Genomic DNA, 54,890 nt, shown 5'->3' with positions numbered 1-54,890 from the left:
CTCAGAATAAGGTGCTTGATTCTCTAAATTCTATAGTCCTCGCACTTCACTTAATCCCGGTCACGGGACTGAAACTCCAAGTGCGATCTGAAAACACTTTAACACAGAAAAAAACACCCCTCGCACTTCACTTAATCCCGGTCACGGGACTGAAACTATTCAATTCATGAATCTTGCCCTCATTGCTAAAAACTCGCAGCTCACTGAATCCCGGTCACGGGACTGAAACATCCTAATACCCCAACCGAAAAGAAAAAGGTCTTAACTCGCACTTCACTTAATCCCGGTCACGGGACTGAAACAACAAAATTCTGCCACAGTCTAGACCTGCACTAGAGTTTTGACTGGCTGGTTGTTGTAATGGATTTCGTATTCCTCTCCCAGCTCTTCTTGCAACTGCTTTGCCAGTGCTAATCCTTCCTGCTCCCAAGCAGCTTCTGCTTCAGGACTTGGAAAAGCGATGGCGTAAGGATCTTGTAGATTGAGAATGGCATCATAGGCAGTCTGCCATTGATTCAACCCATCAATGGTTTCCTGACTCAGCGGAAACTCTGACGGCTCACGCATCTCACCTTCTTCGTCCCACAAAGGGTCGCAGTTGTAGTCTGCGACTAATCTAAGTTTTTTAGGCATCTCGCTCAGCTCTCCTCTGGAGTCTTTGGAAAGTCTTTCTACCAACGGGATTAGCGCCAACGATAAATCCATTATCGCCTACGTCCACTGCGACATAACGAATCTGACCATTAAAAAAGATCCGATAGACATTCCGGTTGCCCTGCTTTAAGATAACTTCCCCCAACGTTGCAGCATTAAAAACCAGATCAGGAATGTCAGTCTCCAAAATCCCTTGAGCCGCAAAGTCTGGGCCATGTCTGTTTAGAATATGTTGCAGTCCACGACTTTAATCGCCAGTCTCCAAAAACACAATGCCGCCGCTTCGTTTTCTAGCGATCCGCACGACATTTTCCGGAGCGTGCTTAACCCCGAGCTTCGCTAGCTCTCGAAGCAAGGTTTCCGGGCTGTTCTTGTTGCGAATGTCTTCTTCCACCTGCTGCCCTAGCTCTGGTGGCAGTCTATCAGGCATTCGCTGCAAGACTTCCTGCTCGCAGTTCACTGAATCCCGGTCACGGGACTGAAACGATGAGGCGTTGCATAATTAAAGGATGATATTGGGTGAACGTCCTATGCAATGCCCGGAGTGTGGATCGACTAACATCCGTAAGAATGGACATCGAAGAGGCAAACAAAATCACATTTGTGCCGATTGCCAACGGCAGTTCATTGAGGATTATCAACTGCATCTTGGATATCCCGATGAGTTCAAGCGAGAATGCCTCCAAATGTACGCCAACGGCATGGGGTTTCGGGGTATTGAACGGATCAAAGGAGTGCATCACACAACTGTGATTAGCTGGGTCAAAGCGGTCGGCAAACACCTCCCAGATGCCTATGACCCATACCAAATTTCCCAGGTTGGCGAACTGGATAAACTGGAAACCTTTGTGGGCTCAAAAAAACAAGATTTGGTTGTGGACGGCGGTAGACCACTTTTGCAAAGGTATCTTAGGCTGGGTGTTGAGCGGCGACCACAGTGCAGAAACCTTCAAGCTCCTGTGGGCGATCGTGGCCACCTGGAAGTGCTATTTCTACGTCACTGTTCGCGTAGCGTTGCCGAAGGCATTAGGCTGGTCGGTCTATCCAGGGTTTATTCCAGAGGGCGCCCAGATTGTTAGCAAGACTTACATGACCCGAGTGGAAGGCGAAAATACCCGATTACGTCATTACTTAGCGCATCTGCATCGTAAAACCTTGTGTTATTCAAAGTCCGTAGAAATGCTGGGTCATTCTATCCGACTGTTAATTCATTACCTAAACTTTGGTGATGTACCTGTCCCTCAACGCTCCTAACTATTCATCCCTGTATTCAGCAACGCCAACAGAACGATATATTCAAGAAAGCTCAAATTATCATCCACCGGAGTTAACGATGATGCTTCTCCTTGAAATTGCTTCCCGAACCGCTCATTTCCCGCTTTCGTTTACCCTCGTCTATGTCGTTGGATTTATTGCGGCGATCACCTTTGGCTCAATTGCCTGGTTCAACTCGAAGCGGCCTGCGGGTTGGGAGGATAAGGATCGTCCTGTTTTTGTCCCAAAGGTGACAACGGAATCCTCTCCTCCCAACGAACCTAAAGCCTAATCGCAGAGTTGGCTGCTAGCTTTGATGTAGCCTCACCATGAAAAAGCCATCCATTTGCTGGCGATGAGGCCAAACTTTTATCCAACCCTCGGGACTAGGCACTGAGATCGCTGGAATGTTATTTGGGGGTGGTTGCACCTTCCAGTTGGGATGACGGCTCAAGAAGCTTGTAATCACTTGTTCATTCTCAAGGGGATGCAAGGTACAGGTTGCGTACACCAAAATTCCCCCCGGCTTTACCCAATCTGCTACCTGCTCCAGGAGTTCTCCCTGTAACTGAGCCAATTGAGTAACACTTTCAGGGGTTTGTCGCCAACGCGCATCGGCATGGCGATGGAGGGTTCCTAGACCGGAACAGGGGGCATCTAAGAGTACCCGATCGCCTAGTTGATGAAACTGAGTCAGTTGACGACTATCTCCGGTACAGATGCGAATCGATTGTAACCCCAGGCGTTGGCGGTTCTCTTCTAGGTTTTTTCAGGCGTGCTGGGTTGCGATCGCAGGCCCATACGGTGCCCTGATCTGCCATCAGTTCTGCAAGATGGGTGGTTTTACCCCCCCGGAGCAGCACAGGCATCAATGACGACAGCGCCAGGTTGCGGATCAAGTAAATGGCTGACGAATTGGGCACTACTATCTTGCACGACCCACCAGCCTATCTCAAACCCCGGTAGCTGCTGGATACTGCCTGAGTGACCCAGAAGGCGTAACGCCTGGGGGACGGGGGGGGAGGCGGCACGTCTGAATGTTGACGGTGGCCAGGGCAGTTTCTACTTCCTCTAGGGTGGTGCGGAGGGGGTTAATCCGCAGATCGAGGTAGGGAGGTTGATTCAGTTGCTCACAGATCTGGGCGGTTTCGGCCCAACCAATCTGAGCTTGCCAGGTCTCCACGATCCAGTCCGGGTAGCTGTGCAAAATGCCGAGCTGTTGTAGGGCAGAGGAGGGCAACTCCAGGGGATCGGTTTGGGTTGCAGTTAACCGCAGATATTGGCGCAGACAGCCATTAATCAAGCCCGCCAGTCCCCCTAAACGATTTTGTTTCGCCAGTTCTACAGTTGTATTGACCGCCGCCGCCGCAGGAATCTGGGTGAGGTAGCGTAGTTGATACAACCCGAGGTGGAACAGTAGTCGCAGATCGGCGGGTTGTTTCTCCGCCGGACGTGTGGCAATCTGATCGATCAGGGCATCCAGGGTGCGTTGTCGTCGCAGACTGCCATACACCAATTCAGTGACCAGGCGACGGTCGCGTTCGGCTAACGTCCCTGATTGCAGGACACGATCCAGGGCAACATCAGCAAAGGCTCCGCGATGAACTGCCCGCAGGGCTAGGAATGCGAGTTGTCGGGGCTGGGATATCGGTTTCAAACTAGAACTGTCCACTCCCCTGGGTGATGTGCTTGCTGGTGGTCAAACTGTCTAAGCCAATCAGACCTCGGCGGTGACCTCTTTGGTTCGATATCCCTAAGAACACCGCCTCTCCCCCTTTGGGGTTGCGATAAAACCGGGGAGAAGCATTGATATAGTTAGTGGCACTATGCACCTCCAGGGCAAACTGGCGACTTTCTTGGTAAGACTCCGTTACCAGGCAATCAGCGTGACCACTACTGAACTGGTTGATCCAAGCGATCGCCACCTTCAGGCTATCCACCACTTTGAAGCTAATCGTTTTGTTGAGATAGGGCTGGCTCCACTCAGTGTCACTGGCCCCCGCTACATCTGGGAATTCTGCCACCAATTCCTGATCGGCGCGAATGGCAAACCCTTTTTCCTTCAGGCTGGTCCAAAGCCTGAGCAGGGAAGAGCGGTTTTGCTGACGATGAATCAGCACTTTTTCGATCGCATTCACGGGGTCAGGCCAACCATGGCTGTCTAAAATAATCCCCCTTGCGGCTTCGAGGCTCCCCGAGGTTGACCAATAGAGATAGCAATTTCCCATGGCTGACTTCAACACCGGGGCAGTTGCCTGTCGCACCACCTGTTGTACCAAACTAGGGCGTCCGTAGGGAATAATCAGGTTGATCCATTGATCCTGAATCACGAGATCGCGAATCGCACCGCCCTGATCCGTAGGTAAGAGTTCTAAGCAGCTTTCGGGAAGTCCCACCTCGGCGATCGCGCCCTGGAGAACCTGGGTAATCATCAGATTCGATTGGCTGGCCTCACTGCCCCCGCGTAAAATTAAACTATTGGCTGTTTTCATACACATCCCAGCGGCGATCGCCCCCAACTCCGGCAAGGCTTCATAGACCAAGGCAATCACACCCAGAGGCATGAGTTGCCGATAAGTCTGGCAGGCATCCACCTGATAGGTAGCAGTCCGCACCCGCCCAATCGGGTCTGGGAGATCTGCAAGACGCAGTAAGATTTGTACCGCTGTCTGTAACCGCTCCGGGGTCAGCTTCAGCCACTCCAAGATCAGATCTGGCACCGCCATCTCGCGACTAGCCTCTAGATCTAGGGTATTGGCTTCGAGAATATCATTCTGAGATTGCTTCAGGGCTTGCGCCATGGCGAGAAGGGCACGGCTGCGATCGACCCCCTTGGTTGCAGACAGAACTAGAGAGGCTTGGGCCGCCCGATGAACCGCTGTTACAGGTGGGGGGGGAAACTGGAGGAATCAGACATCATGGCACTAACGCCGATAAGCCAGCCAAACCATAAAAGCTGGTAATAACATCAATAACACTGCCACAAATGTCCACAGAATAATATTCGACACCGACGCTGAGCGCAGAGCCAGCATCAACCAGACCACAGGCGGCCCTAAGACAATTGCTAGCACCACGGGCAGGTAATGCTCTCTCAGTCCAGTATGAGCACGCTGCCAATGGCACCCCGTCCAGTGCCAGATCTTTTTATAGGGGTAGTTGGTCGAAAGTTGTTCCAGCACATACCCACTCTCTTCTACCACAAAAATCTGCTGGCAGCGGTTACAGCCAAAGGCCTCGGTGAGGGTAATGGGGGCAATTTGACCCCGACGCCCACAGGGACAGGGATATTCAGCGGTTAAATCAATCTTTTGAGGCTTCTGAGTTTGCACGGCAGCAAGGGCAAAGGGTGCTTACTAAGAGTTGCTGACAAGAGATGTGTGAAAGGCCTTGAGAAGAACAGTCTGTTGGCAGTTTGTTCCAGTCTATCCCCATCATAGGCTTCCCCATGGGGATTGGACAGGAATCATGGATGACGGTTTGCCTTAGATGGCTTGCACTGATAGCTGATAGTCCATGGCCGGTTGACCACTACCCCCCCCGATAACTCCCCGTCATCGGCGCTGCATGGCGGGGTAACGCACTGACTGCCACGGCAACATGGGCATCTGCCACTGCTAAGCCTTGGGTCGGATCATAGCCCCGCCAGCCTGCTCCCGGTAAGTAGACTTCAGCCCAGGCATGGAGATGGTGCTGAGCTTGGTTGGAATCCCCCGCCTGGTAACCACTAACAAAGCGGGATGCTAACCCCACACTCCGACAGAGGGCCATAAATAATACGGCTAGGTCACGACAGGACCCAGACTTATGTGCCCAAGTCAGAACCGGTGGCAGGGGATCCCCCGTTTCTCGGTAGACCTGCTGACAACCGTGATACAGGGTCTGGTTGAGATTGGTGAGGAAGGTGATGGTATCTCCTGCCGCCGTATGCAATAACTCCTGGACCATCCGGATCAAGGTTGAATCGAGCACTGATGGGGAGGCAGCACTGTCAAGGTAGGGTTGGAGATGGCCCCATGCAGAGACCGGATAGTCCATCGGCAGCTTGATCGCCCAAGGTTCTAGCAAGTAGTCGAAGGGATTCAGTCGATGGGTGGTGACTTGGGCAACGGTTTCTACCTGGAGGAGGTCGCTACGTTCTTCTCGAAACCATGCCTGGACTGTGGCATTGCTTTCCCAGTCAAGGGTCTGGCTGATACCCCCTGGTTGGGGCAGAATCTGCATCGAAAAGGATTGGAGGGATTGGATGCCGTCGCAGCGGGGACGTAGGCGAATCACATGGGGCTGTAGCAGGATTGGTTGGCGATAGCGATAGGTTGTCACATGGGAGATTTGGAATTGCATACACAGGTTGCGAGAAAAAAAGTCTGGATCGGGAGGCTAGTGGTCTGGCCGATGCTGCCCCATAGTCCCGTTGCTTGCGACTCCTAGAAATGGGCATAGGGCTGCAAGAAGTCTGGCTCGACATCGCTTAAGATGAACGTCAGAAGTTTCGCCCTGGCAGATGAGTCTTACATGGCACGGGTTAAGTTAGACGAAATTACATGCCGTCATGGCAATGTGTGTATCATTGATGGCATCACCTTTGAAGTACCCGATGGACAGTTCTGGGTGATGGTGGGGCCATCTGGGTGTGGTAAATCAACCATTTTACGTACCATTGCGGGGCTGGAATCAGCAACAGCAGGGGATGTCTACATCGGGGAATCCCGGATGAATCAGATCCCTGCAAGACAGCGAGATATAGCGATGGTTTTTTCAAAACTATGCCCTCTACCCTCACATGACCGTTGCCGAAAATCTGGCCTTTGGCTTGCGGATGCGTCAGACTGACCCCAAAACCATCCGCGATCGCGTGGAAGGGGTAGCTCGTTCCTTAGATATCTCCCATCTCCTTGAGCGCAAGCCTCGCCAGCTCTCGGGGGGGCAGCAGCAGCGGGTGGCCTTGGGACGGGCGATCGCCCGGCAACCCCAAGCGTTTCTTCTGGATGAACCCCTGTCGAATCTGGATGCCCAACTGCGGGATGACACCCGTGCTGAGTTGAAGCAACTTCACCAAAAACTGGGCATCACCACCCTTTACGTCACCCACGACCAAGTAGAAGCGATGACCCTGGCGGATCAAATGATCATTCTCGACCGAGGGCGGATGCAACAGATTGGCGATCCCCAAACTATTTATGCCCAACCGGCCAATCGCATGGTAGCAACGTTTCTGGGCAGTCCATCCATGAATATTCTTCCGGCTATTTATACTGAGAAGGGGTTTCAGGTCAATGACAATCTGGTAGCTTTCCCCAGCGATCCCCTGCCCCTCAACCCTGGACAACCCTATGACTTGGGGATTCGTCCGGAACATCTCCAGGTTGCGACGGAGACGGCAACTGCTGACCTGACGGTGATGGTGAGTGTGGTGGAACCCCTTGGGCGGGAAACCTTGATCCGGGCAACCCTACCCGGTGCGGTGGTGAATGTACAGGTTGATCCGCAGTTGCGGCTCCGTCCCGGCGATCGCTTGCCCTTGACCTTGAATCGGCATCACTTACTGGTCTTTGATCCGGAAACCGGCCAGCGACTCTAACCCCCCCTCAACGAAGAACGCAACTGCTTCTGCAATGGAGACATGCCGTTGACCGTCACGAACCCATGTTATTGGGCTGGGCAGCCAGCGGCACCATAGTTCCCCTCAGCACCGAGAGTTTAGCCGCCTAGAGAATTTCCCAACAAACAACCCAGTGACCCAGGCACTGGTTCAATAACCCACTAAGGTAAATTTCTGAAAACATAACTGTGAGCACTTCAGAATCTCTAAGGCCGGGGGGAAAGTACTGAAGCATTGGGGGGGGGCTTGATCTGACCCATGATTTGCCAAAGGGTGGCACTGTAATCTCGAATGGCTAATCCTGGAATCAGTGGGCACCAATACTTACGGGCATAGCGTACCATGCTCCCCAGGTGGAGCCAAGTGTAGCGACTCCAGAGGTGGCGATCGCTGACGGCGAGGTGGTGGTGGATGATTTGAGCGGTAGGGACATAGTAAACCTGCCAACCGGCTCGATGGATGCGCTGGGCCCAATCAATATCTTCAACGTAGAGAAAAAACGCCCTCATCCAGGGGACCTACACTGTGAAGAATTTCTTGACGGATGAATAAACAAGCACCCAGCAACCAGTCAACGGGTTGAGGTTGGGAATGATCGAGATCCTGCATCAAGTGACGACGATTAAGGGCAGACTGACGGAGCAACCGCCGCAAGGGGCTCCTGCGGGCGATCGCGGCTCCCAAGGTCGGGAACCGTCGTGGCGAGGGTTGAATCGTGCCATTCGGAAACAGGAGCTGCGCCCCACACAATCCAACAGCGGGATGTTCTTCCATAAACTGGATCAAGGCACCCAGGGCACCGGGCAGCACTTCTGTATCGGGGTTCAATAACAATAAGTAGCGCCCTTGGGCCAGCGCCATGCCGTAGTTATTATTAGCAGAGAAACCCCGCCGCTCTGGGTTGAGGTGCAATTGTACCGTGGGAAATTGGCGGGCGATCGCGGCACTGGCATCCTCAGAGCAATTATCTATCACCAGAATTTCGCCTCCCAACGCAGTCACTTCCGGTACCAACGCCGTTAAACAGCGCCCAATGTAGGCACCATGATTATGGGTCACTGTAATCACCGAAAGGGGAATCACAACCGTATCCTGACTTGACAAAGTATTGACTCTAGCTTAATTAAAAGTAGAACTCCTGATGCATATTTTATGGAATCTCCGCTAGAGCAGCATCACCGGAATTACACTATTTCTGTTGTGATTCCTTGCTATAACGCCAGCCAAACCATTGGAAATTGTCTGCATTCGTTGCTGCAGCAGACCTATGCTCCCCAGGAAATCATTGTAGTAAATGATGCCTCAACCGATGACGCGATCGCGGTCATTGCCGCCTTCAATGTTCAGCTGATTAATTGCGCTGCTAATGGTGGCGCAGCCACCGCCAGAGCCATCGGAGCTGCCAAGGCCACGGGGGACATCATTGCCTTCATCGATGCGGATTGTCGGGCACCCCAGGATTGGCTGGAAAAAATTGTTGGAGAATTTCAACGAGATCCAACCCTCGGAGGGGTTGGGGGGAAATATTCCCATCCCGTCGCCCAATCAACCCTGGGGCACTTCATGATCATTGAGGAGGAATATGCCCATTTTGTGTTTTCAAAAAATCCAGATCAGGCAACCCTGCCCGGTGGCAACTGTGCATTTTTGCGCACCGCCTGGAAGCAAAATAAAACCCAACAAGAGCTGAGTTTCTTCAAAGGCATGGCGAGTGGGGAAGACACCGTGATCTGCCATGAACTTCGACAGTCAATTCCCCTGAAATTTGTCTATGCTCTAGAGGTTTTTCATCAGGAACGTAACACCAAAGGCTATCTCAAACGGCATCTGCATCGAGGAATTTCTCGGGTAACCATTCTGCTCAATGGCTTATCGGATCAAACTGAATCCGGCATCACCCTCCTGGCCTATGGCGGTCGGAATTTATTATTATCTGCGCTGCTGCTAGGCGGGGTGGGGGTGGGGATGCTGACCCTTCCCATTGCTGCTGAGGTTGCTCTGCCCCTCACCCTTGCGGCCCTGGTGGGACATTATTGGCTGTCCCGTGAGTTCTTCGGTTTTGTGCGTCGCTACGTAGAACAACTCCTCCCCTCAGAGCGCCCGAGTCGTTGGTCGCAGCTGCTCTTTCGTCCCCTCTTATCCCTGCGCTTAGGGTGCTGGTTATTAGGTGGCAGCATTGGTCTAGGGCGCTATCTCCTATTTCGGGTGCGGCTCCTGTGGAATATTGCCTGCTCAATTCTCCATTTCTGGCGACCCGGCAGAATCTCTAAACTGTTCTACTTTGTGACCTCTAAATGCAATGCCCGGTGCAGTTTTTGCTTCAATTTAGAAAATGTCGTCAACTGGCAAGAACGGAAACCCAGTGAACTCACCCTGGATGAAGTTACACAGATTGCTCAAAAATTAGGCCGGTTACCCTACCTGACGCTTTCTGGCGGTGAACCCTTTATTCGTGAAGATTTACCGCAGCTAGTGCATGCTTTTTGGCAGCATTCCCATACCCAGTGGGTAACTATTCCCTCCAATGCAGCTCTCACGGAGCGAGTTTTACGCTCAACCGTGGCGATCTTAAATCAATGTCCAGGGATCTTTTTGACGGTGCAAGTCAGCATTGATTCGATGTACGAGGATCACGATCATTCTCGCAAGATCAAAGATGGCTTTGCCAAAATGACTGAAACCTTAAAAGCGTTGTCTAAAATCCGACATAAGTATCAGAATCTACGGATTCAAATTGCAACTTGTTACGCTGAATTTAATCTCCACCGCATTGAGGAAATCATTGATTACTGTCAGCGTAATTTTAAATATGATCAACAGATGTTTTATCTGATTCGTGAAGTCCATGCTCTGATCACCACTGATAATAAAAAACACATCTGGCCCTGGATCGATCTACTACAGCGCAATGAACAACAGGAATGGCAGCAACACCGCCAAAGCATCTGGAGTCGAGCTGTCAGAACCCTTCAGGGGCTAGTTTACAACGATATCATCCGCATCATTACCCGTGAGGAATTTATTCGTCCCTGTTATGCGACTCAGAAGTTCGTGACGCTGTACGACGATGGCTCCATTTCTCCCTGTGAGGTCTTAGAGAAGACAAATTTGGGAAACATTAAAGACTTCAATTATGACTTTTATCAATTGAAGCGATCGCAAAAAGTGAACCAATTCCACCAGCAAGAGATTGTCAATAAACAATGCAACTGCGACTGGATGTGTGCCACCCCGATTAACATGCTCTACGATTTATCCACTTATAAAAATATTCTCATGGGGTTATTTCGTCCTGATAAGCTAGTACAATTACCCCAATCCACCCGCGAGACCGTAACGACGAAATGACCGTTGCAGCATTATTACTGGGACGTGCGGGGAGTAAAGGCTTCCCTGGCAAGAACCTCTATCCTGTTCTGGGTCGTCCCTTGATGGCCTATCCGCTGCTAGCCGCTCAAGGGAGTCAGTTTGTCCAACACCTCTATGTATCCACGGATTCACCGGCAATTATGCAGGTGGGTCGGGACTATGGTGCCACCATTATTCAGCGGCCCCCAGAACTCTGTTCCGATCAGGCCCTCGGCGAAGATGCCTTTGTCCACGGCTACCAGGTGATTCGCGATCGCCTCCACCTCGCTTCCCAGTCTCTGGAATTCATGGTGCTGCTGTTTGCCAATGCTGCCACGATCACAGGGGCCCTGATTGATCAGGGGATTGAGATCCTGCGAGCCGATCCCACCCTGGACTCCGCCGTAACGGTTTCTCGCTACAACATGTGGAGTCCCCTACGGGCTCGGAAGTTGATGCCCGATGGCTGTCTGCACCCGTTTGTCCCCTTTGAAATCTTCGGGGACCCCCAAACCTTGAGCTGCGATCGCGACTCTCAGGGGGATGTTTTGTACGCAGATATGGGGGTTTCCATTGTCCGCCCCCATTGTCTAGAGGATCTTGTCTCAGGTCTGCTGCCCCAAAAGTGGATGGGACAGCGGATTGCTCCGATCCCGTCCTGGGGGGGTGTGATGTGGACTATGAATGGCAAGTTCCGGGAGTGGAATATTGGCTGCAACAGCACGGTTATAATGCGGTTTGAGAGAGACGATGTTAAAAGCGATCGCCTTTGACTTTGACGGTGTGATTCTGGAGTCTACAGCGATTAAGACCCAGGCCTTTCGTCAACTGTTTCAGGACTATCCTGAGCAGCTAGAGGCCATTGTGCAGTTACATCTTGAAAAAGCCGGGATCTCGCGGTTTGAAAAGTTCCGGATCATCTACCAGGATTATCTGCAACAACCCCTAGAGGAAGAAACGTTAGCTAACCTGGGAGTCAGATTTTCCCAACAGGTGTATGAGGCTGTTCTCGCCTGTCCCTTTGTAGCCGGGGCGGAGGAATTCCTGCGATCGCGGGCACCGGATTATCCTCTATATATCGCCTCGGGGACGCCGGAAGCAGAATTGCAGGCTATTGTTCACCAGCGGCACCTGAAGGGGTTTTTTCAAGGGGTCTATGGTAGTCCTGCCAGTAAACAGGCGATTCTCCAGCGAATTTTACATGAGCAGCAGCTTCAGCCATCAGAATTGTTGATGATTGGCGATGCGATCGCGGATTACCAGGGGGCAAAGGCCACCGCAGTGCCCTTTGTGGGGCGGGTGGAGGCTGGGAAACCCAACCCATTCCCCTCCCAAGGGGCGATCGCGCTGATTGCAGATTTATGGGACTTGGATCAACAGTGGCCTTCTTTGCTGATGCGATGCTTCACATAGCCCTGCAAGCCGACTTAAACCCAACGACGCTATTGCCGGAACTCGGGGCACGGGGCATCCAACAGTGGCTTTACCTGGGAGAAGACAGTACCTGGCGTGTCCAAGTAGAGTCCTGGCTCTGTCCTAGGATGCAGCGGCTGTCGATTGCCGATGCTCTGGATGCCATGGCCTGGAAACTCCGTCAGCCCTACCTTGACTGGATCGGTGATCTCTCCCAACGCCATCACTCCCTGGCCTGGTGGGCATCGGAACTGGCGGCGAAGAATCCCTACTCGCTGTTTTTCCTTCGCCTCTGCCTGCTGGGCGTTGCCCAAGACTTACTCACCGTCGGTTTTTCAGTCCCCACCTTGATGATTTGCGCCACCCCAGCTTTAGCAGCTGAAGTCACAGAGTTTGCCATCGCTCAGGGATATCAACTGCAGCAGATCTCTTGCCCGGCTCCGATTCAGTCACCACCCCAGAGGCGATCGCAGGGACGACGGCTCCTGGGACGGATCTACCTCACCGCATGGCAACTCTGGGCGATCCTGGTTCCGCCCCCCGCCCCCCGCCCGACCAGCGTCAGCCCAAGGAAGATCTCTTGACTTACTGGCAGCGGATTTTAGCCCTCCGAGGGGTGAAGATTGATGACAACTGGATCGACCCCACCACCATCCTGCTGTTGACCTGGGTCGATCGCCGTAACTTTGATCCGGATGGTCACTACATTGATCCCCACCTGGGTGATCTAGCGCCGATGCTGCGCGATCGTGGTTTGCGAGTGGTCTATGTACCACGAATTCTCCATACTATTCCTTACCCCGAAGCCATTGACCGATTGTTGCAGAGTGGTGAAACCTTTCTGTTTCTGGAGTTATTACTCACCGAGGTGGATTGGCAAACCTGTCAGCAGCAGGCCCAAGCGTTTCAACCCTGTCTGAACCCAGAGGATGCCATTGCTGGGGTACCCACCTATCGCCTCACCCAGGAACATCTCGAACAAACTCGCAATACCTTGGCCTTTACCCTCACCTATGGAGCCTGCATCGCCTCCTTAGCCACCCGAAACATGCAGCCCCGACAGATCATCCACACCTGTGAGGGGCATAGTTGGGAACAAGCCTTAGCCTGGTCGGTGCGCCATTATCTCCCCCATACGGCGATCGTCGGCTACGACAATGGGAATTTTTCCCGTCTGGCGCTGTGCCTCTACCCCGCCGCCCATGAATTAGGGCTGCGCCCCCTCCCTGACAGGATTGTGGCTGGGGGCAGCTTATTTCAGCACTTGCTGATCGCTGAGGGTTTTCCTAAGGAAAAAGTAGTGCGGGGATGTGCCCTGCGCCATGCCTATCTCTGGGCAGATCCGGCTGCGGTGAAAGCCCATCCTCCTTGCCGATTGCGGATCTTAGTGGCAACTTCCATTGGGTTGGGGGACTCGGTGGAGTTGGTGTCTAAAGCTGTTCAAGCCTTTGGTGCCGATCCCAACGTCACCGTGATGATCAAATGTCATCCCCTCGTTGACTGGGGACAGGTAGCTCGGTATGCCAGAATTCCAGCTAGCCAGACCCAGATTCAGGTTGTCAATACCCCCATTAGTCAGCTGTTGCCGACAGTGGATATCCTGCTCTATACCTATACCCTTGTTTGCTATGAAGCCCTTCAGTATGGGGTGAAACCCATTTTCGTCCGCTCTGAGAACTTTCTCAATCTCAATCCCCTAGAAGCTGCCCCCGATATTCACTGGGTCGCCACCACGCCGACAGACCTACAAGCCAGGGTACAGCAGATTTCGCAGATGCCGCCCCCCGCCACCCAAGCTTGGCAGGACAGAGCCACCGAGGTTTTAGAGGCAGCGTTGCATCCCGTGAGTCCAGCGTGCCTGGATGCCTTTCTGATCGGAAGGGATGGAGTGAAACAGCAGTGATTTTGCTAGTCTGGGGACAGCCCTTTCTCCTATCCCTATGGTTCCCCTTCCTGGATTTAGTGCTGATGCGCCCACAGGCGTGCTGGCTGTGATCCCAGTTGCCCAGCTGCATCCGGCTCAGCCATCCTTGGGTTACCGAGAGGTGAACTACCGCATGCAGCAGTTTACTGCCATGACCCCAGCAACGTTAGATGAGTATCTCCGCGAGCACTATATTCCCATTGCCATTGCCCCTAACGGTACTCCCTTTGTTGTAGACCATCACCATCGGGCGATCGCCATTCAACGGACGGGACTGAGGGAAACCGTCTATGTCAAAGTTTTGGAGAACTGTAGGAACCATACAGAAGCTGAATTCTGGCACCTGATGATCGAGCATCAGTGGGTCTACCGCTACGACAAAAATGGCAATGGTCCCATTGACCCCCGCAGCATTCCCCATCGGCTAGCGGATCTCCCCGATGATGTCTACCGGGGTTTGGCCTGGGCAGTTCTGAGAGCTGGCGGTTATCAAAAATCAGACATCCCTTTCCAGGAATTTATGTGGGGGAATTACCTCCGTCAGCACCTAACCTTTGAGAATACCGATGTCGGTTTTCACCAAGCCGTTCAAGGGGCTTTGCCCCTGTGCCAATTGCCAGCTGCCAGTTCCTTACCGGGATTTGTGGGTATTCCTGCCGCTTCCGGTTCATCGGCTTCCCTGAATCTGCCGCTGACGTAAGAGGGTTTTAGAACCCAATCTGGATCGGCCAACCCCCCAATCCCTGATTTTGTCGCCAATTCCGGAGCTGAGTACCGAAAGCTTCTGGTTGCGAAATATACCTTCCCTACCCATTCCTTGATCTAAAAATATCTATGGAAGGCTAATCTTTACAGACTCTATACAAACGATTCCTTTGCTTTCAGTGATAATGACATTGTTGCGACTCAATCTTTGCTTAGAGGATGTAGTAATCCATTCAGTTGTAGCCTGTGTTTTATGACACGGTGTCGTTCGTGAATTTCTTGCTATAACTTTGGTTGAGTATACATCTGGTAATCTAGCCTGGATAAATTCAGATTATGTCCACTCCAATCACCAGTGACCTCAAGAACGAGAGTTTACAGCTGCTGCGGGACTACCAAAGAACCCAGTCTGCTGAGATTCGCAATCGTCTGGTGGAGCTGAATCTGGGGCTAGTGAGGAAGGAGGTGCATCACTGGGTGCATCAATGTACTGAGAATTATGATGACCTGCTGCAAGTAGGTAGTATCGGCCTCATACGAGCCATTGAGCGCTTTGAAATGGCAAAAGGGCATGCCTTTAGTTCCTTTGCCGTTCCCTACATTCGGGGTGAAATTCAGCATTACCTGCGAGATAAAAGCCCCTCCCTCCGGATTCCACGCCGCTGGTTAACCTTGCAGCGCCAAGCCGTTCAGGTGATGCGCACCTTACAGACAGACTTAGGACGGCATCCCAACGACATAGAAATTGCCACAGCCCTGGAAATTTCCCTGGCAGAGTGGCAGGAAGTGAAGCTAGCCGGACGCAATCGTGTGCCTCTGAGCTTAGATGCCCCGGTTCGGGATGACGAAGTTGGGGCAACCTTTCTCGGTGATCTAGTTCCCGACACTCAATATCGCAGTTTTCAACTGTCTCAAGAAGATCAAATCCGGCTTCGACAAGCTCTTGTCCAGCTAGAGCAAAAAACCTGTGAAATTTTGGAGTTTGTGTTTCTCCAGGATCTCACCCAAAAAGAGACCGCTGAACTACTGGGAGTTAGTGCCGTCACCGTATCCCGGCGGGTGAAGAAAGGACTAGAGTCTCTGCGGAAGTTAATTGCAGGAAATGATTAACCACTGTCCTAGGGGTTCAAGGCTTAACGAGCACTCCATTGAGAAAAATGTCCGCCAACCCTTCCGCCATTTCTTGTAGGGAGCGCAGCGATGATCCGGGTTCTAGGATCGTTTCTTGGCTGAATCCCGCGATAGCAAACATCCCCAGAAACACCTGAGCGACAATTTTCGGATTCATGGGGCGATAAATTCCTTGATCCATTGCTGTTTGGAAAAAAACCTTCGGCCACATCGGTCATTTTCGCAATTACATCGGTCTGGATGCGATCGCGCAGATCTGGGTGCAGTTGAGCTTCTACAAAACAAACCCGCAGGCGATCGGCGTTCTGGTGCATATTCAACATCCGCCGATGCATGACTTTGCTAATCGCTCTAAAGTTTGCCATCTCACTCAGTTCTGTTAAGAGATCGGTGAGGATTTCTATCCATCCCTGGGTCACCACTTCCGTCAGGATGGATTTCTTGTTGGGAAAATGGCGAAACAAGGTTCCTTCGGCCACCCCCGCAGCTTGAGCTAGGTCGCGGGTGGTGGTGCCATCAAAACCCCGCTGGGCAAATAATCGCTCTGCTTCCCGCAGAATGCGGGTACGAGCTTCAGTTTCAGATTGAGGGGGGCGATTAAAAATTCGCATTGTATTTTTGTGATCTCGTCACCAAGGGCAAGCAGTCAATCTGAGATCTTTACAGAGAGGTCTAGGCATCTGTCAAGACTATTTTTAGAGAGTCTGGAACTCCTAAAAATATGTTCAATCTGGATGATTTTGATTTTTACAAATCATAAAATCAAAGTTGACAAACCACTAGGGGGTTGAGAAGGAAGTGTTATGGTTGAGTTCAGCTGCACTAGAAGCAGCCATGATCGGCTTGCTATCTAACAGGCTAACAGATGAACCAGTTTTTTGATGGTTGACTGTTTTTTTTGTTATATAAAGCCATTGCTGAGGGTGCTAGATTGGCAACTTTTAGTGCATTGGTATGGATGAAATACTCTGGAAGTTATAGACATCGCCTCAAAGCATTGAGTCATGGCGTTTCAGTGAGTCCTACTGGATCAACGGTTGGCAATCAGGTTCTCATCTGCCTTACCAGCCCTATCATTCCAAAACCCTCCGCTGGCTGCTGATTCGTCAGGGCTAGCAGGCTTCACCATTGTTTGAGATTGGGTTATGACCGCTTCTTTAAAACAAAACCTGCCGCTGGGGGCTCCAACCAGCACCTTGACCTTGGAGGTTCAGGGGATGAAATGTGCCGGTTGTGTGCGCGTGGTGGAACAGCAATTAGGTCACTATCCGGGGGTGATTTCAGCCTGCGTCAACCTGGTGACGGCGGTGGCCACCGTGGAGTGCGATCCTGCCCTCTTGGATGGGGCTGCCTTGGCGGAGAAGTTGACCGCTGCGGGTTTCCCCAGTCAGGTTCGCCCCGATCAACCCGTCTCAGAGGCTGTTTCTGCTCAGACACCAACTGAACAACAACGGGGGCAAATTCGCCAACAGATTCGCCAAGTCGCGATCGCAGGGGGACTTGTGATCCTGTCTGGGTTGGGTCACCTCCATACCCTGGGTTGGTTTCAGTTCCCAGCTTTGAGCCACATCGGATTCCACTGGGGATTAGCAACCTTAGCCCTCTTGATCCCAGGACGATCCATCCTCCTAGAAGGGTGGCGGGGGGCTTGGCAAGGTGCCCCCAATATGAATACCCTGGTGGGTTTGGGAACCCTAACAGCCTATCTCACCAGTTGTGTGGCGCTGCTGTTCCCCACCCTTGGGTGGGAGTGTTTTTTTGACGAACCCGTGATGCTCGTGGGGTTTATCTTGCTAGGACGTACCCTGGAACAGCAGGCGCGTCACCGTGCCCTCAGCTCCTTGCACTCCTTGGTCTCTCTCCAGCCGAGAGTGGCTCGCTGGATCCCCTCCCATTCCCAGCCTCCCCCCTGGGCCAGCCAGGAAATTCCCGTGGATCAGGTGCAGGTGGGACAATGGCTGCAAGTCTTGCCAGGAGAGGCGATTCCCGTGGATGGGCAGGTCGTCATTGGTCACACCACCGTGGATGAGTCAATGCTCACCGGGGAAGCGGCCTCGGTGAGCAAGCAACCCGGCGATCATGTCAGTGCCGGCACCTTAAATCATTCAGGCATGATCTGCCTGCAAGCAACGCGCACCGGGAAAAATACGACCCTGGCTCAGATTGTCGCCTTGGTAGAAGCCGCCCAAACCCGTAAAGCCCCGATTCAAAAGCTGGCAGATGCTGTTGCGGGGTACTTTACCTATGGGGTTCTGGCGATCGCCCTCCTGACGTTTTTGTTTTGGTACGAGATTGGTACCCAGGTGTGGCCGGAGGTTCTCAACTTGCCACTGCATCAGTCCACCCTACCCCATGCCCACACTTGGGTGCAGGCTTCTCCGCTGGTGCTGAGCTTAAAGCTGGCGATTTCAGTGCTTGTGGTGGCCTGCCCCTGTGCCCTGGGACTGGCCACTCCCACCGCCATTCTGGTGGGCACGAGTCTGGGGTCAGAGCGAGGGTTGCTGATTCGTGGCGGTGATGTCCTAGAGCAGGTTCATGGCTTAGACACTGTGGTCTTTGATAAAACAGGGACTCTAACCACTGGCACCCCGACGGTGACGGATTGTCTACTGCTGGCTCCCCAGCCACTGGCAAGGATGCCGGTTACCCTAGATGCCTCCGGGTTATTGCAACTCGCAGCATCGGTGGAGCAGGGCGCTTGTCATCCCTTGGCTGTGGCGATTCAGCAGCAAGCCGTGACCCAAAACCTCCCCCGCTTAGCCGCTACCGACTTTCGAACCGAACCTGGACACGGCGTTGCCGCCCAAATTCAAGGGCAGATTGTCCGCTTGGGGAGTGAGCGCTGGTTAAGCGAACAGGGCATCCCCATTGATGCTCCAGCCCTGGCTCAGGCACAGGCGCTGCAATCAGCGGGGAAAACCGTGGTCTATGGCGCGATCGCCGATACCTTGGTAGGTTTAATCGCCGTTGCCGATACCCTGCGTCCAGAGAGTCTGGCGGCGGTCACCCGCCTGAAACAGCAGGGCTTACGAGTGATGCTTCTCAGTGGGGATAGTCAGGAAGTAGCGCAGTCCATCGCCCAACCTCTGGGTTTGGTAGCCGCCGATGTGATCGCTGGGGTGCGCCCAGCGGACAAAGCCCAGACGATCGCCGATTTGCAAAGCCTGGGACATCACGTTGCCATGGTGGGAGATGGGATCAACGATGGGCCGGCCTTGGCTCAAGCCGATGTTGGCATTGCCCTCCAGGGGGGAACCGACGTTGCGGTGGAAACAGCGGATATCGTTCTGATGCGCGATCGCTTAACAGACGTTGTAGAATCAATTCGATTAGGCCGTGCTACCTTCCAAAAAATCCGTCAAAATCTATTTTGGGCACTGGTTTACAACACCCTAGGAATTCCAGTGGCAGCCGGGGTTCTGCTTCCCGGTTTTGGATTTACCCTAAGTCCAGCCGTGGCAGGAGCCATGATGGCCTTTAGTTCTGTTAGTGTTGTAACGAATTCTCTGTTACTGCGTCGCCTGCACTTGAACAATGTCTTCAGAAGCACATCAGAATCACCTCCTCATTATTGAAGATGACAAGGGACGCCGGGAGTTTATCTTAGATAGCCCCACCTACTCAATTGGCAGGGATGCTAAGTGTGACATTCGCTTGGTTTCTCAGTTTGTCTCCCGTCGTCATGCCACCCTGGTGCAACTCCCCCAGGAAGATGGCAGCTATTACTACCGGATTGTCGATGGCAGCCTTGATGGCAAGCCCAGTGCCAATGGCTTGCTGGTCAATGGCCGCAAAATGCAGGTGTATGACCTGAAAAATGAGGATGAAGTGGTGTTTGGCCCCCAGGTGCGTGCCATCTACTACCTGCTGCGGCGGGATGCGGTGTTTACAATTCCTCCCGATGAATTTGATATCACGCTGATTAGCCCCAACATGGTGGGCTACCCGGAGGATGAAGAGAATGACGACAATCCCACTGCCGGATGGAGTCCTTAAGCCCTTAATCTCACCAGCGAATTGGGTATGCGTTCTGACTCAGTCCTTCCCTCTCAGTCCGAATCTGCGTCCCCGCCGCGCAGTCAGCGGTTTCTAGTTTGTGGTTTGGGTAGTCTGGGACAGCACTGTGCGGCGGCATTGCGAGAATTTGGTGTCTTGGTGATCGCCATTGATCGACAACAGCCCCAGGATTGGGGAATCCCAGATTTACTGGAGCAGTTAGATGAATTCATCCTCGGGGATTGTCGGCTCCCTCGGGTGTTGGAGCAGGCCAGAATTCAAGACTGTCAGGCTGTCCTGATGGTGACCAGCAATGAACAGATCAACATTGAAGCCGCATTAACAGCTCGACGACTCCATCCCCGCATTCGGCTAGTGGTTAGATCGGCCAAACAGAATCTCAACGAACTCCTGCAACAAAGCTTAGGGAATTTTGTCGCCTTTGAGCCTGCCCAGTTGTCAACCTCTGCCTTTGCGCTAGCAGCCTTAGGGAAGCAGACCCAGGCGCGTTTTTTACCTAGAGGGTCAACTCTTGCGGGTGGTGCGCCGCCCGTTGCAAGTCAACGATAGCTGGAGCTATCGACGGCAATTTTACGATCTCAATAGTCGCACTCGCCGGATGCTGAGTTGTGGGACGAACTCCCTCGGGGTTCAGTCTTTTCACACCTGGGAACCTGATGCCATGGTCTGTCCGGGGGACACACTGATTTATGTGGAGATGCTTGATAACAGCATTGCCGCACAAACGGGGTACGAAGTCTCGTCCCTAGCAGCAACCACCACCCCACCGCCTCCCGCCCTCGCGGCTGGGCCAAGCTGGCTTCAACCTAGGTTTTGGCAAGCTTGGCAAGGGGGTTTACAGCAGTGGTGGCAGGCCAATACGCAAGACCAGAGCCAGCGGGTAGCGATGCTGTGCGCGATCGCCGTCGTGCTTCTAGGGGCTGTGGGCACCCTCCTCTACCGCCTCAACTATCCTGGTGTCTCGGTTTTAGATGCCTTTCATACTTCTGCCAGCCTGTTGTTGGGAGGCTATGGAGATGTTTTTGGCGGGGTGAAGATCGCAGATCCGATTCCCAACTGGTTAAAGCTGTTCAGCTTGGGCATGGCCCTCGCCGGAACTGCGTTAGTAGGGGTGCTGTACGCTTTGTTAACCGGGGTGCTCTTGAGTAGCCGCTTTCAGTTTATGGCCCAGCGACCCAGGAGTCCGGAACAGGGACATATTGTCTTGATCGGCTTGGGGCGGATGGGGCTGAGGGTAGCGGCCTTTTTACAAGAACTGAAACACCCCCTAATCGGCATAGGCCGCACCGAACTAGCGACGAATGTGTTACCCACGATGCCGATGGTGGTGGGAGATGTTGCCGATGCCCTCACCCGGGTGAATCTGGCAACGGCCAAAAGTGTAATTGTGGTCACCGATGATGAGATGGTGAATCTGGAAGTGGGTCTGATGGCCCATGCCGCCAATCCTACGGCTGGCTTGGTGATTCGGATGGATGATCAACTCTTTAGTGATAATTTGGGACAACTGTTACCCTATGCCAAGGTAATTTGTACCTCGGCACTGGCAGCGGCAGCCTTTGCTGGCGCTGCCTTTGGGGAAAACATTCTCAATCTATTTCACCTGGATCAGCAGACGGTGCTAGTGACGGAGTACCACATCGAAGTCCATGACACCCTCCAGGGGTTGTTGTTGTCAGAAGTTGCCTATGGGTATGATGTGGTGCCGATTCTCTATGAAGCAGCCACAGAGAAATCCCTGCGATGGATGCCATCAGATGATCTGCGGCTGCATGGGGGCGATCGCCTTGTAGTTCTGGCAACCATTGAGGGACTGCAACGGATTGAACGGGGTGAGTTGATCCCCAGAACCTGGCAAGTCTGGGTGGAAAAGGCCAGCACCCCTGAATCAACCTTTAGCGGAGCCACGGTGATCACCCGCATCAGTGGCTGCAACCTTCAGGTCTCGCGCAGGATCATGGAGCAACTCCCCGCCGCCTTGCCCACCCTGCTTTATAAACATCAAGCTCGGCGTTTGGTGAGAGAACTGGGCAAAGCCCAAGTGTCTGCCCAGTGCATTGATCCGGGCTAAGGGGTTCTCCCGGAGAGAGGAAGCCGTACCAAAAAGGCAGCAGCTTCCACATGGGAAGTTTGGGGAAAGAAGTCGGCGGGCTGAACCCGCTGGAGCTGATAACGTCCGTCCTCACAGAGGATCTTCAGATCCCGTGCCAAGGTTGCTGGGTTGCAACTGACATAGACAATCTGGTGCGGCTGGATTTGCTGTAGGGTGGCTAAAACAGAGCGATCGCAGCCTTTGCGCGGGGGGTCTAACACCACAATGTCAGGTGGTTGGATCAGGGCTGGCAGTTGTTCCTCAACCGTTCCGGTCTGGAAGGTCACATTGGTGAGTCGATTCAATGCCGCATTTTTCTCAGCCTGGGCGACGGCCTCGGGTTGCACTTCTAACCCAATGGCCTGTCGAACCTCCGTTGCTAGGGGCAGGGTCAAGGTGCCAATGCCGCAGTAGGCATCGACCAACAATTCATCACCCTGAAGGTGGAGCTGCTGCAAGATCACCCCTAGGAGTCGTTCGGCTTGTTCCGTGAAGACCTGGAAAAAGGTGGTGGGCTGGATCTGAAACTTGAGTCCGGCAAACTCTTCTCCCAACCAAATTCGGCCTGCGATCGCCTGGGTTTGCCTTCCAAAGATGGTGTTGGTTGCCGCTGGATTTAAATTCAAGGCCACCCCGACAACCTGAGGATAGCGATGAAGCCACTCCTGCGCCTGGAGTTCTAAGTCCGGCAAGTCTGCGGTTTTCGCCACCAGAGTCAGTAGCACTTCCCCAGTTCGCCGCCCAATCCGCAGGGACAGATGGCGTAAGGTACCGGTATGGGTACTTTCGTCGTAAATCGACCAGCCCCGTTGCTGAATATCCAGTTTAATCGCTGCCAGGAGAGGGTTTAGCCGCCCATCTTGAACCGGGCACTGATTTAAGTTAATCAGTTGATGGCTGCCCCGCTGGTAGTAACCCGCTTGCACTTGGCGGGTGGCCGATAGCCCAAGTGGATAGGTGGCTTTGTTCCGATAGCCCAAGGGATCGGTTGCGGCGAGCATCGGGTCTACGGGTGGGCTGCTGAAGCCACCAATGCGCTCTAGCGCCTGGATCACCAGATTGCGCTTGATCGTCAACTGCAAGTCATACTCAACCTGTTGCCACTGGCAGCCGCCACACTTATCTGCGACAAAACAGGCGGGGCGCACCCGGTGGGGAGACGGTTCCAAAATTTGTAGCAATCGCCCATGGGCATATTGGGGTTTCACATAGATCAGGCGCACTGCTACGCGATCGCCAATCACGGTATCCGGCACAAACACCACCCGCTGCTGCCAGCGCCCCACTCCCTCTCCTTGGTCAGCGAGATCATCAATGGTTAACTCCAAGACTTGTCCCTGCTGCCACTGGGGTGTTGGGGGTTGAGATGTATCCAATGCACTCATAGAATCAACGGGTATCCAGGGGGAGCTTCAGCCTTCCCACGCTAACAGATAACAGGCAGTTCCCCGATTCTCTTCCCAGGATGGCAGGGGAGGACTCTGCTCCCATTGGCAGTAAAATTACGTGTAGAGTATCTTAAAATAATACTGGTCAAATCTAAGTGGTGAGGTATCAATTTTAGGGTTCAACTAGGGCACTCTAAGGAGAGCTAGCCTGATCTTACTGTCCTGGTCGGCAGACCTTTGATGGATTCCATGGGTGTTTAATGGATACATCCCAAGTTGTTGACTACCCATTGTCTGATGATTGATGAACCTTACCCAATTCTTCCAGCCCGCCACTACTTTGATCCATCGGCTCAAGTACCCGCAAAAATTTGCCCTGATTAGTTGCGTTTTCATCCTGCCGTTAGGCTTGGTGATGTATTTGTTGCTGTCTGAAATTCAGACGCGGATTAATTTTGCCCAAAAAGAAATTGTCGGGAATCTCTATCTCCGCCCCTTGAGTCAACTCTCAGAGAAGATATTTCAATATCAGTTCTTCAGCCATCGCAGCCTGATCTTGCATCAGCCGTCCCAGGTGACGACCTCCAGGGCATTGGCCGTCACCACGGATTTCCGGAGCCTGGGCATCCTGGATCAAGCTTTCAATGATCGCTTGCAGACAACCGAGCGGCTAAAAAGGCTGGAAGCCAGCTGGCATCAACTGGCAGAGATACAACGCCAGCAAAACTTGAGTGCTAGTATCCCTGCTTATCAAGACGTTTTACAAAATTTAGATGAATTGAGATTTCAAGTGGGAGATCAATCCAACTTAATTCTTGATCCGGATCTCGATAGTTATTACCTCATGGATGCGACGCTGCTGAAACTGCCAGAAATTCAGAAAAACCTCGCAGAGATTCATCTGATTAGCCAGCAGGCCATTCTCCGGGGGCGTATTCTGCCCTCTGAACAGGCAAAACTGATGCTTCTTGGGGTAAACCTGAAGCAGTTTAGAGCCAATCTGAAGCAAAAGATTGCAGTGGCTTTTGCAAATAATCCTAAGGGAAATTTAGTCCCCCAATTAACCGAACCTCTAACCCTTTTAACTGAGGATGTTGGAAAATTAACTGAGCTGTTGTTGCCACTGGATGCAAGGCAGCCCTTGCAGCTAAAACAGATCTTAGCCCAAGCTAATCAGAGCCTCCTGCAAAGCTTTCAGTTCTGGAATACCGCCATCGACGAGTTAGATATTCTGTTGCAGAATCGCATTGATGGTTTTTTTAGAAAACAGGTTTTTTTGACGACATTTGTTTTGATCATCCTGGCTATCGTTTGTTATCTCTTTGTAGGTTTTTATCTGAGTGTGATGCAAACCATTTCAGGATTGAGTGCTGCCGCTGATCGCATGATTAATGGCAATTTTTCAGAGGAGATGGCACTCGAAAGCCACGATGAATTAACAGAGGTTGTGCAATCATTTAACAATATTGCCGATGCACTCCGAGAAGCCGAAGCTAAATATCGTGGTATTTTTGAAAATGCTGTAGAGGGTATCTTCCAGACAACTCAGACCGGGAACTATCTAATTGCCAACCCCATGTTGGCTCGCATCTATGGCTACGACTCCGCCGAAGAACTGATCACGGCCTTAACCGATATTGAACATCAGCTCTATGTCGATCCCCACCGCCGCAGTGAATTTACCCAATTAATCGCAGCCCAAGGCAAGGTTCAGGGATTTGAGTCGCAGGTTTATTGCAAAGACGGCAGCATTATTTGGATTTCTGAGTCTGTCAGAGCCATCCAGGATCCCCTGGGTGAAGTGATTGGCTATGAGGGAACCGTCGAGGATATCACCCAGCGCAAGTTAGCCGAAGCAGAAATTATCCAACTGACCCAGCGACTCAAGCATGAAAATCTGCGGATGGGGGCAGAACTAGAAGTCTCCCGGCAACTACAGACGATGCTGCTGCCCAGTGATGCTGAGTTAGAAGCCGTGATTGGGTTAGAAATTGCTGGGTTTATGGAGCCTGCGGCGGAGGTTGGGGGTGACTACTACGATGTGCTGCAACACGAAGGCAAGATTCGCATCGGCATTGGGGATGTCACTGGGCATGGGTTGGAGAGCGGGGTGGTGATGCTCATGGCTCAGACCGCCGTGCGTACCCTATTGACCCATGGAGAAACCGATCCAACGCGATTCTTAAACACGGTCAACACCATCATCTATGAAAATACCCAGCGGATGCGATCGCCCAAAAACATGACGCTAGCCTTACTGAATTATGAGGCTGGGATGCTGTCCCTCAGCGGTCAACATGAGGAAGTGATTATTGTCCGGCGGGATGGTCGCATTGAACCTATCGATACCCTTGACTTGGGCTTCCCCTTGGGTCTAGAGTCCGATATCACTTCCTTTGTTGCTGAAACGCAAATTCAACTCCAGTCCGGTGATATTGCAGTCCTTTATACAGATGGCATTACTGAGGCCATGAACGCTCAGCGCCAACAATATGGGTTAGACCGGATGTATGGGATTCTCCGCCGACACTGTGAGGACTCAGCCAGTAACATTCGGCAGGCAATCATTGAAGACTTGAGAGAGTTTATCGGTGACCAGAAAGTCTTTGATGACATTACCCTCCTGATCTTGAAACAGCGTTAGCGGTGGGATGAAAATCCGATCAGAGAGGCAGTACTTTGCGCAAACGCCTATTACAAGTCCTTCAACCGACGGAATGACCAATACCGCTGAGTAATCCCGACTCACCCCGCAGAGATCGGACATGCCAAAAAATCCCCAGCCTAGAAGCTGGGGAGAAGGGAGAGCCAATACAAATAACTTAGCCAGACGTAGAAGGAGAGAGGAGAAACAAACCTTTTACAAGCTATTTTTACTTGCTGCGCTTATGAAACCAATAGTAACAAAAAATTAAGTAATATCAACAATCTTTACAAAACACTGTCAATAGTTCCGGGATAGTAATCCCTAACCCTGTTCTAGACTCAATGCCGCAGTCCTGATCCTAGCTGCGATCGCTTAGGCGGACTGCGGTAGCTGTGATCGCTCAGCTTGTTGCTGCTGGAGTTGGTACATGTGTTGGAACAGTTGCCAGCAGTAATGCTCCGGCAACCCACAGGTTGTCGCCCCCCGCAGCACAACGTGAAAATACCAGTCGTTGGGTGGAATTTCAGCAGTTAACTTTTCAATCACCACATAGGTGCGGACATTCGTGTAATGTCGTTTCTGGCAATGCACTGTAATGACCTCGTGGCGATATCCTTCTTCACGGTGGTCGAGAGCAGCACTCAAGCGTTGTGGCAGCCGATACAATACCCCCTCCACCGTTGCGGTTGGATCAGTCACCATATCGAGGGCACCACAGTTGCGATGGGACAGGTAGCGATAAAAGCCGAGGCGGTAGCCATGAAGAGTTGCTGGCCCAACTACGTAGGAATGGGTCGATTCACCCAGCGTCCGTTTTAAATCCACTGGACACATACAGGAGCCATAGGCAAAGTAGTAGAAGCTTGGCTCTGTCTGATGGTGTAATTTCATAGCTCCAGTGCTTGAGAAAAACTTGTGCAAACGTAGCCTTAGGTTATCTAGAAAAGATGGTAGCAAACTGGCTTAGATTATACAACTAAATTCCGATAGATAAACCGTAGTTTTAAGGCATCCTCACGATGTCAGCGGTTCTCACTGAATGAATATCCCCAGGTATGAGTGGCTTACACCCCATGAGAGGAACTGTGACGGATGATCGAGGGCGAGTTAGGCCGCCAGACATACCATCCGCTGTGCCCTGGAGGATTGAGTGGACAACTGTGGGTGGTAGATTAGAAAAAGTAATAGATTCTCTCTTCCATCGATGGGGGAATAATGGGAGGCTCCACCGCTCTCCTGCCTTTACCCATACCATTCCTATCAACAGTTAGGATATTCAGGAAACGGTTCTTAAGCCACCCATCCCCCTCTCCGTCAAGCAATTGGGAAGCAGTGGGGAAAAACTTGAGGAATCACCGTTGGGAATTCTGCCATTGAGAACTGATTCCCAAGGTGAGTGACAATAACTAAAGAGCAAATATCCAAGGCTGCTGATACCTGTACCCCTTTGTCCCATGCCTAAGATCAGTTGCACAATCACCATAGGCTGGGTAGATGTGCTCAGGAGTTTCTCCTTACTTCATGGGGTTTATGATGTAAACTACAGTAACCTGAGCGGCAAACCGGGCATTGTTTGCTCTGCGGGTAAGGGGCTGTGGAAGCGGTATTCACGAAACTAAATTGTTGCAAGAGGTCTGGGGGTCATGGGGATTGTAGTTGAAAACGTATCCAAACACTTCGGCAGTTTCAAAGCAGTCGATCAGGTGAGCTTAGAGATTAAGACAGGATCTCTGGTGGCGTTACTAGGGCCATCTGGATCGGGGAAGTCAACCCTGCTGCGCTTGATCGCGGGTCTGGAAACCCCCGATAGTGGCAAGATCTTTCTGACTGGGACAGATGCCACCCATAAGAGTGTCCAAGACCGCAATATCGGTTTTGTGTTTCAACACTATGCACTGTTTAAGCACATGACCGTGCGCCAGAATATTGCCTTTGGCATGGAAATCCGGAAAATGCCTAAAGCAACGGTCAAGAATCGGGTGGATACGTTGCTGGATCTGGTGCAGTTAAGTGGCATGGGCGATCGCTACCCCTCCCAACTCTCGGGTGGGCAGCGGCAACGGATTGCCTTAGCGCGATCGCTGGCAGTAGAGCCAAACGTCTTGCTATTAGATGAACCCTTTGGAGCTCTAGATGCCAAAGTCCGTAAGGATCTGCGGGCTTGGCTGCGCCGTCTCCATGATGAAGTCCATGTCACGACGGTGTTTGTCACCCATGACCAAGAAGAAGCCATGGAGGTGGCTGATGTGATTGTCGTCACCAATAAGGGGCAGATCGAGCAGGTAGGAACCCCCGCTGAGATCTATGACCACCCAGCAACGGCCTTTGTCATGAGTTTTATTGGCCCTGTCAATGTTCTGCCCAGCTCGTCACAAATCTTCCAGAACAATGGCTTTGACAGCGCCCAACCCCACGTATTTCTCCGTCCCCATGATGTTGTCATCACCACAACTCCCAATGGTTCAACCTCTCCTGCCCGGATTTCTCGGTTAATTCACTTGGGTTCAGAAGTCCAAGCAGAACTCGCCCTTGATGATGGTCAAATGGTGATTGCCCACCTGAGTCGGGAACGTTTTGGGGAATTAAAGTTGGAGCCGCAACAGCAGGTCTATATTAAACCCAAAGAAGCTCGGTCATTCCCCCTCCACTATTCGATTTAAGGGAACTCCTACCTGCCATTGACCATCTAAATAAAACAGGGGCTCTGAACCCTGTTCGCTTCAGGGCTGTTTTTGGATTGCCAACCTATGAGGATGCCAGCGATACCCAACGCCCTGGAAATCGGCCTGCGTTATCATCAATCCGGGCAGCTCCAGCAGGCAGAGCAAATGTACCGTCAGGTGCTTCAGGTTCAGCCTCAGCATCCCGATGCCCTCCATTTGCTCGGTGTCTTGGCCCATCAATTGGGATCTACCGAAACAGCGATCGCTTGTATCACCGCAGCCATTCAAGTAAGTCCCAACCAAGCCGCCTACCACAACAGCTTGGGCGAAGTTTACCGGCGCTTGGAACAATGGCAGACAGCGGTGCGGTGTTATCGCCAAGCGATCCAACTCCAGCCCGACTATGCTGAGGCCCACTATAACCTAGGCAATGCTCTGCAAGCCCAAGGAGAGACGGTTGCTGCCATTGCCAGTTATCAACGGGCCCTGGCAATTAAACCCAACCTGGCTCCCGCCCACCACAATCTAGGGCTGTTAGTGAAACAGCAGGGACAGTTGACTGCGGCGATCGCCCATTATCGCCAAGCCATTGCCGTTGCTCCCGCCTACGCCCTAGCCTGGAATAGTTTGGGGATGGCCTTAGAAACAGCTGACCAGGTTCCCGAAGCGATCGCGGCGCTGCAACAGGCAATCGCCCTTGACCCTAAGTATCCTGAAGCCCATTTACATCTGGGGAATGTTCTCAAGGCAGCTGGAGAAACAGAGGCGGCGCTGGCCAGCTATCACCAGGCCTTGACCTTGAAACCGGACTGGGTGGAGGTCTACTTCACCCTCGGCAACTACTTCAAAGACCAGGGGCAGGTGGATCGGGCACAGTCTTACTATGAGCAAGCCCTGGCAGTAGAACCGGAGGATGGAGCCGTTCGCTGGAATTACCTCTTATTACTGCCCGTGCTCTATGACACCCCCGAGCAGATCGATCACTGGCGACAGCGATTTCACCAGGGACTGCAAACCCTGATTCAGACGACGGATTTAGAGACGGCAACCAACCGACAGCAGGCATGGTGCGGGGTGGACTATACCAGCAACTTTTACTTGCAATATCAGGGCAAGGCGGATTACGACCTGCAACGCCAGTATGGGCAACTGGTGCATCGCATCCTGGCGACTCGCTATCCCCAGTGGACAAGACCCCTGCAACGACAGGCAGTGGGGCGGAGGATTCGAGTGGGCTTTGTCTCGCAGCACTTGCGTGAACATACCGTCGCCAAGTTGTTTGGGGGCTGGTTACCCGCCCTCGGTCACCGCGAGTTTGAGGTGTTTTGCTACTACACAGGTAAAACAGCCGACAGGGTGACGGCGGCATTTCAGCGCCACAGTGATACTTTTCACCACATTTACAATGATTTTGAACACCTCTGCCATCAACTCCAGGGCGATCGCCTGGATATTTTGGTGTTTACCGACATTGGCATGAATGCAGAGTCTTACAAACTTGGAGCCCTGCGGTTTGCTCCCACCCAATGCCTCACCTGGGGGCACCCGATTACCTCTGGGCTTCCCACCATTGACTACTACCTGAGCAGCGATGGGATGGAGCCAGAAAATGCCCAGGAACACTATACGGAAACCCTGGTGCGCCTCCCCCAGATCGGCATCGTCTATGCCCCCCCGGAGTTACCTGCAACCCCCAAAAAACGCGCCCAACTGCAACTGCGGGAGGATGCCATGGTCTATCTCTGTTGTCAGTCTCTCTATAAATACCTGCCGCAGTACGACTCGATTTTTGCCCAAATTGCCCTCCAGGTGCCCCAAGCCCAATTTGTGTTTTTAGCCAGCCCCACCCCCGGTGGGTTTGTCACCCAGCAATTTCAACAGCGCCTCCACCAGGCCTTTGCTGACTGGGGAGTAGATGCTCAGCAGTTCTGTGTGATTCTACCGCGCCTTGATGGGATGGACTATCTCAGTTTGAATTTAGCCGCCGACATTTTTCTAGACTCTCTGGGCTGGTCGGGGGGAAATACGACGTTAGAAGCGATCGCCTGTGGCTTACCCATCGTCACCTGTCCAGGGCCATGGATGCGCAGTCGCCATGCTTACGCCATGTTACAAGTTCTGGACGTGACCGACACCATCGCCCAAAATCAGCAGCAATATATTGAAATTGCGGTGCGACTGGGGTTGGATGCCCAATGGCGGGAGGCCGTGGTTGCCGCCATGCAGCAGGGGCAGCCACAATTGTTTCAGAACCACACCTGTGGGCAAGCCCTGGCAGACTTTTTCCGTGAGCGTGCCCGGAAGCATCCCTGACTTACCACCAAGGGGGCACCACCCAGAAGATCCACTCCCTTGTCCAGTTCCCAATCCCAGGTTCGGCTTTTGGTTAAAATTAGGTTAAGGTATGGTTAACGATTATACCGATCTGAATTCTGCAGCCGTTTTAAATCGGAGGTAACGATGGGCGATTGCAATCGTTTTTTATATCCCAAGCATCCCTACCATGGCCAGTTTCAGCCTGATTATCTGGTGTTCAATGCCAACTTACAGGAGTTCGCGCAACGCGTTGGCTATGTCTCAGGTCTGACAACAGGCGGCAAGCTCACAACTGCTGAATCCTATCAGCAACTTCAATCCCTGTGGCAACAGTTTGAACAGATCACCGAACAATTAGGAATTGGCGATCTACCACCCTCAAGCTAGGGGATAGGAGATTGTGAGCTAACTGCCTGACACATCTGAGTTATATATTCCTTAACTTCTTGAAGACTCCAGTGTTCTTTGGACTCTCAATACTTGATAATCTCTAGAGGTTCTTCCGAGCTTAGATATCCTTTTGACCCTTTATGTTTTAACTTTAAGCCTTCAATTCCATTTTCAATAAATCTTAGTTTTATATCGGCTGATAAATGATATAGCTTTTCTCAGCCAAGTGCAGTACGAATCCAGTCCCGAAGCTTTTGCCAGTCAATAATCGACTGTACTTTACCGGCTTAATAGCCGCCATATATTGGCATCAATAAAGAACAGGGCTACAAACAAAAATGGAAAATTCAAAAGATATTTAATTTCACAATGATCGCAGCTATAGCTCAATAAATATAAACTTCTCTTAATTTGTAACTCATGATACACATAATTGCTCTGGCATAGCACTAAACTGCAAGCATTGCTTGATAAGTTAATGCTTGGAATTTTAAGTTAAAATAAGAAGCAATAAAAAAACTCGTCAAATTATTCTGCTTTGGGTTCCTAAATTCAGGAATTCATTTCTCAAAAACTGTTGTTTTCCTAGGTTTTGATAATTGAACTTCGGTGCTCTTTGACTCGTCTTTTTTTTAGAGCGCAATGGCAGATTTAAAAAAATGATGAATCTGCTGACAGAAATTGAGATTTACAAATCAGATCTTTGGATGAAAATACAAAAAAATGTCTACTTGCCCTTTTTGCTCCGATATTCTATTGCGCCATGCCCGATCTGGTCGAGCTTATTTCTACTGTCGGAGTTGTCGTTTGGAAATGCAGGATGACACCCTTCAAGAGGATTGTTCCTGGCAAGAAGCCCTCGGAGCTTCTCCCAAGCATCCTGATGATACAGATGCTCCAACGATTAAACTTACAGCACTTTCCCACTCCCCTAGACTATTATCTCGCTCGTAGACAGGACAAATGTTCTGTTTCTGTCGAGGGGTGGGACTGTCTCCGTTGCTGACCATGCTCAATTCCTGCGCCGCTGGCATCGGGGTGGTGAATATTGATAATGACTTTGGGGCGGCGATCCTGGCAGGGCAGATCTTGAGAACAGCGCAGAAATTAAGTTTCCAGCCTGAATCAAGGGGGGATTGACCTAGGGATTGATCGAGAAATCTGTGGTTGTCAGACCTAATCCATCGCTCAGATCTGCGAATTGTCCACCCAGACCAAACCCTGTATTGCTTCCATTCTGATTGTAGTACAAACTTCCTGTTGCGGTGATGTAGGTGATCAGAGCCGCACTGGTGGCAGCGTCTGCCTCCGTGCCTACGGCGGCAAAACTGACCGTTGTGCCCAATTGGGTAAATGTCGTCCGATCCAGCACCAGGTAATCTTGACCCGAGGCAAAGTCAGTAATGGTATCAATGCCAATAGTACTGCTATCAAACGGTACCCCCGTGTCAAAGATAAACCGATCATTGCCACTGCCCCCCCGAGAGGGTATCGTAGCCGCTCCCACCGCTCAGTCGATCATTGCCACCACTGCCAATTAATTCGTCGTCTCCAGATTCGCCACTGAGAGAATCAGTTCCCCCACGTCCTTCCAGGTGATCGTTGCCCGCATTACCCGAAATTGCTTCGTTGCCACTGCCGCCGATGATGCTGTCATTTCCCAGGGAACCGATGACCCCCTCTATGCTCGCAAGTCGATCATTTTCGGTGCCACCACTGGTGATTCCTGTTTCCAGATTGACATCAATCCCAGGTGCGGCAGCGGAGTAATCAACGGTGTCGATACCGTCCCCCCCTTGGAGACTATCGGTGCCAGTGCCACCATCCAGCGTGTCATTGTGATCGCCCCCCAAGAGAGTATCATTGCCCTCTCCTCCTAGTAAGATATCGGCGCTGCTGCCCCCATGTAACCAATCATCCCCGCTCCCCCCGTCCACGGCTATCTCCCCCCAGCCTCGCCCATGAGACTGTCGTTACCCGCATCTCCTGTGAGGTGATCGCCACTCGTCCCCCCCAGTAAGGTATCATTGCCCTCTCCTCCCCAGAGGGTGTCACGATCCGCTTCCCCATTGAGACTATCGTTGCCCCCATCGCCATTGAGGGCATCATTGCCAGTGCCACCCGCAAGGCTATCGTTGCCATCGCCCCCAGCCAGAACATCCAGGCCATCATCGCCATTGAGGGTGTCATTGCCATCCTCCCCGTCCAAGGTGTCATCGCCCTCTCTGCCTAGGAGTTGGTCATTCCCTGTTTGTCCGAGAAGGCTATCGTTGCCAGTCCCACCATCAAGCGTATCAATCCCGCTGCCACCATCGAGGGTGTCATTGCTATCACTCCCTAACAGCGAATCATTGCCGCTACCACCACTAAGGGAGTCCGCTCCATTCCCCCCATTGAGGGTGTCGTTGCCATCATCCCCCATGAGCGTATCAGTGCCGTCATTGCCGCGCAGGCTATCGTTGCCAACTTCACCATTGAGCCAGTCTCCACTGGTTCCCCCTAAAAGGGTGTCATCCCCTTCCCCACCTAAGAGGGTATCTCGCCCGTCTCCACCCATCAGGCTGTCGCCAACATCTTCGCCCTCAAACAGACCATCATCCCCATTCAGCCAGTCATTGCCTGCATCTCCTGATAGGGTATCGGCACCATCGCCCCCCATCAGAGAGTCATTCCCCTCTCCACCCAAAAGACTATCGTTGCTGTAATCTCCATCCAAGGTGTCATCATTGAGACCACCAACCAGGGTATCTTCGGTATCCGAACCAAGAACCCGCTCAATACTCACCAAGGTGTCGTTGCCAGATGCACCGGTCACCAGTCCAGTTGCAAGATTCACCAAGACCCCTGCGGGTGCATCAGAGTAGTCAGCAGTATCGTTGCCAGTACCGCCATCTAAACTATCGTTGCCATAGCCTCCCAGCAACCTATCGTCTCCATCTTGGCCGGCCAGGGTATCGTTGCCGTTGCCCCCTGCTAGGGTGTCATTCCCAGACCAACCCACCAGGGTGTCATTCCCAGAACCACCATCAAGGCTGTCATCGTCAGATACATTAATGGCATCTTCATTGCCACCGATTAAATAATCATCCCCTTCATCGCCTAGCAGCGTATCTTTACCATTCCCCCCCGAAAGAGCATCATTCCCCGAGCCACCGCTGAGGCTGTCATCCCCTTCGTCACCCCACAGGTAATCCGTACTAGTACTGCCGACCAGGGTATCGTGATCGTCGCCCCCATGAATAGAGTCGCTCCCATTGCCACCGTCTAAGCTATCTGCACCCGTACCACCTAGAAGGGTGTCATCCCCATCATTCCCCACCAAGCTGTCATTGCCACCGCCACCTTCAATCGAGTCATTACCTGTCAACGCATCTACGAGATCATTCGCATCATCACAGACAAGGGTGTCGTTACCTGTGGTAATGGTTCCTGAAAGAAGTGCCATGACGATTCCCTAAGCGAATACCAACCTAGTCGTTTACTCCCCCCAAATCGTTCCAACGTCAAAAATCAGGACAACTGATCACCTGATTGCGTCCAGCGGCTTTTGCCCGGAGTAAATTTTGATCGGCTCGCTGCAAGAGACTCAATCCGTCTGAGTCATCGATCGCTTGTAGGGTAGTGACGCCCACGCTCAGGGTAATTTGTAACGCCAACCCGTGATCAATGGTCAAGAATTGCTCACTGTTCATTTGACAGAGACGACGAGCTACTTGGATGGCTTCGTACAATGCGGTGTTACTTAAGATGACGACAAACTCATCTCCCCCATAGCGAAAGGGAATATCCCCCGTTCGCAGGTTGCGTTGGAGGCGCGCCGCAATCAGCTTCAAAGCGCGATCGCCCACGAGATGACCATAGGTATCATTAATGTCCTTGAAATGATCCAGATCGACCATCAGGAGACTCAAGGGCTGCGATAGCAGGCGGGCTGATTGGATCTGTTGGGGTAGCTTCAGCTCCATGGCCTGACGGTTGTTCACCTCTGTCAGGGAGTCCAGCATCACAGTCATCGATAAGAGATCATTCATGCGTACCAGTTTCTGGCAACGCTCAATTTGTTCTAGTCCCGCTTTTACCTGCGCCCGAATCAGCCGACCGTCCTGGGGACCCGTGAGCCACAAATAGGCAGCTGCTCCCATCTCCAGAGCCGTTGCCATTTCTGCTTCCCAGGTACTTAAGTACGGGGGGGTGATCCGCTACCATCAGGCAGTAACTCCAGGCTTGCTCGTGGAGCTGCTGACAGAGACTGAGGCTATTCTGGTGGCAGGCCTGGACAATCACCAGGGACAGCTTCTTCACCTGCACCAGATCCAGAGCAGCGGCGGTATCAGAGGTCACCTGGATGGGGTCAACCGTCAAATCGGCTAACTGGGGGGCTAAAACTTCACCAAAAGCTTGGTCTCCAACTATAAGGATCTGTACATCCATCCATATCCACCAGGGGAATTGACCCTGATAAGCGGTTGAGATAATTAGTTCGGATGAGAGCATGGAACTGTCTACATCCTATATCCACTATATTTCAGAACCGTTTTTTTAAAGCTTTGATGAGGATGCAGACAGTTCCGAACAACGTTATTTTAATAAATATTGATTTTCTTAATTTCGGGTTGGTGCTGCCATGCCTCCGTTTTATCCAACCACCCGCCGAGAGTCTGGGAATGGTCACTCCTCAGATGCCTCTGATTCCCACCATCCTGCCGTTGCCTCGACGGAGATAGAAAACGCCTCGCCCCTAGCAGCCAAGGTCAAACACCTGCGACAACAGGTGGTAACCCAGACCCATTTAATGCATCTGTTGACGCACCAACTTGCAACCCCGCTCACCGCCCTTCAAGGCTCGGTGCAGTTGCTGAGTGAACCCAGTCTCAGCCCTGAACAACGACAGGAGTTTCTCGCTATGGTGCAGCAGCAAGTGTTGAGACTCCAAGGGCTGCTAAACAATTTGATGAACCTGCGGCAGCTGGAAACCGGTGCCCTAGCTCCCCAACCCACGGCCTTTGCCGTGACATCCCTCGTGGAGGAACTGCTGTCAGAGTTTCCATCCCACCCCATTGCCTGTCTCTGGAACTCCCCCCTCCCCCTCGTTTGGGCCGATCGCTGGCAGGTGGGACAAGTCATGGTCAATTTGTTGTCCAATGCCATCAAGTACTCCCCATCGGGTAGTCCGATTCAGGTGGGTGCCCAATTGCGTGATCTCCACTGGCTAGAAGTCTGGGTGCGGGATTGGGGTTTAGGCATTCCCGCCGCCGATCAGGCGCGGTTATTCGAACGTTTTTACCGGGTGCAACACGGCGATCGCCAGCATATCCAAGGCAACGGCTTGGGGCTTTCGCTTTGTCAATTGTTGGTGGAAAAACACGGGGGGAATGCTTCGCTTTGAGTCTGTCCATGGGCAGGGGAGCTGCTTTTCCTTCACCTTGCCCGTGGCTCCATCGCTTTAACCCGTTGCTATGCCTGCGACTTCCGAACTCAACCCACCCAAACCCGAACCCACCTGGTTAACGATTCTGCGCCTATTACGTTGGGATAAACCAACGGGGCGTTTGATCCTGATGATTCCGGCTCTCTGGGCTGTGGTTCTAGCAACCCGGGGGCTGCCTCCCCTGCCCCTAGTAATTGTCATTGTCCTGGGCACCCTCACCACCAGTGCCGCTGGGTGTGTGGTCAACGACCTCTGGGATCGCAATATTGACCCCCAGGTGCGGCGGACCCGCCACCGCCCCTTGGCCTCGCGGGCGCTGTCTATTCAGGTGGGAATTGGGGTGGCCCTGGCCGCTTTTATCTGTGCGGCTCTGCTGGCGTTCTACCTCAATCCCTGGACAAATCCGTTGAGTTTTTGGCTCTGTGTGGCTGCAGTTCCGGTGATTATTGGCTATCCCCTGGCAAAGCGGGTGTTTCCCCTGCCCCAACTGGTATTGGCGATCGCCTGGGGGTTTGCAGTCTTGATTAGCTGGAGTGCGGCCATCGCCCGCTTAGAACCTGCCACCTGGCTGTTGTGGGCAGCCACTATTCTCTGGACTCTGGGGTTTGATACCGTCTATGCCATGAGCGATCGCGACGATGATCGCCGCCTGGGTATTCGCTCCAGTGCCCTGTTTTTTGGCCGCTATGCAGCCGCAGCTGTGGCGCTATTTTTTTGCGGCACCGCCCTGCTGTTGGCAGGGTTAGGGATGACTCTGCACCTCCATCTCGGTTTTTGGCTGGCCTTGGCGATCGCTGGTGTCACCTGGCTCTGGCAATCCTGGCACCTCCAGCGCCGTCATCTCCCAGCCCAGACCTATGCAGCCATCTTTCGACAGAATGTCTGGATCGGATTTGTGATACTCCTGGGAATGATCACCGGACTACTGCTCTGAAGGGATGATGTGATGCCAAGCTCCAGACAGATCACGATCAGGCATTGGGGACGCGCCGTCCTCCGCTGGTTGATCCTGGGGCTACTGATCTGGACAAGTTTTGGGGCGATCGCCCCCGCCGCCATTAGCCAGCTTCCCAATCTCCTCAACAACAGTTCCAACTCCAGTGACACCCGCCAGGATATCAGTGGCCAAGAGTGCGGCAACCTGGTTTGCGCCATGGTCGAGTTAGATGGCGAAACGCTCTTTACCATTGCTGCTAATCGCACCATCGCCAAGGATGCTCCCACCATCCGCCAGCGAGCGGAGCGGATCCAGACAACCCTGAAAGAAATCATCGCCACCGCCGTAGATGAGACGAACCCCCTGAATGTTCAGACATTAGTCACTGAGGTGGCGATTCTCAATGGACAACGGGTGATTCTGCTGCCCAGCCAGGAGACGCTGCCATCGGTGTTGATTATGACGGTCACAGACCTGGATGCTTTATATAACAAGAAAAATAAGGAAGACCTAGCCCAAGCTTGGCAAGAAATTATTCATCAACGCCTCGTGCATGCAATTCAAGAGCGGCAGTCTTTCCCCGATAAAATACCCCTAGCCATCAGTACGCTGATTCTCGTGATTTGGTTGAGTTTGTTTCTGCAAATTTTCCAGAAGCTGCTGAAAATTCAATGGCAAACCCTGAAACAGTCGCCCCCTCAGCTCCCCACCCCGCCCGCTACCGCTGATCTGAAGGTCAAGCACCAGCAATTCCTGCAAACCCTGCGACAAATTCCCTGGCGACGCCTGCATCAACGGCAACCCCGACATCGCTGGGGGAAAATTTTACGCGGACGGTTGGTTAACTGCCTGTCCCCAGCATCTTGGCAACAGCAACGAGTCCGGAACATTCAACTGCGGCGCTACCTGCAGGCGAGTCAATTTGCCATTTGGTTAGTGGGTGCTGTCATGCTGTTATTTTTATTTCCCGACACCCGTGCCCAAGCCATTCAACTCTTAGGGACTCCCTTCCAATTACTCCTCAGTTGGATCCTGGTGAATTTAGCGGTGATCATGAGTCGGCAAGTCTTTAACTTTTGGTTGCTTCGTTGGGCGGAAAATGAAATTCTCAATCCTGAACAATATCAGCGGTATGCTCAGCGGATTCCCACCTATTCAGCCGTGTTCAAGGGGCTGTCTACCCTGGGTGGTTACATTGCCATGCTTGCCTTGGCTCTAGATGCCCTGGATGTGCCGATCGCACCTGTATTGGCGGGGGCGGGGCTGATTGGTTTTGCTGCCACCTTTGCCGCTCAGAACTCGATCAAAGATGTGATCAGTGGGTGCATGATTTTGGCTGCGGATCTTTACGCGGTCGGGGACAGTGTGATGATCCAGAATATGGAAGGCCAAGTCGAGAAGCTAACACTGTTCCTGACCCAAATTCGCAACCCGGATGGTGAGTTGATTTCCATTCCCAACGGCACAATTACCTTGGTGTGTAATCGCTCCAAGGATTGGTCACGGGTGAATTTTAGTATTGAAATTGCCTACAATGCGGATGTGGATCAAGCAATTCGGGTGATCCAGCAGGTCGCTGAGCAGATGCAGCAGGAACCGGAATGGCAATCCCTGATCCTTGAGCCCGCAGAAGTGCTAGGTGTGGATAGTGTCTCTCACACAGGGCTGGTGATCCGGGTTTGGATTAAAACCCAACCCCTGAAGCAATGGCTGGTGGGGCGAGAATTTCGCTATCGCATTAAGCTTGCCTTTGATCAAGCTGGCATTGACATTGGTGCTCCCCAACAAGTTTGGCGGGGACACTCGCCTCCATCGGCGACCCCATCGACACCAAGCTAAGCTTCTCGAAGGAGGCTGAAATCAGCCCATCGGCGGCGGTGCCCTCAGGGAAGTTAACCGTTAAAATGGCAGAGATGAGTCTTCAGCTCTCCTGACGTGATTGGAGTGTGCGTTCCATGAATAGCTGTATTTTGATGGCGGAGATTATTCAAGATCCGCAGCTCCGCTACACACCCGAGCAGACCCCGATTGCCGAAATGCTCGTCCAGTTTCCAGGACTGCGGGCAGAAGACCCCCTAGCGACGTTGAAGGTCATTGGCTGGGGGAACCTGGCCCAGGAAATTCAGGAACGCTACCACGAGGGCGATCGCGTGGTCATTGAAGGCCGACTGAGCATGAACACCATCGAACGGGAGGGGTTTAAGGAGAAACGCGCCGAACTCACGGCCCAGCGCATCCACCGCCTGGGTGCAGATACCCATTTTGAGTCCTACGTCAGCACCGCTGCGAGCAAACCCACCCCCCCGCCACAGCAACTAAACCTCCCAGTGCCCCTGCTGCCAAGCCTGCAACCTCCAAAGCCCCGTCAGCCCCTCCCCCCGCACCTGAAGTCGATCTTGACGATATTCCTTTTTAAGCCAGACGCTGCCCTAGGGATGATCCCGGCATCAATATTTGGTTGTTCCCCACCATGCACCTCACCCGCATTGATTTAAATTCTTGGATTGTGCAGATGGCTGGGCAAACCGTGCTCATCGATCCTTGGTTGGTCGATCCTCTGGTGTTCTATGGCTGGCCTTGGTTGTTCACGGCTTCCCACATCACTCCCCCAGTGTTTACCCCCGAGACCTTGCCCCCCATTGACCTGATCCTGATCTCCCAAGGTCTGGACGATCACTGCCATCGCCCCACCCTCAGAGCCCTGGATCACGATCTGCCGGTGGTCGGCTCTCCCACGGCGGCTAAGGTGGTACAACGCTTAGGCTATCCCCAGGTAACCCCCCTCCTCCCGTGGCAAACCCATCGCCAAGGTCAGCTAGCAATGACAGCGGTTCCAGGGGCAATTCTTCAGGGACAGCGGGAAAATGGCTATATGTTGCAGGATCTAAGCACTGGCACCACCCTCTACTATGAGCCGCACTTGTTTGATCCCACCCTGGGAATCGAGCAACACTTCTCCCAGATAGAGGGGGCGATCGCCCCGGTGGTGGGGCAAATTTTCCCTGGCCTCGGAACTGTCATCATGGGGCCAGAACAGGCTATTACCCTAGTAACAACTTTGAAGCCCAAGTTTTTTGTCCCCACCAGTGTAGGTAATATCCAGACCCGTGGATTACTCACGACCCTGATTCAGTCCGTTGGCAGTGTTGCTGAATTTCGCCAGCGGTTGATTGATAGCGGTGCAACCACCCAACTATTGACGCCTGAACCTGGTGAGACCCTGGATCTCCGTTCCTGGGAACGCAAGGCAATGCCCCATTAACGATTGGGACGACGACGTTGGAGAAACTCCGGGATATCTAAACCGGGCTTGGACTTCGGCTCAGTGGTTGTCGGGGCATCTTCTGTTGTTGCAGGGATCTGCGATCGCTTGGCCCCGACATTGGAGGTCTTGCTGGTTGTAGGCACCTCCCCCGAAAAACCAGTGGCAATCACCGTAATCCGGATCTCACCCTGGAGACGTTCGTCAATCACGGCGCCAAAAATGATGTTGGCATTGGGATCGACCGCTTCATAGATAATTTCGGCGGCGGCATTGACCTCATGCAAGGTCAAATCGCTACCCCCCGGTGATATTAAAAACAACCCCTCTGGCACCATCAATCGAAGATTCCAGCAGGGGGGAGGAAATGGCCGCCGAGGCTGCTTCCCTGGCTCGGGACTTCCCAGAGCCAATGCCAATGCCCATCAAGGCTGAGCCAGCATCCGCCATCACGGCACGCACATCTGCAAAATCCACATTCACAAGCCCTGGGATCGTAATGATATCCGAGATCCCCTGGACTCCTTGGCGGAGAATGTCGTCCGCTACCCGAAAGGCTTCTTGGACAGGCGTTTGCTCTGAAATCACCGCCAGGAGCTTATCGTTGGGAATCACAATGAGGGTATCGACTCGACTTTGCAGGGCGGCGATGCCCTCTTCCGCCTGACTGATGCGGCGACGCCCCTCAAACAAAAACGGTCGGGTGACCACTCCTACCGTCAACGCCCCCGTCTCCTTCGCGACTTCAGCAACAATGGGGGCGGCTCCGGTTCCCGTTCCGCCCCCCATCCCTGCTGTGATAAACACCAGATCAGTATTTTCTAAGGCAATGGCAATGTCGTCCCGTGACTCTTCCGCTGCTTTTTGTCCGATCGCTGGGTTGCCTCCAGCTCCTAGCCCTCGGGTTAGTTTTTGACCAATCTGTAATCGCTTAAAGGCGGTTGACTGGCTTAGGGCTTGGGCATCGGTATTAATGGTCCAAAACTCAACCCCTGAAATATCACTCGCCACCATGCGGTTAACAGCATTCCCGCCTCCACCGCCAACCCCAATCACTTTGATTTTGGCTATACTACCAGGCACAATGTTGTCGCTCCTTATTTCTTCGCCAGGTACGCCTTTTGAATTAGGAGTTGAACCGAGATTTAATCCAGAATTACCAAAGGGGTTTTGAGCATTCACTGCCGTTGGCCAATGGGGAGAATTTTCTGAATGGGAGCCGTCCTGGGATAACTCCTGATTATTCTTAAGCTGCATTATAACTGGATCTAACTTTATATCAGGCATCACTGAAGATAGAGAATACAAGTACAGATAAATTCCCAGATCTTAATGACTTAGTCAACTATAGGGTAAATTGCTTAGAAAACCAACCAAGTTCGCTGTCATTTATTTGCCACTGAACAATAAATCAACCGCCGAAGAATCAACGTAGATTAGCATTCATCTTATTTTCGGTTTTGACAATTTGTAGCGCCGGAGCATTGGGATTTTTAAGGTCGATGTAAGCAATTCGGCTGGTATTGATCCGGTTTGGTAACTGGCGCATCTGGTCTAGGGCTTGCATTTGAGCACTGAATCTAGCGCTATAAGGACCAAGGTGGACGCTACCCAATTCTGTCTCTAAAACGAGATCTGCTGGATCTCGACAATCTACCATCCAGATCTTCACAGGACTCTGAGCAATGATTTGATAGAGGTCAGGCCAATAGGAGCGATAGAGATTACTCAATCCCAGAACTTTAAGCTGGGGGAGTTCTGCCGTTGGAAGATGCGACTGATAACTCTCAAGGGGCATCCACATGCCATGGGCATCCAGCAGTCCGGTTCCTGAACCAGGGAGATTAGTGGTTGCCGAGCTGACCTGGGTCACCGCCACGGGATGCCGTTCCTGGACATGAACCGTGAGTCCGGGCGGCCACAGTTGGCGAGTCACGGTGACTTTAGCAATTGGAGCTTGGGATTCCAGAGTCTGGGCGATCGCCTGGGGTTGGAGGCGCAGCAGTGATTGGGGATATTGGAGGGGCAGGAGGGAGCGAATAGCCTGACTGGAAAGCAGTTGATTGCCCTCGATTTTGACTTGAGCCGGATTATGAATGATCCAGATGGGTAGGGTCGTGACCCAAACCAAACTCCCAGCCAACCCTGCCACTGCCAGGATGTGCCATCCCGCTTGTAACCGTTTTAAGCGGCGCTGGTGGCGTAATTGCCGACGTCTTTGGGCTAATTCAGAGCGCGAAAGGGTCGCAAGATGGGCCATGATGACTGTGGCTAAGCCCTGAAAGATCGGTCAGATACCTGCCAATACTATCTACAAATCACCCGCTAGCGTCAAGGGATGGGGCTGATTTCTCGATCGGTTGCAGTCGGAGACCGGAGCAGCAAGGCTTGACTCAGGAGTTCATCATAGTGATAAACCGCAACCAGACTGTTTTGTTGATCCACGAACACCACTTTCGGGTGATGAACGTTGACTTCCTCTGGGCTGAGCTGACCATAGGTCATGATGATCAGGCGATCGCCCTTGACTGCTAAACGGGCAGCGGCCCCGTTTAATTCAATGGCACCGGAGTGGGGGATCGCCGCAATCGCATAAGTGATCAATCGGGCGCCATTGGTGACGTTCACCACCTGTACCTGCTCATAGGGAATGATCCCAGCAGCTTCTAGCAGCATGGCATCAATACTGATACTGCCCACATAATCAGGGTTAGCATCCGTGAGAAAGCAGCCATGAATTTTAGCTAACAACAGGGTTCGTTGCATAACCGCTAGGAATCTCCCCTATGAGACAGCCACCATCCTTCAGAGACCCACGAGTCCTACTTCTGACCCGCCTTGATGCACTGCTCCACCAGTGGCATCACCCGTTCCACATTCTGCCAGCCTAAAATTTCGGTAACCTTTTTCTCCAGGTTTTTGTAGGTTCTGAAGAATTCAGCAATTTCGTCGAGGCGGTGGGGGGCAATATCTTCGAGGGATTTGACATCCCCATAGCGAGGATCCTTCGCGGGAACACAGAGAATTTTTTCGTCGCGATCGCCACCGTCGATCATTTCCAGCATTCCCAGGGGACGAGCCGTAATCACACAGCCAGGGAAGGTCGGTTGATCCATCATCACCATGCCATCCAGGGGATCACCATCATCCGCCAGGGTGTTGGGAATAAAGCCATAGTCGTAGGGATACTTCACCGAGGCATAGAGCACCCGATCCAGGGCAAACGCCTGCATTTCTTTATCAAACTCATACTTATTCTTACTGCCAGCGGGAATTTCAATCAAAACATTGATCAATCCCGGCTTAGGCTGGGCAGGAATGAGCGATAGATCCACAACAATTCTCCAAGTTATGAGCAGTAGAGCCAGACAGCGGGTTCACCCCTGAACTGTTGGAGGGGGTAGCCCCCGACTAGCATTTTACGGGAAACTGAATTTAATCATTTTTGCTGGCAGAAAAATTCTCAAACCACCCCCGCCGCCAGAAAAAGCCCACCAGACTACTGGCAAGGGTCAGCATCAATGTCCAGCAGACCGGGTATCCCCAGTACCAGTTGAGTTCTGGCATATTCAAAGGTGAGGCATCCGGGTTGAAATTCATGCCGTAAACTCCAGCGATGAAGGTTAAGGGAATGAAAATTGTGGAGATCACAGTCAGCAGCTTCATGATCTCATTCATTTTATTGCCGACGGAGGAAAGGTAGACATCCATTAAACTAGAGGCCAATTCTCGGTAGGTTTCCACCATATCCAGGACTTGGATCGCGTGGTCATAGCAATCCCGCAGATACACCCTCACCTCTGCACTGATCAAGGGATTCTCATCTCGGATCAGGGAGTTGATGGCATCCCGTTGAGGCCAGATGGCTCGGCGTAAGCTCAACAGTTCCCGGCGCATCTGATAAATCTTCTCTAGAGTTTTGCGACTGGGGTTCATTACCACCTCATCCTCTAGGGCTTCTAACTGCTCACCATAGACTTCGAGTACGGGAAAAAATCCATCAATAATTGAGTCCAGCAGGGCATAGGCAAGATAGTCCACCTGGTGGGTGCGAATGGTGCCCTTATTGGTGCGAATCCGCTCTCGTACTGGGTCGAAGGCATCATATTCTGGCTCTTCTTGGACGGTGAGTAAATAGTGAGGGCCGAGAATCAGGCTCACCTGTTCACTGCAAAAACCCTCCCCCGAAGGCTTTAAGGTGACCATGCGGGCAATCAGCAAGATCTGGTTTTGATACTCTTCCACCTTGGGACGTTGGGGGACATTGACCACATCTTCCAGCACTAGGGGATGGAGGCTAAACACCCGACCGAGTCGTTGCAGTGTCTCTTCGCTCCCCAGCCCTTTGACATCTACCCAGGACACGGATGCACTATCTAAGTAGGGAATACACTCTTCCGGCTCATGAATCGTAGAGCGACTGGCCTTGGTTTCGCAGTAATCAATTAACACAATCGTTGGCGGTAGGGCATCGGCATCAATCCTCAGAGTTCCTGGGACGGCTCCCGGCTCATGGTAGAAATAATCAAATTCATAGAGTTCATCTTCCTCCGGTGCTGCCAGTGCTGGGGGCGCTCCGGGGCGGGGCATTGCCGCGTCAATGGCACTGCGATGATGCCGGCGAAACGGAAAAAAGGGAAGTCTTTTGGTCATAACGGTGTCCAGGGCTGCCCACGGATGGCGATTGATGAGTTGTACTACCTGTTCCAAATTGTAGGAGGGTTCTGAAGCATCCCCTAAAACTGTCAGGAGAGCCGCGATGAAAAAAGGGCGCTGAGAGCGCCCTCCTGATCCAGTTTCACTTACTGAGGTGACTGTGACTACATCATACCCATGCCGCCCATACCACCCATGCCGCCCATACCGCCCATACCACCCATGCCGCCCATGCCGCCCATACCACCCATGTCAGGTGCGCCAGCAGCGGGTTTCTTCTCAGGCTTCTCGACCACAAGGACTTCGGTTGTCAGAACCATGGCTGCGATCGAACCCGCATCTTGAAGGGCAGAGCGTACCACCTTCGCAGGATCAATAATCCCTGAGGCGATCAGATCTTCAAACTGATTGGTGAGGGCATTGTAGCCATGGTTGAAGGGCAAGGTGCGCACCTTCTCCACAATTACCGAGCCTTCAACCCCTGAATTGTCTGCAATTTGATGCAGGGGCGCTTCCAAGGAGCGGCTGACAATATCAGCACCCACCTGTTCCTCGGCATTCAGGGTGCTCTTAAAGTCCTGGACTTTGGCAGTCAGGTGCAACAGGGTGGTGCCTCCCCCTGGAACAATCCCTTCTTCCACAGCTGCTTTGGTGGCATTGAGGGCATCTTCAATGCGCAGCTTGCGGTCTTTGAGTTCGGTTTCGGTAGCGGCTCCGACTTTAATCACCGCGACACCCCCAGCTAGCTTGGCAATCCGCTCTTGCAGCTTCTCTTTGTCATAATCCGAGTCAGTACGTTCCAACTCCTGGCGAATTTGAATCACCCGTTTCTCAATGGCAGCTTTCTGATCGGTGGCGGCCACCATGGTGGTGCTGTCCTTGGTAATGGTGATTTTCCGCGCCGTTCCCAACATTTCTAACGTGGCCTTATCTAAACTCAGACCCACTTCCTCAGAAATGACCTGACCGTTGGTCAGGACGGCGATGTCTTGCAGCATGGCTTTCCGGCGCTCTCCAAATCCCGGAGCCTTCACAGCCACGACATTCAGGACGCCCCGCATCCGGTTGACCACCAGGGTGGCCAGGGCTTCCCCTTCTAGATCTTCTGAGATCACCAGGAGGGCTTGTCCGGCTCGCGCCACTTTTTCGAGCACTGGAATTAAGTCTTGGATGACGCTGAGTTTTTTTGTCGGTGAGGAGAATGCGGACATTCTCGTATTCAGCAATCATCCGCTCTGGGTCGGTGACAAAGTAGGGGGAAATATAGCCGCGATCCAGTTGCATCCCTTCGACAACTTCTAGTTCGGTGGAGAGAGACTTGGATTCTTCAACGGTGATCACGCCGTCTTTGGTCACCTTGGCCATGGCTTCAGCAATCATCGCCCCGATCTCTTCATCGTTGCCAGCAGAAACCGTTGCCACTTGGGCGATCGCGGCACCCACGACCGGTTGGGCTAAGGATTTAATTTCCCCGGCTAAAAAGGCAATGGTTTTTTCAATGCCGCGGCGCAGGCTGACTGGATTGGTGCCAGCGGCAACGTTTTTCAACCCTTCCCGAATCATGGCCTGGGCCAAGACCGTTGCGGTTGTGGTGCCATCCCCTGCCAGATCCTTAGTTTTCGAGGCCACTTCACGGATCAGCTGTGCCCCCGTGTTTTCTAAGGGATCTTCTAGCTCAATTTCTTTGGCAATGGTCACCCCATCATTGACGATTTGGGGAACTCCATATTTTTTCTCTAGGACAACGTTGCGTCCTTTGGGGCCCAGGGTAATGCGAACCGCATCCGCGAGGGCATTGACACCCCGCTCCAGCGACCGACGGGCCTCTTCGTCGAATACAACGATTTTTGCCATGATGTACGTTCTCAGTTCTTCAACTAAAATTTAGCACTCTCAGACTCCGAGTGCTAAGTCTGCCCTGCTTGCTGGGGGGTGGATCTCTCCTCGGACTCCAGCAGCGTCGCTTGATGGGCGATCGCCTCCCAACGGCGCTGAAGCGCTACCCACCGTCGCACCTGATCGGCGCGCAGTGTCCAGCCCTGCTCGGGCAGGGAAGACAGCACCGTTGCTTGAAAGATGGGGGCGTAGAGACGGGCTGATCGCTCTCCACTGGTGGCATGGGCTAACAGGGCGATCGCTGCTTGGGAAAATTCCAAGGAGGAGGGATGCCATTCCAGTCCCGGTTGCCCACTATCGGCCACCTGTCGGGCAGCTGGCAGGAGTTCGAGGGTGTCCCAGGTGATCGCCGCAGCTTGCTCCTGGGGTGAGATCAAAATCTGGGCCAGACCTTCCTGGGTGCGAAGGGCATGGTAGTAGAGCCTTGCCATTGACCTAGGAGCAGACCTGTTGGACAGTTTGCTGAATCTCCTGAAGTTGGGCTGAATCGTAGCCCCAGCGCTGGAGAAAGGGTTGATAGATGCCCTCTCCTTGGGCAATGGTCTCTAGGAGTTGTTGTGCGAGGGTACGAGCCACGGGGAGATCGAGTTGCTGGAGCAGTTGGGTGGTGCGCGATCGCACACGGTCTGAACCCTGAGCCATGACTTCATCCTGGTGACGGCGATGATGCACTGCCATCGCCGTGGACATGGCTAAGTTTTTGACCAAGAGTTCAGCCACCACTTGGGGAGCGGATTGTAAGGCTTGGAGAACAGCGGCCGCGGCTTGGTCAGCGAAGGTGGACTCGCTGGTGAGATAGGTGACAAAAAAACCCCGTGGCTCCATTTTCACTCTGCACCAACTGAGCGATCGCGGCTTCGAGTTCGGTTTCTGCCAGGGTCTCTGTGGCAACTTGCTCCAGCAATGCCTGGGTTTGGGCGATCGCCTGCTCAAAGGTCATCGGCTCTGTTTCACTAAACATAGGGTGCGCCATCGCCTCACTTACTGCTGTTTGAGAACTGGGATGTTTGTCAAGACTAATTGCAATTGCTGGTTGGGCTGATCAGTCAAAATCACCGATAGCTCCTCGGCAGTATCCACCAGTGCCAGAGGAACCTTCACGGTACCGACAAACACCCGACTCTGCGCCGGTAGCCGTCCTGGTAGGCCATCTACTGTGGCACTCAGCATGCGTCCCCGCTCATCCACAACCTTTAAGTTATCGTAGCGAAACTGTACCGCGCGGTTTCCCTGGTTTTGTAATTGCACGGCCAGCAACAGAAATCCCCCACTTTCTCGCAGCGATCGCGCCTCTAGGGTGACACCCTGATCCTGGGTCTTGATGGGAAAGCCGACCTGACTGGCAGTATTCTCTGCTTGTTGAGTCTCTGGTAGGTTCGCGGTAGGCGAGGGGCTGGGGCTGCTATCCTTGACGATCGCTTTTGCAGGCTTCGAGGCAACAGCTTTAGCCTCCTTAGAAGCTCCCCGCATTCTAGCCTTCATCTTTGCTAAGATGTCGGCTTCCCGTAGCAGCGGTACAGACCCCCCCCTGATGATTCTGCGTACCCAATGGCAGGGCTGTACTGGTGGCTGAAATTTCAGGCTGATTGACCCCTTTTAATGCCTCTCGCCCCACAGCATAGGCAACCCAGCCGCTCAAAACACCCACCCCAGCCATCAGGGATAAGATTAGCAAGATCGGGAATAGGGAAGAACGAACTTTCATAATTGATGCCATCAGCCCTCAGTTCAGTTGGGTGAGGTGTTTGTCAGCCAGCGCACCCCAGAAGTCTTCTACTCTTTCCAAGTCATGCACCTCTGATCAGAACCTAGAATAACTGGCTCTGATGAGAAGTGCATTGACGAAAATCTCAGGCTAAAATGAGGAACCAGTTGACATAGACGAGGGTTGGCCGAGCGGTTTAGGCAGCGAACTCATAATTCGCCTCAGGCAGGTTCGACCCCTGCACCCTCGATGGTTCTTCAACTCAGCACATTAGTAGAGCGCTGGCACTGGAGGTGCGGGGGGGCGCTGAATTGGAGGCGGGAGCGCTGGCTGATACACGGGAGCAGCTGGCTCCGGCACTGCAACGGGAGCAGCTGCCTGACAGGGAGCGTAAGTCGTGCGCAAGGAATCACAATAGGGCGTTGGTAGATCCGGCGTCCGCAGGTATGAGTCCCCCGTTGCTTGCTGCCGGAGGACATCGTTGTAAACAGCGTTGACTAACTTAGCGTCCCAAGCAATCTCATTCTCAGGGGGCCAGAAGTTAAATAACAGGGCAAATTGCCGATCAAAATCAATATTGCGATAAAAACCACGGTCATGCTTGAAATAAGCACGGTCAAACGCTTCCGTGATGGTGGTAGAGTTCAACAGTCGAGTCGTCAGATCTCCTGCTTCAGCCACCGCAGGCAACAGGGTCGAAACTGTGACTAGCGTCACCACGCCCACCAATCCCTTCATTTCTATCCTCATGACATTAGCTCCTCACTTGTCAGTCAATGCTCACCCAGGTACGCCAGTAAAATCACAGATAACTTCTTGGGACTTGCTAACATTTTTGTACGAGCGTCAATGTTAAATCAACCTCTTTTGAAGTCCTGTCTACTATGACTGATGCTACCCACCTAAAGGCAACGATAGCGCTTTCTACAGCGACTGTCGAGTTGTCGCAACTGCGACCTTACCTCCTGGATTTATGCTGCCAAGTAGCCTATCAGGAAGGCGATTTTACCCTCTCTTCTGGCCAACCGAGTGCTTACTATATCAATGGCAAACAGGTAACGCTCCATCCCCAAGGAGCGGTTGCTGTGGGGCGCTTGTTGTTGTCGATGCTGCCATCTGGGACCCAAGCGGTTGCTGGTTTAACCCTGGGAGCTGATCCCATGGTGACAGCGGTGAGTGTGGTTGCAGCCTATGAACAACGTGAAATCACCGCGCTGATTGTGCGCAAGCAAGCGAAAGGGCATGGCACTCAGGCATATATTGAAGGGCCACTCCTGCCTCCCCAAAGTCCTGTGGTGGTGTTGGAAGATGTGGTAACCACGGGCCAATCAGCCCTGCAAGCTGTGGAACGGCTCCAGGCAGCGGGTTACTGTGTCAATCACATCCTGGCTCTGGTGGATCGGCAGCAGGGGGGGGCGGCATTGTATGCCAAAGCAGGTTTATCCTTTGATACGATTTTTACCATCCAAGACCTTCAGCAGCGTTGGGCCGTGCTGTCAGAAACTATCTGTTGAATCCATCCTGATGACTATGGCTTCCATCGCTCGTAGAAACCTACTCGAAGATCTACCCCGGTTTCTGGTTGCCCAGGCGGGAATTATGTTTGCGGTAAGCTTGGTAACCCTGCAAACGGGGATTCAAAATGGTTTCACTGAATCTTCGTCTCAAATCATTGATCAGTCCAAGGCCGACATTTGGGTGTCGTCGGCGAATATGGTGCATCTAGGTTTGAGCATTCCATTGCTTCTAGAGCGTCGTAATCAGGCCGCAGCAGTGGCGGGGGTGAACCGTGCGGAAGCGCTGATCATCCAAGGTTCGATCTGGCGCGATGCGGATGACCGACTGGCTTCTGTCACCGTCGTTGGCTTTCAACCGGAGGGGCAACTTTTTACACCCTGGGACATGATCCAGGGTCATGTTAGTTCTCTGTCAACTCCCTATACAGTGATTGTCGATCAGGCTAGCTTGACGGCGCTGGATGCCCAGGAAATCGGCGATGCCGGAATTGTGGGAGCGCTCCCCGCCAGAATTACCGGGATTACCAGTGGTACCAAGTCCCTAGTATTGGGAAATCTACTATTCACCTCACTGGACAGTGCCGTTGCCTATGGCAGTAGTCCTCTGAGTCCTAAATTGCCCTGTGGCTATGCTACCAATCGAGTCGACTGCCAGAGGATAGAAGGTGGATTTCCCCCCAAGCCTAGAGCCTTAGCGACGACTGATGAGATCAATTTTGTGCTGGTGCAGGCCAAACCAGGGGAAGATTTAGCGTTACTGAAACAGCGGCTAGATCAAGCCTTACCCAGTACCCGCGCCTATACCCGCTTAGAAATGGCCGATTTGAATCAGACCTATTGGCAAGAGCGATCGGGCATTGGCTTTGTCTTGGGGCTTGGGGCTGTGGTCGGAGTGATTGTTGGAGTTGTCGTTGTGGGGCAAATACTCTATGCCTCAATCTCAGAACATCTGAAAGAATTTGGCACCTTGAAGGCGATGGGAGCTTCCAATTGGGTGATCTACGCTGTCATTGGGGAACAGGCGCTCTGGATGGCAATTCTGGGTTATCTACCAGGGATGGTGCTCTGCTATGGAGTGGCAGTCTGGGCCTCATCTACCCAGGGGATTTTGATTTTGATTACCCCGATTTCGGCGGTGGGGGTTCTCGGCATTACCATCGGGATGTGTCTGGGGGCTTCTCTATTTGCCATTCAACGAGTGACACGGGTTGATCCAGCCATTGTCTTTAAGGGGTAAGGATCTACACACAAGTTAGACAAAACCATCGAGATCGCCCTGGTTCCTCAGAGACAAAAGCGCTAGATCGTGACCGGGTAATGGAAAAGCTTGTCACCCTAGCTGAAGCCCGCCTTCTCAATGGGATGAGTACCACGTTACACCCAAGTTTTTCGCGATAATTGCGGGTTGCCGCGCAGATGTGTTAGGATAACCAGCGAGACTAAGTAATCGGTTGCAGAATTTGTTTCTAGTATTGACGAGTTTTTCACGTTTTGTATTGGTAGGCATCTCTCCGAAATCTAACTCTCTACATCCTTTGATTTTGGAGACAATTTATGTCAATTTATGTTGGTAACCTATCCTACGATGTTACGGAAGCTGATCTGAGTTCTATCTTTGCAGAATATGGCTCAGTAAAGCGAGTTCAGCTTCCAACCGATCGCGAAACAGGTCGCGTTCGTGGTTTTGGATTTGTGGAAATGAGTGCAGACGCTGAAGAAACGGCTGCCATTGAAGCGCTAGACGGTGCAGAATGGATGGGTCGTGACCTCAAGGTTAATAAAGCGAAGCCTCGTGAAGAAAGAAGCTCCTTTGGTGGCGGTGGACGTCGTAGCGATAGCTTTTCCCGTAACTACTAAGCTTCTTAACAGCTTAGTGAAACGAGAGAACTCAACAACTACTCAGTTCTATTAATTTGAGATCCTTCGTTGAAGTTCGGGTTTCCAAAGACTCAGGTATTATTGCCTGAGTCTTTGCTTTTATGAGTAACGTGTGGCCTCCAATTTGAGGATGAATTGGTTGAAGCCATTGAAGGCATGTTCATATAGTATCTCCATAGAACTACCCGTTCATTGATGGGATATAGGGTATTGTGGAAAACATAGGGCATGTCTATAAGGGTAAATATTCAGTGGTATTAACTAGTTTTAGATGTCAGAATCAATCCCTTCAACTTAATCACTTAAAATAGAACAGTTACAATCGGGCTCATGAAAAACATCGCTTGAGCCTAGAAATGACTACCAATCCTTAGCCTTATTTAGCAAAGGCTTGTCAGAGTTAAGGATATTTCTATCAGAGATTATCAATAGAAATAATGATGATTGATCATTAATCAACCGTATGTTATTCAATCTTGTGTTAGGCTTACAAGTAAGGATTATTTTCGGTTGTGTAATTCGTTTTAAAAGCGTTTCTCCGAATCTATCTCGCTACACTTATCTGATTCCGGAGATACTTCATGTCGATTTATGTTGGCAATCTATCCTACGATGTGACCCAGGATGATCTAACTCAGACTTTTGCAGAATACGGGACGGTTAAGCGGGTTCAGCTACCGACAGATCGCGAAACGGGTCGATTGCGTGGGTTTGCTTTTGTTGAAATGGCGACAGAAGCAGAAGAAGCCACTGCCATTGAAAAATTAGATGGTGCTGAGTGGATGGGACGTGACCTCAAGGTGAATAAAGCCAGACCCCGCGAAGAAAGAGGTTCTTCAGGGGGTAGTTGGGGAGACAAAGGCGGTTCTTCTCGCCGCTACTAAACTTTAGACAGAAAACACAAGCTCGAATCCCCAGTGAATCGAAAGTTCGGGCTTAGCTTGTCAAGCCTGAGTTGAAGGTTATGATCTGGCCTTATCTGGTTTTGATTTTATAAAAATCGAACAGTGGGGTTTCGAGTTAATTATTGTTAGGGCAGTGATTGTGAATTACCCGACCCTGACTGCTAAGTAGTACAGCGCGGGCTTCCAAATTCAACGGGAGCAACCTCGGAGTTCATGGATTTTTTACGTCCAGAACCCTTTGGGTTTATACTCTCGCGATTGGCAGAAGCGATGATTCCGAACGCCAAAATTCGCAAGCCTTCATTTCTGATATTGACTGCCGCACTCACATCTCGGTCTTGCCGTTGATAGCAATGAGGGCATTCAAATGAGCGGACAGAGAGAGCCATCTTTGGGATCGGTAGCAGTGTGCTAGAGCAAAGGTGGGAGGAGGGGAAAAACCTGTCTATTTCCAGATAGGTCTTGCCCTCAAACTCAGCTTTGTACTTGCATCGTGCAGAACTTACCCCATCCAGCATCGCTGATAGCTTTGGCTAGGGTGTGATTCTTCACCATGTTCTTAACTGCCAGATTTTCCACCACGACAACTTGGTTTTCGTTAACTAGCTTGCGAAATAGTTTGTTGAGAAAATCTTCTCTGACTCTAGCAATTTTTCCATGAACTTTAACAACCATTTGCCTAGCTTTATGGCGAGTCTTGCTACCCTTGGTTTTTCTGGATAGCTTTTGCTGCTTGCGCTTTAAGTTCTTGGCGTGTTTCTTGAGGTGTTTGGGATTGCTGCCATAGAGCGTGTTTATAAAGTAAATCTAAAGCGAGAGGGGAGAGCGGAGAAGGGGAATAAACTGCTGACACCCAGTTGAGAGCAGCGATATGAGCGAACCCATCTACTCCAGTGACCTAAGTGACAAAGAATGGGCAATTTTAGCCCCACTGATTGCGCCTGGGAAACCGGGTGAACGTCCCCAGCACAACCGACATGAGAGGCGTTTGTAACGGCATCTACTATCAATTGAAAAGCGGCTGTCAATGGGAGATGCTACCCAAGGAGTATCCGCCGAGTTCAACCGTTTATTCCTACGACCGCAAATGGCAACGCCGAGGGTTNTGGGAGCAGTTCAACCACACCCTGCGTGACCAAGTGCGAGAGCAGATGCACAAATG

51 protein-coding genes, 1 tRNA gene and 8 pseudogenes are annotated in these 54,890 nt (G+C 52.3%); 30 read left to right on the top strand and 30 right to left on the bottom strand.

Annotation, left to right across the window (positions count from 1 at the left end):
- Nucleotides 1-321: 321 nt before the first annotated feature.
- Together DO97_RS16325 and DO97_RS21385 are read right to left on the bottom strand one after the other, a co-directional pair.
- A complete protein-coding gene (locus DO97_RS16325; RefSeq protein ID WP_036535410.1) occupies nucleotides 322-633 on the bottom strand; it encodes a hypothetical protein in 312 nt (103 codons plus the stop codon).
- Nucleotides 634-901: 268 nt separating this feature from the next.
- The gene (locus DO97_RS21385; RefSeq protein WP_052128860.1) at nucleotides 902-1,084 is read right to left on the bottom strand and encodes a hypothetical protein; all 183 of its coding nucleotides are present in this window, start codon (nucleotides 1,082-1,084) and stop codon (nucleotides 902-904) included.
- Nucleotides 1,085-1,184: 100 nt separating this feature from the next.
- Here DO97_RS21385 and DO97_RS16315 point away from each other — a divergent pair.
- Together DO97_RS16315 and psb35 are read left to right on the top strand one after the other, a co-directional pair.
- Nucleotides 1,185-1,908, top strand: a protein-coding gene (locus tag DO97_RS16315; protein WP_156120624.1) for an IS1 family transposase whose coding sequence is annotated in 2 segments (ribosomal slippage) — nucleotides 1,185-1,510 and nucleotides 1,509-1,908 — 726 coding nt in all. Because the reading frame shifts where the segments join, the coding sequence is not laid out codon by codon here.
- A 79-nt stretch (nucleotides 1,909-1,987) separates the two neighbouring features.
- Nucleotides 1,988-2,200, top strand: coding sequence for a photosystem II assembly protein Psb35 (gene psb35 / locus DO97_RS16310; RefSeq protein ID WP_036535407.1), 213 nt, complete (start codon nucleotides 1,988-1,990; stop codon nucleotides 2,198-2,200).
- A gap of 15 nt (nucleotides 2,201-2,215) precedes the next feature.
- On the opposite strand, the gene DO97_RS29690 is transcribed toward psb35, so the two are convergent.
- The 6 genes and pseudogenes from DO97_RS29690 to DO97_RS16290 all read right to left on the bottom strand — a co-directional run bounded on the left by DO97_RS29690 (nucleotide 2,216) and on the right by DO97_RS16290 (nucleotide 6,252).
- The gene (locus DO97_RS29690) at nucleotides 2,216-2,629 is read right to left on the bottom strand and encodes a hypothetical protein (RefSeq protein WP_338038769.1); all 414 of its coding nucleotides are present in this window, start codon (nucleotides 2,627-2,629) and stop codon (nucleotides 2,216-2,218) included.
- Nucleotides 2,613-2,831 carry a hypothetical protein gene (locus DO97_RS29685; protein ID WP_338038767.1) on the bottom strand — a complete coding sequence of 73 codons (219 nt, stop codon included), beginning with the start codon at nucleotides 2,829-2,831 and terminating at the stop codon, nucleotides 2,613-2,615. The genes DO97_RS29690 and DO97_RS29685 overlap by 17 nt, the downstream gene beginning before the upstream one ends.
- A gap of 29 nt (nucleotides 2,832-2,860) precedes the next feature.
- On the bottom strand, nucleotides 2,861-3,565 hold the full coding sequence (locus tag DO97_RS29680; protein ID WP_338038766.1) for a transcription antitermination factor NusB: 705 nt from the start codon (nucleotides 3,563-3,565) through the stop codon (nucleotides 2,861-2,863).
- Nucleotide 3,566: 1 nt separating this feature from the next.
- A pseudogene (locus DO97_RS16300) lies at nucleotides 3,567-4,778 on the bottom strand (glutamate-5-semialdehyde dehydrogenase); the annotation flags it as partial.
- A gap of 54 nt (nucleotides 4,779-4,832) precedes the next feature.
- Nucleotides 4,833-5,240, bottom strand: coding sequence for a hypothetical protein (locus DO97_RS16295; protein WP_036535404.1), 408 nt, complete (start codon nucleotides 5,238-5,240; stop codon nucleotides 4,833-4,835).
- Nucleotides 5,241-5,439: 199 nt separating this feature from the next.
- Nucleotides 5,440-6,252 (bottom strand): transglutaminase family protein, encoded by an 813-nt coding sequence (locus DO97_RS16290; RefSeq protein WP_052128858.1) that lies wholly within the window; start codon nucleotides 6,250-6,252, stop codon nucleotides 5,440-5,442.
- Between the two features lie 171 nt (nucleotides 6,253-6,423).
- On the opposite strand from DO97_RS16290, the pseudogene DO97_RS16285 reads away from it, so the two are divergent.
- Nucleotides 6,424-7,489, top strand: a pseudogene (locus DO97_RS16285) (ABC transporter ATP-binding protein).
- 227 nt (nucleotides 7,490-7,716) lie between these two features.
- On the opposite strand, the gene DO97_RS25410 reads toward DO97_RS16285, so the two are convergent.
- Nucleotides 7,717-8,019, bottom strand: a complete 303-nt coding sequence (locus DO97_RS25410) for a glycosyltransferase family 2 protein (RefSeq protein ID WP_204368691.1) — start codon at nucleotides 8,017-8,019, stop codon at nucleotides 7,717-7,719.
- Nucleotides 7,994-8,614, bottom strand: coding sequence for a glycosyltransferase (locus DO97_RS25405; protein WP_204368689.1), 621 nt, complete (start codon nucleotides 8,612-8,614; stop codon nucleotides 7,994-7,996). The genes DO97_RS25410 and DO97_RS25405 overlap by 26 nt, the downstream gene beginning before the upstream one ends.
- 48 nt (nucleotides 8,615-8,662) lie before the next feature.
- Here DO97_RS25405 and DO97_RS16275 point away from each other — a divergent pair, with 48 nt between their 5' ends.
- The 6 genes from DO97_RS16275 (at nucleotide 8,663) to DO97_RS16245 (ending at nucleotide 16,010) form a co-directional block, all read left to right on the top strand.
- Nucleotides 8,663-10,858, top strand: coding sequence for a glycosyltransferase (locus DO97_RS16275; RefSeq protein ID WP_036535402.1), 2,196 nt, complete (start codon nucleotides 8,663-8,665; stop codon nucleotides 10,856-10,858).
- The gene (locus DO97_RS21380) at nucleotides 10,855-11,631 is read left to right on the top strand and encodes an acylneuraminate cytidylyltransferase family protein (protein ID WP_204368688.1); all 777 of its coding nucleotides are present in this window, start codon (nucleotides 10,855-10,857) and stop codon (nucleotides 11,629-11,631) included. The genes DO97_RS16275 and DO97_RS21380 overlap by 4 nt, the downstream gene beginning before the upstream one ends.
- Complete coding sequence (locus tag DO97_RS16265; protein ID WP_052128857.1) at nucleotides 11,609-12,271, top strand: HAD family hydrolase; 663 nt, start codon at nucleotides 11,609-11,611, stop codon at nucleotides 12,269-12,271. Before DO97_RS21380 ends, DO97_RS16265 begins: the two co-directional genes overlap by 23 nt.
- A gap of 430 nt (nucleotides 12,272-12,701) precedes the next feature.
- A complete protein-coding gene (locus tag DO97_RS16255; RefSeq protein ID WP_162183014.1) occupies nucleotides 12,702-14,174 on the top strand; it encodes a hypothetical protein in 1,473 nt (490 codons plus the stop codon).
- A 37-nt stretch (nucleotides 14,175-14,211) separates the two neighbouring features.
- The gene (locus tag DO97_RS16250; RefSeq protein WP_052128856.1) at nucleotides 14,212-14,895 is read left to right on the top strand and encodes a ParB-like protein; all 684 of its coding nucleotides are present in this window, start codon (nucleotides 14,212-14,214) and stop codon (nucleotides 14,893-14,895) included.
- A gap of 341 nt (nucleotides 14,896-15,236) precedes the next feature.
- Nucleotides 15,237-16,010 carry an RNA polymerase sigma factor SigF gene (locus DO97_RS16245; RefSeq protein ID WP_036535393.1) on the top strand — a complete coding sequence of 258 codons (774 nt, stop codon included), beginning with the start codon at nucleotides 15,237-15,239 and terminating at the stop codon, nucleotides 16,008-16,010.
- Between the two features lie 16 nt (nucleotides 16,011-16,026).
- Here DO97_RS16245 and DO97_RS16240 read toward each other — a convergent pair.
- Nucleotides 16,027-16,642, bottom strand: a pseudogene (locus DO97_RS16240) (TetR/AcrR family transcriptional regulator).
- A gap of 534 nt (nucleotides 16,643-17,176) precedes the next feature.
- On the opposite strand from DO97_RS16240, the gene DO97_RS16235 reads away from it, so the two are divergent.
- Genes DO97_RS16235 through DO97_RS16225 form a run of 4 tightly spaced genes read left to right on the top strand, consistent with a single transcriptional unit; the run spans nucleotide 17,177 to nucleotide 22,119 of the window.
- Nucleotides 17,177-19,606, top strand: a complete 2,430-nt coding sequence (locus DO97_RS16235; protein ID WP_052128855.1) for a heavy metal translocating P-type ATPase — start codon at nucleotides 17,177-17,179, stop codon at nucleotides 19,604-19,606.
- Nucleotides 19,566-20,027 carry an FHA domain-containing protein gene (locus tag DO97_RS16230; protein WP_036535391.1) on the top strand — a complete coding sequence of 154 codons (462 nt, stop codon included), beginning with the start codon at nucleotides 19,566-19,568 and terminating at the stop codon, nucleotides 20,025-20,027. Before DO97_RS16235 ends, DO97_RS16230 begins: the two co-directional genes overlap by 41 nt.
- Nucleotides 20,028-20,054: 27 nt before the next feature.
- On the top strand, nucleotides 20,055-20,597 hold the full coding sequence (locus DO97_RS25400) for a potassium channel family protein (RefSeq protein WP_204368686.1): 543 nt from the start codon (nucleotides 20,055-20,057) through the stop codon (nucleotides 20,595-20,597).
- On the top strand, nucleotides 20,566-22,119 hold the full coding sequence (locus DO97_RS16225; protein WP_204368685.1) for a potassium channel family protein: 1,554 nt from the start codon (nucleotides 20,566-20,568) through the stop codon (nucleotides 22,117-22,119). Before DO97_RS25400 ends, DO97_RS16225 begins: the two co-directional genes overlap by 32 nt.
- Here the strand turns inward: DO97_RS16225 and rlmD are convergent.
- A complete protein-coding gene (gene rlmD, locus DO97_RS16220) occupies nucleotides 22,116-23,525 on the bottom strand; it encodes a 23S rRNA (uracil(1939)-C(5))-methyltransferase RlmD (RefSeq protein ID WP_052128854.1) in 1,410 nt (469 codons plus the stop codon). The two genes, DO97_RS16225 and rlmD, sit on opposite strands and share 4 nt — an antisense overlap.
- A 307-nt stretch (nucleotides 23,526-23,832) precedes the next feature.
- On the opposite strand from rlmD, the gene DO97_RS16215 reads away from it, so the two are divergent.
- The gene (locus DO97_RS16215; RefSeq protein ID WP_036535430.1) at nucleotides 23,833-26,172 is read left to right on the top strand and encodes a SpoIIE family protein phosphatase; all 2,340 of its coding nucleotides are present in this window, start codon (nucleotides 23,833-23,835) and stop codon (nucleotides 26,170-26,172) included.
- Between the two features lie 375 nt (nucleotides 26,173-26,547).
- Here the strand turns inward: DO97_RS16215 and DO97_RS16210 are convergent, their stop codons facing one another.
- Nucleotides 26,548-27,066: a gamma-glutamylcyclotransferase family protein gene (locus DO97_RS16210; RefSeq protein WP_081980809.1), complete on the bottom strand. Its 519-nt coding sequence runs from the start codon at nucleotides 27,064-27,066 to the stop codon at nucleotides 26,548-26,550.
- 752 nt (nucleotides 27,067-27,818) lie between these two features.
- Between DO97_RS16210 and DO97_RS16205 the strand changes: the two genes are divergently transcribed.
- The 4 genes and pseudogenes from DO97_RS16205 to DO97_RS22490 all read left to right on the top strand — a co-directional run.
- The gene (locus DO97_RS16205) at nucleotides 27,819-28,835 is read left to right on the top strand and encodes a sulfate/molybdate ABC transporter ATP-binding protein (protein WP_036535388.1); all 1,017 of its coding nucleotides are present in this window, start codon (nucleotides 27,819-27,821) and stop codon (nucleotides 28,833-28,835) included.
- 93 nt (nucleotides 28,836-28,928) lie between these two features.
- Entirely contained in the window at nucleotides 28,929-31,151 is a 2,223-nt protein-coding gene (locus DO97_RS16200) for a tetratricopeptide repeat protein (protein WP_052128851.1), read from the top strand.
- A 147-nt stretch (nucleotides 31,152-31,298) separates the two neighbouring features.
- Nucleotides 31,299-31,541, top strand: a complete 243-nt coding sequence (locus DO97_RS16195; protein WP_036535385.1) for a DUF7219 family protein — start codon at nucleotides 31,299-31,301, stop codon at nucleotides 31,539-31,541.
- Between the two features lie 990 nt (nucleotides 31,542-32,531).
- A pseudogene (locus DO97_RS22490) lies at nucleotides 32,532-32,684 on the top strand (nickel pincer cofactor biosynthesis protein LarB); the annotation flags it as partial.
- A 1-nt stretch (nucleotide 32,685) separates the two neighbouring features.
- Here DO97_RS22490 and DO97_RS16185 read toward each other — a convergent pair.
- Genes DO97_RS16185 through DO97_RS16175 form a run of 4 tightly spaced genes read right to left on the bottom strand, consistent with a single transcriptional unit; the run spans nucleotide 32,686 to nucleotide 35,704 of the window.
- Entirely contained in the window at nucleotides 32,686-33,051 is a 366-nt protein-coding gene (locus tag DO97_RS16185; RefSeq protein WP_036535381.1) for a calcium-binding protein, read from the bottom strand.
- On the bottom strand, nucleotides 33,008-33,481 hold the full coding sequence (locus DO97_RS21375; RefSeq protein ID WP_052128850.1) for a calcium-binding protein: 474 nt from the start codon (nucleotides 33,479-33,481) through the stop codon (nucleotides 33,008-33,010). Before DO97_RS21375 ends, DO97_RS16185 begins: the two co-directional genes overlap by 44 nt.
- A gap of 2 nt (nucleotides 33,482-33,483) precedes the next feature.
- Nucleotides 33,484-34,989, bottom strand: coding sequence for a calcium-binding protein (locus DO97_RS21370; RefSeq protein WP_052128849.1), 1,506 nt, complete (start codon nucleotides 34,987-34,989; stop codon nucleotides 33,484-33,486).
- Between the two features lie 58 nt (nucleotides 34,990-35,047).
- Nucleotides 35,048-35,704, bottom strand: a complete 657-nt coding sequence (locus tag DO97_RS16175) for a GGDEF domain-containing protein (RefSeq protein WP_052128848.1) — start codon at nucleotides 35,702-35,704, stop codon at nucleotides 35,048-35,050.
- 31 nt (nucleotides 35,705-35,735) lie between these two features.
- Between DO97_RS16175 and DO97_RS25395 the strand changes: the two genes are divergently transcribed.
- From DO97_RS25395 to DO97_RS16150, 6 genes are all read left to right on the top strand, one after another.
- Entirely contained in the window at nucleotides 35,736-35,915 is a 180-nt protein-coding gene (locus DO97_RS25395; RefSeq protein ID WP_052128847.1) for a hypothetical protein, read from the top strand.
- Between the two features lie 253 nt (nucleotides 35,916-36,168).
- The gene (locus DO97_RS16170) at nucleotides 36,169-36,930 is read left to right on the top strand and encodes a sensor histidine kinase (protein ID WP_036535378.1); all 762 of its coding nucleotides are present in this window, start codon (nucleotides 36,169-36,171) and stop codon (nucleotides 36,928-36,930) included.
- A 70-nt stretch (nucleotides 36,931-37,000) separates the two neighbouring features.
- A complete protein-coding gene (locus DO97_RS16165; protein WP_036535376.1) occupies nucleotides 37,001-37,906 on the top strand; it encodes a 4-hydroxybenzoate solanesyltransferase in 906 nt (301 codons plus the stop codon).
- 12 nt (nucleotides 37,907-37,918) lie between these two features.
- Nucleotides 37,919-39,748, top strand: a complete 1,830-nt coding sequence (locus DO97_RS16160; protein ID WP_036535373.1) for a mechanosensitive ion channel family protein — start codon at nucleotides 37,919-37,921, stop codon at nucleotides 39,746-39,748.
- A 116-nt stretch (nucleotides 39,749-39,864) separates the two neighbouring features.
- Nucleotides 39,865-40,404 carry a single-stranded DNA-binding protein gene (locus DO97_RS21360; protein WP_204368684.1) on the top strand — a complete coding sequence of 180 codons (540 nt, stop codon included), beginning with the start codon at nucleotides 39,865-39,867 and terminating at the stop codon, nucleotides 40,402-40,404.
- Nucleotides 40,380-41,171 (top strand): MBL fold metallo-hydrolase, encoded by a 792-nt coding sequence (locus DO97_RS16150; protein ID WP_036535371.1) that lies wholly within the window; start codon nucleotides 40,380-40,382, stop codon nucleotides 41,169-41,171. Before DO97_RS21360 ends, DO97_RS16150 begins: the two co-directional genes overlap by 25 nt.
- Here the strand turns inward: DO97_RS16150 and ftsZ are convergent.
- The 11 genes and pseudogenes from ftsZ to DO97_RS23330 all read right to left on the bottom strand — a co-directional run bounded on the left by ftsZ (nucleotide 41,168) and on the right by DO97_RS23330 (nucleotide 49,398).
- A pseudogene (gene ftsZ, locus DO97_RS29670) lies at nucleotides 41,168-42,428 on the bottom strand (cell division protein FtsZ). The gene DO97_RS16150 and the pseudogene ftsZ sit on opposite strands and share 4 nt — an antisense overlap.
- A 169-nt stretch (nucleotides 42,429-42,597) precedes the next feature.
- Complete coding sequence (locus DO97_RS16140) at nucleotides 42,598-43,431, bottom strand: cell division protein FtsQ/DivIB (protein ID WP_036535369.1); 834 nt, start codon at nucleotides 43,429-43,431, stop codon at nucleotides 42,598-42,600.
- A 71-nt stretch (nucleotides 43,432-43,502) separates the two neighbouring features.
- Entirely contained in the window at nucleotides 43,503-43,937 is a 435-nt protein-coding gene (gene panD / locus DO97_RS16135; RefSeq protein WP_036535366.1) for an aspartate 1-decarboxylase, read from the bottom strand.
- A gap of 56 nt (nucleotides 43,938-43,993) precedes the next feature.
- Nucleotides 43,994-44,506 carry an inorganic diphosphatase gene (locus tag DO97_RS16130; protein ID WP_036535365.1) on the bottom strand — a complete coding sequence of 171 codons (513 nt, stop codon included), beginning with the start codon at nucleotides 44,504-44,506 and terminating at the stop codon, nucleotides 43,994-43,996.
- Between the two features lie 100 nt (nucleotides 44,507-44,606).
- A complete protein-coding gene (gene corA, locus DO97_RS16125) occupies nucleotides 44,607-45,761 on the bottom strand; it encodes a magnesium/cobalt transporter CorA (RefSeq protein WP_036535419.1) in 1,155 nt (384 codons plus the stop codon).
- A 230-nt stretch (nucleotides 45,762-45,991) separates the two neighbouring features.
- A pseudogene (groL, locus tag DO97_RS16120) lies at nucleotides 45,992-47,681 on the bottom strand (chaperonin GroEL).
- A gap of 53 nt (nucleotides 47,682-47,734) precedes the next feature.
- Nucleotides 47,735-48,154, bottom strand: a complete 420-nt coding sequence (locus tag DO97_RS16115; protein ID WP_036535363.1) for a DUF6166 domain-containing protein — start codon at nucleotides 48,152-48,154, stop codon at nucleotides 47,735-47,737.
- A 4-nt stretch (nucleotides 48,155-48,158) separates the two neighbouring features.
- Nucleotides 48,159-48,548 (bottom strand): hypothetical protein, encoded by a 390-nt coding sequence (locus DO97_RS16110; RefSeq protein ID WP_204368683.1) that lies wholly within the window; start codon nucleotides 48,546-48,548, stop codon nucleotides 48,159-48,161.
- Nucleotides 48,493-48,696 carry a hypothetical protein gene (locus tag DO97_RS25390; protein ID WP_204368682.1) on the bottom strand — a complete coding sequence of 68 codons (204 nt, stop codon included), beginning with the start codon at nucleotides 48,694-48,696 and terminating at the stop codon, nucleotides 48,493-48,495. The genes DO97_RS16110 and DO97_RS25390 overlap by 56 nt, the downstream gene beginning before the upstream one ends.
- Before the next feature lie 8 nt (nucleotides 48,697-48,704).
- Nucleotides 48,705-49,205: a hypothetical protein gene (locus tag DO97_RS16105; RefSeq protein ID WP_204368681.1), complete on the bottom strand. Its 501-nt coding sequence runs from the start codon at nucleotides 49,203-49,205 to the stop codon at nucleotides 48,705-48,707.
- On the bottom strand, nucleotides 49,195-49,398 hold the full coding sequence (locus DO97_RS23330) for a hypothetical protein (RefSeq protein ID WP_204368680.1): 204 nt from the start codon (nucleotides 49,396-49,398) through the stop codon (nucleotides 49,195-49,197). Before DO97_RS23330 ends, DO97_RS16105 begins: the two co-directional genes overlap by 11 nt.
- A 207-nt stretch (nucleotides 49,399-49,605) precedes the next feature.
- Here DO97_RS23330 and DO97_RS16095 point away from each other — a divergent pair.
- Nucleotides 49,606-49,678: transfer RNA gene (locus DO97_RS16095), tRNA-Ile, on the top strand.
- A 20-nt stretch (nucleotides 49,679-49,698) separates the two neighbouring features.
- On the opposite strand, the gene DO97_RS16090 is transcribed toward DO97_RS16095, so the two are convergent.
- Complete coding sequence (locus tag DO97_RS16090; protein WP_156120622.1) at nucleotides 49,699-50,178, bottom strand: hypothetical protein; 480 nt, start codon at nucleotides 50,176-50,178, stop codon at nucleotides 49,699-49,701.
- A gap of 134 nt (nucleotides 50,179-50,312) precedes the next feature.
- On the opposite strand from DO97_RS16090, the gene pyrE reads away from it, so the two are divergent.
- The 4 genes from pyrE (at nucleotide 50,313) to DO97_RS16070 (ending at nucleotide 53,707) form a co-directional block, all read left to right on the top strand.
- Nucleotides 50,313-50,942 carry an orotate phosphoribosyltransferase gene (gene pyrE, locus DO97_RS16085; protein ID WP_036535357.1) on the top strand — a complete coding sequence of 210 codons (630 nt, stop codon included), beginning with the start codon at nucleotides 50,313-50,315 and terminating at the stop codon, nucleotides 50,940-50,942.
- Nucleotides 50,943-50,958: 16 nt separating this feature from the next.
- Nucleotides 50,959-52,182 (top strand): FtsX-like permease family protein, encoded by a 1,224-nt coding sequence (locus DO97_RS16080; RefSeq protein ID WP_036535355.1) that lies wholly within the window; start codon nucleotides 50,959-50,961, stop codon nucleotides 52,180-52,182.
- Nucleotides 52,183-52,499: 317 nt separating this feature from the next.
- A complete protein-coding gene (locus tag DO97_RS16075; RefSeq protein WP_036535352.1) occupies nucleotides 52,500-52,802 on the top strand; it encodes an RNA recognition motif domain-containing protein in 303 nt (100 codons plus the stop codon).
- 602 nt (nucleotides 52,803-53,404) lie between these two features.
- Nucleotides 53,405-53,707, top strand: a complete 303-nt coding sequence (locus DO97_RS16070; protein ID WP_036535350.1) for an RNA recognition motif domain-containing protein — start codon at nucleotides 53,405-53,407, stop codon at nucleotides 53,705-53,707.
- Between the two features lie 182 nt (nucleotides 53,708-53,889).
- Here the strand turns inward: DO97_RS16070 and DO97_RS31395 are convergent.
- A pseudogene (locus tag DO97_RS31395) lies at nucleotides 53,890-54,514 on the bottom strand (RNA-guided endonuclease InsQ/TnpB family protein); the annotation flags it as partial.
- A gap of 85 nt (nucleotides 54,515-54,599) precedes the next feature.
- Between DO97_RS31395 and DO97_RS24070 the strand changes: the two are divergent.
- Nucleotides 54,600-54,890 (top strand): annotated as a pseudogene (locus DO97_RS24070) (transposase); the annotation flags it as partial.

Origin of the sequence: Neosynechococcus sphagnicola sy1 (assembly GCF_000775285.1) — a bacterium.
Taxonomy (GTDB): Bacteria; Cyanobacteriota; Cyanobacteriia; order Neosynechococcales; family Neosynechococcaceae; genus Neosynechococcus; species Neosynechococcus sphagnicola.
This window is presented reverse-complemented; position numbering and strand designations above follow the sequence as displayed.

What these genes read in the sequence shown, in the direction of transcription:
- DO97_RS16325 (WP_036535410.1), bottom strand. Translation starts at nt 633, where the DNA reads ATGCCTAAAAAACTTAGATTAGTCGCAGACTACAACTGCGACCCTTTG.
- DO97_RS21385 (WP_052128860.1), bottom strand. Translation starts at nt 1,084, where the DNA reads ATGCCTGATAGACTGCCACCAGAGCTAGGGCAGCAGGTGGAAGAAGAC.
- psb35 (WP_036535407.1), top strand. Translation starts at nt 1,988, where the DNA reads ATGATGCTTCTCCTTGAAATTGCTTCCCGAACCGCTCATTTCCCGCTT.
- DO97_RS16290 (WP_052128858.1), bottom strand. Translation starts at nt 6,252, where the DNA reads ATGCAATTCCAAATCTCCCATGTGACAACCTATCGCTATCGCCAACCA.
- DO97_RS25410 (WP_204368691.1), bottom strand. Translation starts at nt 8,019, where the DNA reads ATGAGGGCGTTTTTTCTCTACGTTGAAGATATTGATTGGGCCCAGCGC.
- DO97_RS16275 (WP_036535402.1), top strand. Translation starts at nt 8,663, where the DNA reads ATGGAATCTCCGCTAGAGCAGCATCACCGGAATTACACTATTTCTGTT.
- DO97_RS21380 (WP_204368688.1), top strand. Translation starts at nt 10,855, where the DNA reads ATGACCGTTGCAGCATTATTACTGGGACGTGCGGGGAGTAAAGGCTTC.
- DO97_RS16265 (WP_052128857.1), top strand. Translation starts at nt 11,609, where the DNA reads ATGTTAAAAGCGATCGCCTTTGACTTTGACGGTGTGATTCTGGAGTCT.
- DO97_RS16250 (WP_052128856.1), top strand. Translation starts at nt 14,212, where the DNA reads ATGGTTCCCCTTCCTGGATTTAGTGCTGATGCGCCCACAGGCGTGCTG.
- DO97_RS16245 (WP_036535393.1), top strand. Translation starts at nt 15,237, where the DNA reads ATGTCCACTCCAATCACCAGTGACCTCAAGAACGAGAGTTTACAGCTG.
- DO97_RS16235 (WP_052128855.1), top strand. Translation starts at nt 17,177, where the DNA reads ATGACCGCTTCTTTAAAACAAAACCTGCCGCTGGGGGCTCCAACCAGC.
- DO97_RS16230 (WP_036535391.1), top strand. Translation starts at nt 19,566, where the DNA reads ATGTCTTCAGAAGCACATCAGAATCACCTCCTCATTATTGAAGATGAC.
- DO97_RS25400 (WP_204368686.1), top strand. Translation starts at nt 20,055, where the DNA reads ATGCGTTCTGACTCAGTCCTTCCCTCTCAGTCCGAATCTGCGTCCCCG.
- rlmD (WP_052128854.1), bottom strand. Translation starts at nt 23,525, where the DNA reads ATGAGTGCATTGGATACATCTCAACCCCCAACACCCCAGTGGCAGCAG.
- DO97_RS16215 (WP_036535430.1), top strand. Translation starts at nt 23,833, where the DNA reads ATGAACCTTACCCAATTCTTCCAGCCCGCCACTACTTTGATCCATCGG.
- DO97_RS16210 (WP_081980809.1), bottom strand. Translation starts at nt 27,066, where the DNA reads ATGAAATTACACCATCAGACAGAGCCAAGCTTCTACTACTTTGCCTAT.
- DO97_RS16205 (WP_036535388.1), top strand. Translation starts at nt 27,819, where the DNA reads ATGGGGATTGTAGTTGAAAACGTATCCAAACACTTCGGCAGTTTCAAA.
- DO97_RS16200 (WP_052128851.1), top strand. Translation starts at nt 28,929, where the DNA reads ATGCCAGCGATACCCAACGCCCTGGAAATCGGCCTGCGTTATCATCAA.
- DO97_RS16195 (WP_036535385.1), top strand. Translation starts at nt 31,299, where the DNA reads ATGGGCGATTGCAATCGTTTTTTATATCCCAAGCATCCCTACCATGGC.
- DO97_RS21370 (WP_052128849.1), bottom strand. Translation starts at nt 34,989, where the DNA reads ATGGCACTTCTTTCAGGAACCATTACCACAGGTAACGACACCCTTGTC.
- DO97_RS16175 (WP_052128848.1), bottom strand. Translation starts at nt 35,704, where the DNA reads ATGGCAACGGCTCTGGAGATGGGAGCAGCTGCCTATTTGTGGCTCACG.
- DO97_RS16170 (WP_036535378.1), top strand. Translation starts at nt 36,169, where the DNA reads ATGCCTCCGTTTTATCCAACCACCCGCCGAGAGTCTGGGAATGGTCAC.
- DO97_RS16165 (WP_036535376.1), top strand. Translation starts at nt 37,001, where the DNA reads ATGCCTGCGACTTCCGAACTCAACCCACCCAAACCCGAACCCACCTGG.
- DO97_RS16160 (WP_036535373.1), top strand. Translation starts at nt 37,919, where the DNA reads ATGCCAAGCTCCAGACAGATCACGATCAGGCATTGGGGACGCGCCGTC.
- DO97_RS21360 (WP_204368684.1), top strand. Translation starts at nt 39,865, where the DNA reads ATGAATAGCTGTATTTTGATGGCGGAGATTATTCAAGATCCGCAGCTC.
- DO97_RS16150 (WP_036535371.1), top strand. Translation starts at nt 40,380, where the DNA reads ATGCACCTCACCCGCATTGATTTAAATTCTTGGATTGTGCAGATGGCT.
- DO97_RS16140 (WP_036535369.1), bottom strand. Translation starts at nt 43,431, where the DNA reads ATGGCCCATCTTGCGACCCTTTCGCGCTCTGAATTAGCCCAAAGACGT.
- panD (WP_036535366.1), bottom strand. Translation starts at nt 43,937, where the DNA reads ATGCAACGAACCCTGTTGTTAGCTAAAATTCATGGCTGCTTTCTCACG.
- corA (WP_036535419.1), bottom strand. Translation starts at nt 45,761, where the DNA reads ATGCCCCGCCCCGGAGCGCCCCCAGCACTGGCAGCACCGGAGGAAGAT.
- DO97_RS16115 (WP_036535363.1), bottom strand. Translation starts at nt 48,154, where the DNA reads ATGGCAAGGCTCTACTACCATGCCCTTCGCACCCAGGAAGGTCTGGCC.
- DO97_RS16110 (WP_204368683.1), bottom strand. Translation starts at nt 48,548, where the DNA reads ATGGAGCCACGGGGTTTTTTTGTCACCTATCTCACCAGCGAGTCCACC.
- DO97_RS25390 (WP_204368682.1), bottom strand. Translation starts at nt 48,696, where the DNA reads ATGGCGCACCCTATGTTTAGTGAAACAGAGCCGATGACCTTTGAGCAG.
- DO97_RS16105 (WP_204368681.1), bottom strand. Translation starts at nt 49,205, where the DNA reads ATGAAGGCTAGAATGCGGGGAGCTTCTAAGGAGGCTAAAGCTGTTGCC.
- DO97_RS16090 (WP_156120622.1), bottom strand. Translation starts at nt 50,178, where the DNA reads ATGAGGATAGAAATGAAGGGATTGGTGGGCGTGGTGACGCTAGTCACA.
- pyrE (WP_036535357.1), top strand. Translation starts at nt 50,313, where the DNA reads ATGACTGATGCTACCCACCTAAAGGCAACGATAGCGCTTTCTACAGCG.
- DO97_RS16080 (WP_036535355.1), top strand. Translation starts at nt 50,959, where the DNA reads ATGGCTTCCATCGCTCGTAGAAACCTACTCGAAGATCTACCCCGGTTT.
- DO97_RS16075 (WP_036535352.1), top strand. Translation starts at nt 52,500, where the DNA reads ATGTCAATTTATGTTGGTAACCTATCCTACGATGTTACGGAAGCTGAT.
- DO97_RS16070 (WP_036535350.1), top strand. Translation starts at nt 53,405, where the DNA reads ATGTCGATTTATGTTGGCAATCTATCCTACGATGTGACCCAGGATGAT.